Source organism: Brachybacterium avium, assembly GCF_002216795.1.
GTDB classification, from domain to species: domain Bacteria; phylum Actinomycetota; class Actinomycetes; order Actinomycetales; family Dermabacteraceae; genus Brachybacterium; species Brachybacterium avium.
Window position 1 is genome coordinate 1,483,991 of the sequence record NZ_CP022316.1, and the last position, 56,557, is coordinate 1,540,547.

Here is a 56,557-nt window from a genome sequence, read left to right on the forward strand (position 1 = left end):
GATGGATCGTGATCGCGCAGTTGAACACCCGGCTGCGGTCGGTGGCCCGCAGCGGAGCACCGACGACGATCAGCGGCATCAGCTCGCGGCTGGCCTCGACCAGCTCGGCCAGGGCCTGCTCGGCCGCGTCCAGCAGCGGCTCCTGCATCACCAGGTCATCCAGCGAGTACCCGGTCAGCGACAGCTCGGGGAAGACGGCCACGCCCACCTGCTGCTCGTGCAGCTCGCCGAGCATCTCCAGATGCCGTTCGGCGTTGGTGGCCGGATCGGCGAGCGCGACCGGCAGGGTCACGGCCGCCACCCGCACGAAGCCGTGGTCGTAGATGCTGGCATGGGGGTCGGTGACCGCTGTGCCACGGGCTGCGGGATCCGTCGCTGAGCTCATGTGCCGAGCGTAATCGAGTGCCCGTCCCCGACGGGCACCCCCGGCCCGATCCGCCGCCGGTCCACTGCGCCGCCGCGCGGCGCCCTGCTATACCGTGAGCTGGTGACTCCTCCGCCCCCACCGCACCGGGACCGGGACCGATGAACGCCCGTCGGCCCCTGCTGGGCTGGCTGCTGATCGCTCCCAGCCTGATCGGCGTGAGCGCCTTCCTGATCCTGCCGGTGGTGCTCGCCTTCGTCGTGTCCCTGTTCCGCTGGGACCTGCTGGGCACCCGGCGGTTCATCGGGATGGAGAACTACCAGAGCCTGCTGTCGGACGGCGCTCTTCCCAACTCGCTGCTGGTGACCGGGATCTTCACCCTGATCTCGGTGCCGCTGTCGCTGGCGCTGGGGCTGATCCTCGCCACGCAGCTGGTGCGGGCCCTGCCGGGCTCCGCGATCGTGCGGGTGATCGTGGTGATCCCCTGGGTATGCGCGCCGCTCGCGCTGGGCGTGGTGTGGAAATGGATCTTCCAGCCGTCCGTCGGCGCGTTGAACCAGATCCTCGGCGTACGGATCGAATGGCTCACCGACCCCTCGCTCGCGCTGCCCGCGGTGGCGTTCGTGGCGATCTGGCAGAACGTCGGCTACATCTCGCTGTTCTTCCAGGCGGGCCTGACCCGCATCCCCGGCTCGATCTACGAGGCGGCCCGCATCGACGGCGCCGGGCCCGCCCAGCAGCTGTGGTTCATGACCATCCCGCTGCTGCGGCCCACCACGTTCTTCCTCGCGGTCACGCAGGTGGTGGCCAGCTTCCAGGTGTTCGACATGGTCTTCGCCCTCACCGGCGGCGGGCCCCAGCACCGCACCGAGGTGATCGCCTCGCTGATCTACAACGAGGCCTTCGTCTCCAGCCGCCTGGGCCGCGCGAGCGCGGTCGCGGTGATCCTGTTCCTCCTGCTGGTGCTGATCACGGTGGCCCAGCAGCGCTGGTTCTCCCGCCGCATCACCTACGACATGAGCTGAGAGGAGCAGACGAGATGACCATCGACCCCGCACCCCGCGCGCCCGCGCCGGTTCCCGCGCAGCGCCGTCCGGGCGCCGCGCCCGCGAATCGCAGCCCGTCCCGCCGACCGCACCGGCTCACCGGGTCCCTGCTGGCGCGCCGGCTGCTCGCCCACCTCGCCACCTACCTGGTGCTCGCCGCGGCCGCGGTGCTGACGCTGGGCCCGTTCCTGTTCTCCGTGATGACGGCGTTCACCTCCACGCGGCAGTTCGCGCAGCAGGGCCCGCTGTCGTTCCCGGCCCCGGCGGTGCTGGAGAACTTCCTCGGCCTGTTCACGCCCTCGGCCGGCTCGGGCGGCTTCGTCACCCCGGTGGTGGTCACCGTGCAGATGGTCGCGGTGATCCTGGTGGGTCAGATGGTGTTCTCGGTGCTGGCCGCCTATGCCTTCGCCCAGCTCCGCTTCCCCGGCCGCGACCTGCTGTTCTGGGTGTACGTGGCGACGCTGATGGTGCCGCAGGTGGTCGTGGTGGTGCCGCTGTACCTGATGATGAGCGAGGTGGGGCTGCGCAACACCTTCTGGGCGCTGGTGCTGCCCTTCGTGCTCGGCTCCCCGTACGCGATCTTCCTGCTGCGGGAGAACTTCCGCGGCGTGCCCAGCGAGCTGATGGATGCGATGCGGATCGACGGCGCGGGCACCCTGCGCCTGCTGTGGCACCTGGTGGTGCCGCTGAACCGCCCGATCATCGTGACCCTGGTGCTGATCACCGTGGTCACGCACTGGAACAACTTCATGTGGCCGATGGTCATCACCTCGGGCCCGGAGTGGCGGGTGATCACGGTGGCGACCTCCGCCCTGCAATCCCAGTACAACAACAACTGGACCCTGGTGATGGCGGGGACGACCCTGGCGATGCTGCCGCTGGTGCTGCTGATGATCGTGTTCCAGAAGCAGATCACCAGCTCCGTCGGCGACACCACGCTGCGCTGATCAGCGTCATCTGCGGACCTCCGGGGACTTCCGGGGACTTCCGGGGACTCCCGATCCCCCATTGCCGGGGCAGATGGTTGATGATGGGATCACACGTCTTCCCGGAAGGGGCTCCCATGCTCAAGCATCGTACTCTCCTCTCGTCCTTCGCCGCCGCCGGCCTGCTCGGCACCGCCGCGGCCTGCTCCCCCTCCAGCGACAGCGGCTCCGGCGGCGCCGGCAGCGGCGGCAGCGACGCCGGCGGCAGCACCGGCGGGGACAAGGGCACGCTCACCTTCCGGCTCTGGGACCAGAACGCGGTGCCCGCCTACGAGGAGTCGTTCACCGCCTTCACCGAGTCCAGCGGCTGGAACGTGGATATCGACGTGGTGCCGTGGGGTGACTACTGGACGCGACTGCCGCTGGACGTGGCCAGCGGGGACGCGGCCGACGTCTACTGGATGAACTCCGCCAACTTCGTCCAGTACAAGGACTCCGAGGCGCTGCTGGACATCAACCAGGTGATTCCCGACGGGGCAGCCCAGTGGGAGCAGTCGGTGGTGGAGCTCTACACCCGCGACGGCGGTCTCTGGGGCGTCCCCCAGATCTGGGACTCGATCGCCCTGTTCTACAACAAGGCCCTGGTCGAGGAGGCGGGCGTGGACCCGTCGGCCCTGGCCTTCGACCCCACCGCGGAGAGCGATTCGCTGCGGGAGGCCGGCACCGAGCTGACGGTCGACGGCGCCGGTAAGCACCCGGGCGAGGACGGCTTCGATGCCGATTCCCGGGAGCAGTTCGGCTTCAACTCGCAGGCCGACCGGCAGGCGATCATCGGCCCGATGCTGGCCTCCAACGGCACCCAGTGGCAGGAGGACGACAAGTACGTCTTCGCCTCCCCCGAGGGCATCGAGGCGTTCGGGTACATGGCCGACCTCGTCAACGTCGACCAGATCGCCCCCAGCGCCGCCGACACCAACGAGAACGGCGACTTCAGCCGCGACCTGTTCACCCAGGGCAAGCTCGGCCTGTTCCAGTCCGGTCCGTACAACCTGCTGCCGATCGCCGAGGGCGTGGACGACTCCTTCGAATGGGCCCTGGCAGCGCCCGTGGCCGGACCGGCCGGGGCGAAGTCCCTGGTCCACGGCGTGGTCGCCGTGGGCAATGCGAAGGCCGACGAGGCCCAGCAGGACGGCATCACCGAGCTGCTGACCTGGCTGGGCTCCAAGGAGGGGCAGCTGCCCCTGGCCGAGAAGGGGGTCTCCTTCCCCGGACACGTGGACGCGCAGGACGCGTTCCTCGACTTCTGGGACGAGAAGGGCGTGGACGTCAGCATCTTCGTGGAGGCCGCGAAGAACGCCGCCGAGGCCGATACCGGTGCGCGCGCGAACGCCGGTCTCACCGCTGCGATCCCGATCTTCCAGGAGGTCTTCATCGGCCGCCTCTCCGCCGAGGAGGGCATCCCGCAGGCCCAGGAGGAGGGCAACGCCGCCATGGCCGGGTGAGGTCGCCCCGCGCGGGCGCTTGACCGAGCCCCTCCACCGCTCCCTCACGATGCCTTCCCCGGATGTACCCGGTCGTCCCTCCCTTTTCCCCTGATCACATGCAATCGTGTGCCCATGACGCAGAGCACATCACCGGACCGGGGCCGGGGCCGGGAACAGGGGCCGCGGGCACCGCAGGACGCAGGCGACTACGCCTACGGGCCGGAGGATCCCCCGGGATCGGGGCCCGCGTCGCCGCGGTCTGAGGCCAGCGGCATCGCGGAGCCCGCTGCCGGCATCGTCGCCGAGCACGTCTCCCGTGCCTTCGGCAGCGTGCAGGCGGTGCTGGACCTGAGCTTCACCGCACCGCGCGGCGCGGTGACGGCGCTGGTGGGGCCCAACGGCTGCGGCAAGTCGACCCTGATGCTGATGCTCGCCTCCCTGCTGTCCCCCGACTCCGGCCGGGTGCTGATCGACGGGGTGGATCCGTCGATCGACTCCCCGACCGTGCGGGCGAGCGTCGGCTGGATGCCGGACCAGTTCGGGGCCTGGGAATCGCTGCGGGTCGCCGAGGTGCTCGAGGTGATGGGCCGGGCCTACTTCCTGCCCAGCGCACAGCGGCGCCAGCGGGTCGACGAGCTGCTGCAGCTGATGGACCTGGGCTCCCTCGCCCAGCAGCCCGCACATGTGCTCTCCCGGGGCCAGAAGCAGCGGCTGGGCCTGGCGCGCGCCCTGATCCACGCCCCTTCGGTGCTGATCCTCGATGAGCCCGCCTCCGGGCTCGACCCCGCCTCGCGCCGCCGGCTGCTGCAGGTGGTGCGCTCGCTCGCCGCCGCCGGGACCACCGTGCTGATCTCCAGCCACATCCTCAGCGAGCTCGAGGAGATGGCCGACCACGTCGTGTTCATGGACGACGGGCGGGTGGTGGACGCTTCGAGCGTGCGCGAGCTGGCCGCTCGCCCCCGGTCCTGGCGGATCGCGTCGCTGGACCGGCAGCGGCTGGTCAAGGCGCTGGACAGGCTCGGGGCGCGGCACGGCGAGGTGCTCGCTCCCGAGCACACCACCTCCGGCCACGCCGAGGCGCTCGTGCAGCTGCCCGACGAGGCGACCGCCGCCCGCCTGCTGACGGATCTCACCACCGCCGATGCACGGATCATCGGCTTCGGCCCGGCGACCGGGCGGCTCGAGGCCGCCTATCTCGCCTCGGACGCCGCCCACCGTGAAGGAGCCCCGTGATGAGCATGCCCACCGCTTCGCCCCCCGTCGGCCGCGGCCGCGCCCTGAACGGCGCCCTCGCGCTGCGGCCCCGAGGGCTGTGGCTGGTGACCTCGCTCGAGCTGCGGCAGCGGGTACGGACCGCGCGCTGGTACATAGCGCTCGCGGCCTGGACCCTGGTGATGCTGGGCATCGGGGCGCTGGCACTGGCCCCGACGCTGTACACGGCGCAGTGGGACGCTCTGGAGCCGATCGCCGCCATGGTGTTCAGCCTCCAGATCATCCTGGTGCTGTTCGCGATGCTGCTGGTGGTGCCGGCGCTCTCGGCCGGTTCCATCAACGGCGACCGCACTGCGGGCACGCTCGCGACGCTGCAGGCGAGCCTGCTCAGCCCGCTGGAGATCGTGCTCGGCAAGCTGCTGGCCGGCTTCCTCACCGGGCTCGCCTTTCTGGTGCTCGCCCTGCCGTCGGTGGTGCCGATCGCACTGCTGGGCCACATCAGCCCGTGGTACCTCCTGCGCATCCTGCTGGTGATCGTGCTGCTCACGCTGTGCGTGACCGCCGTCGGGCTGGGCCTCTCCGCGGTGACCCAGCGGCAGCTCGGCTCCGTGGTCCTGGCCTATGTGATCGTGTTCGGGGTGACAGTGGTGCTGCCGGTCGCCTGGGGCAGCTCGGCGATCTTCCTCCAGCAGGACCGGGAGGTGACGAACTACTACTCGTCCTTCGAGACTGACGTGGTGTCCGGACCGGGCCGGTGCGAGTCGCAGACCGAGAGCAGCACTGTCCCGCGGATCGATCTGACCATGCCGCTGCTGTGGGGCAACCCGGTGGTCCTCCTGGCCGAGACCGCCCCGCCGTTGCCTATACCCACCTGGGACGATGAGGACGAGAACCTGGACGCGCTGCGCATGCTGAAGACGGGTGTGCGCACCGCCGCCACGATCACTCATCCTGCACACCACAACTTCTGCGACCCGAGTGAGAGCGGATATCCCGAAAACCTCGGCGAGCCCCCGAACCGGCCGATCTGGCCGATGGGGCTGGGGCTGTGGATGCTCGCCGGGGGCGTGTCGCTGGCGGTGGCGGTCCGGAGGCTCGCGGTGCCGATCCGGCGCCTGGGCACGGGCACCCGCATCGCCTGAGGACGGGCCCACCGCGCCCGGACGGAGGCGCGGGCAGCGCGTCCGGCAGCGCGTCCGCTCTCGTCCCGGGTCTCAGCCGCGGCGGTCCCGCAGCTCGGCGAGCGAGTCCGGGATGCCCTCCTGCGGGGCAGCGATCTCCGCGGGCACCTGCCCGCCGCCGGTGAAGGCCGAGCCCTCGCCACCGAAGTCCGGCAGGGTGCCGCGGGCGAGGTCGGCCTCGCGCACGGCGGTGTCGGCCGCCCCCGGCATGCTGGCATCCACCCAGAGCTGTTCGCCGGCGGCGTCGAGGTCGAGGAGCTCCAGGGCATGGTCACCCGCCCCGGCCTGGAGCCGTCGGCGCAGCGCGGCCCGCACCGCCGGGTCCCCGGCGCGGTCGGTGCGGGTCCCGATATCGGGGACAACCAGCGCATACGGGCTCTCGCGCCGCATGTAGCGACCGGCCGGGCCGTACAGCACGTCCCGCAGTCCGGAGCGCATCGCGGCTGCGGCGGCCAGGCCCTGCAACGGTGCCAGCACCAGCACGATCATCACGATCCAGACCCAGCTCAGGGCGGTCGCGATCTGCAGCAGCTGCAGCGCCAGCGCTGCCAGCATCGCCCCCAGCAGCATCCAGCCCGCAGCGAACCAGCCGGTCAAGGCGACGGCGCGGGCCTCCCACGGATTGACCCGGGCGCGATGCGCCCAGTCCTCATGGGTGCGCTGATCCCTGACCTGATCGCGCTGGGTGGCGGACAGGATGACCGCGAGCGCCGGGGACAGGGCCAGGCCGAGCAGCACGAGCCCGGCGATCGGGGCGGCGACCACCAGCTGCGGCCAGTGCAGCGGGGAGGACATCTGCGTCAGGTCGGTGCTGGCGAACCGGGAGAACACGGTGACCATGTCGGTGATCCCGAAGATCACCCACCCGGTGCCGACCGCGGCCGGCACCACCCACTTCAGGCTCGAGCGGGCGATGAGGCCCAGCGCGCGCAGGGCGCCGCGGGGCGTGCCGGCACCGCCCAGCACCGCAGTGCCGAGGTTCGGGGGCAGGTGGCGGCGGTCCTGCGCCCGCACCTGCGCCGCCGCTGCGGCACGCCTGCCGAGGTCACGGTCGATCCGGGAGGTGGTGGCCAGCACCTCGGCATCGGTGATCCCCAGCAGCTTCGAGGCGGGGACGCACCGGCGCACCAGCAGCCAGGCGACCTGGAGCGCCCCGAGCGCCAGGCACCAGGAGGACAGCGGCCCGGCCCCGAACCCGGACCAGGGCTGCGGCACCTCGAGCAGCACGGACAGCGGCAGCAGCAGCACGACCAGGACCGGCGGGAGCATCAGCATCGCCGTGATCCGGGTGGCCACTGCTCGCTGGAACGCGTGCTCGCTGAGGAAGCGGCGCGGGAGGACCCCGGCCAGGAGCGAGGGTGCCAGCAGCGCGGTGGGCACGCTCAGCAGCGTCGCGGCGGCCGGGAGCACGAGGAAGGCGGTCCCCAGGCCGGCCCTGGTGAAGCCCAGGCTGCGGATCGCGGTCTCCAGGAAGCTCGGATCCGCCAGCGCGCCCAGCAGCGCGACGAACCAGAAGGTGGGCGAGGCACCGGAGACGTACAGCACCAGCAGCAGGTACCACAGGCCCAGCAGCACCAGGGCGGGTGCCCACAGCATCCGCAGCAGACGCCGCCGCAGCGCGGCCTGGGACTCGGCGATGATCTCTCCCGGCGGCACCAGGGAGGGGGAGTCCAAGGGCAGCTCCGGCGGCGCGGGCAGATCTCTCAGCGGCGGCAGCAGGCGGGCATGGGGAGAGGTCATGGACGGGCGCTGAGCTCAGACGGAACGGCGGCCCAGGAACGCGCGGCCCAGGGTCATCTCATCGGCGTAATCCAGGTCGCCGCCGACCGGCAGGCCGGAGGCGAGCCGGGTGACGGTGAGCTCGAGCGGTCCCAGCAGGCGCGAGAGGTAGGCCGAGGTGGCCTCGCCCTCGATGTTCGGATCCAGCGCCAGGATCACCTCCTGGGTCTCGCCCGAGCCCAGGCGGCTCATCAGCTGGGTGATGCGCAGGTCGTTCGGTCCCACCCCGCCGATCGGGTCGATCGCGCCGCCGAGCACGTGGTACCGGCCCTTGAACTCACGGATCTTCTCGATCGCGACGATGTCCTTGGACTCCTCGACCACGCAGATCACCTCGTCGGTGCGGCGCGTGTCGGTGCAGATGCGGCAGCGCTCGTCTGCCGAGACGTTCCCGCAGATCTCGCAGAAGCGCACCGTGTCCTTGACCTGGACCAGCACCTCCGCGAGTCGGCGCACAGCGGCGTCGTCGGCGTCCAGCAGATGGAATGCGATCCGCTGCGCCGACTTGGGGCCGATGCCCGGCAGCTTGCCGAGCTCGTCGATGAGGTCCTGGACGATGCCTTCGTACACGGCCCCAACTGTAGTTGTCCGGGCCGACCGGCGAGGTCTGCAGGCCCGGGACTGTGAGCGGATCCCGGATGTGCAGCTCCCGGCCCGGCCCCGATACAGTGAACCTCGACGATGCCGGCTCCCGCCCGAGAGCGCCCGGCAGACCGACCTCGCTGAGGAGTGACGTGGCCACCCTGCCCTCCCCCCTGCTCGACGCGGTCCATGACCGGGTCCTGAGCGGTCTCGCCGACCTCGACGGCACCGAACTGGACGGCACCGACCGCGCCCTTGACCAAGAGATCGCCCGCCGGGTGGTCGCGTACCTGCGCAACACGGCCGAGACCACCGTGAGCGTCGAGGAGGACGGCACCACCTTCGTGATCACCGGGGACATCCCGGCGATGTGGCTGCGGGACTCCGCCGCGCAGCTCTCACCGCTGCTGCGCCTGGTGGCGGCGGGCATCGGCGCCGACGAGGACCGCTCCGTGCTGGTCAGCCTGCTCAGCGGACTGCTGCGACGCCACTGGCAGTACCTGGAGATCGACCCCTACGCCAACGCCTTCAACCGGCTGCCGGACTCCGCGCACTGGGATGAGGACGAGACGGAGTTCGAGAACCCCTGGGCGTGGGAGCGCAAGTTCGAGCTCGACTCGCTCTCCTACGGACCGGACCTGGCCTGGCGGCTGTGGCAGGCGACCGGCGACACCTCCTGGGCGGATGAGCGCTTCCTGCCCGCAGCCCGGGCGATCCTCGCCACCGTCGCCACCGAGCAGCATCACGAGGAGCGCTCGCAGTACGTCTTCCGCCGCACCGGAGCCCCCTCCCAGGACACCCTCGCCCGCGAGGGTCGCGGCTGCCTGACCACCCCGAACGGGCTGGTGTGGGCGGGTTTCCGCCCCTCGGACGATGCTTGCGAGCTGGGCTTTAACATCCCGGGCAACCATTTCCTGGCCCTGGCCCTGGAACGCCTGGCTGAGCTGCTCGAGCAGGTCGCGGGCGCGCCTGCGGAGGCGGCCGAGGCCCGGCTGCGGGCCGGCGAGATCCGGGCGGCGCTGAGGGAGCATGCGCTGATCGACGGGCCCGAGGGGCAACCGATCTGGGCGTACGAGATCGACGGCCGCGGCGAGCATCGCTTCCTCGACGACGCGAACGTGCCCAGCCTGCTGTCCCTGCCGTACCTGGGCTGCGTCGACGTCGAGGATCCGGTGCAGATCGCGACCCGCGCCGCCGTGCTGTCGCGGGAGAACCCGTACTACTACGCGGGGCTGTTCCTGGAGGGGGTCGGCTCCCCGCACACGCCGAAGGACCATGTCTGGCCGATCGCGAAGTCCATCGAAGGGCTCACCACCGCGGACCGCGAGGAGCAGCTGCGGATCCTGGCCCAGCTGATCCGCACCGATGGCGGCACCGGGATGATGCACGAGGGCGTCCACATCGATGAGCCGACGACGTTCACCCGGGAGTGGTTCTCCTGGTCGAACTCGATGTTCTGCGAGCTGGCCCTGGACCTCGCCGGCGTGGGCCGCGACCCTCACTACCCACCCGCCGCCTGAGCGGTGGCGGCGCCCGGGTGGGCGCGGTACCGTCAGTGCGGGTCGTAGCTCTCCGGCACGGCCCGTTGTCGACTCTGAACAGGACGTGGACCGATGTCGTCGATGCCGTCTCCGTATGACGCCGCAGAGCCGGCCACCGACTGCCGGGTGGCCCAGGCGCCCGAGGTGCCCACGGCTGTCGTCGCGCAGCGGAGCTTCCCGATGCATGAGATGCCGTCCCTGATGGACGGGACCTTCTCGTACCTGGCCGCGGCGCTGGAGGGGGTCGGGCTCAGCCCGATCGGTCCGGCGTTCGCGCTGCATCACCGCGCCCCGGTCTCCACCGCCGACCTGGAGGTGGGCTTCCCGCTCGACCGGCCGCTGACCGAGCCCCTGACCCTGCCCAGCGGTTTCGAGGTGACCGGGTCGGTGCTGCCGGCCGGCCGCGTGGCCTGGACCTCGCACATCGGCGGGTACGGAGGGCTGGCCGAGAAGTGGGGCGCCTTCACCGAGGGCATCGGCGAGTCGGAGGAGCAGATGATCTACCCGTTCTGGGAGTTCTACGTGACCCAGCCGTCACCGCAGGTGAACCCGGCGACGCTGCGCACCGACCTGTTCAGCCTGCTCGAGCCGCGCGAGGCCTGAGTTAGGCTGCGTGGCCGCGCGCGCTTCCGCGGCTAGTAGTTCCGGTTCTCGTCGATGATCTCGAGGACCTTGCCGCCGAGCAGCTTCTCGACGACCTCGCGGCCGTTGCGGGTGGCGACCACCGCGTCCTCGTCGTCGCGCGTCGCGCCACCGGTGGGGTCGATGTCCGCGGCCGGTTCCGCACGTGTGACGCCACGCAGCCCCCCGACGCGCTGGCCGGCATCGCGGGAGGCCTGCGCCGCCTCGCGCACCAAAGCGGCACCGCTGCGCGGGGCCGCCGCAGGAGAGCCGCCTGCAGGGCTCGGGGCGGTAACTGCGAGGCAGGGCCGGTCGCGGCAGGGCTGGTCGCGGCGGGGCTGGTCGCGGCAGAGTTCGTGGCGGCGGGGACGGTGGCGGCGGTCCCCCACGACGCGGCGGCACGGGCGGACGCGGAGGCTCCTGGGCCGGGAGACGCTGGTGCGGCGTCGGCCGATGCCGCACCGCCGGCGGAGCCCGGCTCCGCGGGAGCAGCCGTCTGCAGCGCCGGACGCCCGGTGCCGCTCCCCGGCCCGTCCGTTAGCGGGGCATCTCCCGCCGAAGCGCCGGGGGGCTCTGCCCGGGTGTCACCGGCATCGGAGGCACCAGCGCCCGCGCCGTGGCCCTGCGTGGGGCGGGAGCGGACGACGCGACCTTCAGCGATCGCGCGGCGCAATGCCCGCTGTCCGTAGGTGCGGGATTCCTCGGGCGGGAGGCTGTCGCGGCCCTCGTCCTCCACCTCGGCGATCTCCCCGTGCGGAGCCGAGCCGGCTGCGGCCGCTGCGGCCTCCGCAGTCGCAGCGCCGGTCGGCTGCGGGTTCTGAGGCTGATAGTCGTCCTGTGGGTGCCGGGGCTGGTAGCTGTCCTGAGGATCCGGCGGGAAGGGATCGTCGGGCTCCGGCGGGAAGTCCTCGATCCGCTCGGCCGTCGAGCCGGGACGGCTGGTGCGTGCGGCCCGCTCCGCAGCCCGCATCGCCCGCTCGGAGGCACGCTGGCCCGCCGATGCCGTCGGAGGCTCCTCGGGACTGGCGGCGGGCGCGGGCGCGGGCTCGCGCGGGGCCGTCGCAGTGACGGCATCTCCCCAGCGGACAGGGGTCTGCTCCTCGGACTGACCGGAGGCCCCCGTCGGCTGCGGAGCTGCCGCCTGGACGTCGGGGCTCGGTCCGTGCTGCACCTGGCCAGCAGCAGCACCGCCGTTCGTGCTGTCTCCGACGGGGCGACCCGGACCGCCCGCTCCACCCGATGACTCCGGGCCACTGCTCTCAGGCCCGCCACCACCGGCGGCGCTGCCGGGTCCGGGCGATCCTGGGCTCGGGGCATTGCCGGGGCCGGGACCGGGATCGTCACCGACCACGGCCTCGATGGTGACCTCGACGTGCATGATGCGGCGCACGGCATCGGCCAGGTTCTGCGCGGCGGTGCCGCGGTGGAAGGCGTTGACCAGACCGTCCGTGCGGAAGCCGATCACCAGCGTGCCGCCGTGTGCGCCGTTGACATGACCGTTCTGGGAGATCAGCGCCCAGCTGGGACGACGGATCTGCTGCAGCTCGTCGAGGATCGCGGACCAGTTGCCCCGCACCTGATCCGCATCGATCCCGCCGCCCGCTGCAGGCTGCACCGAGGGTGGAGTCTGCGGCGCTGCCGCGTTCGGTGTCGGCGGCTCTGTCGCTGCCGCGTTCCCTGCCGGCGGCCGCTGAGGCCCGGCGTCGCGCCCCGTGGACTGCGGAGGGGCTTGGTGCGGGGCCTGCTGCGAGGCCTGCGGTGCAGAGTCTCCCCACGGCGCCTGCGCCGGAGGCGCGGCGGAGGGCTCCGCCGGGGCCGCCGGAGCACTCGACGCGGGTGCAGTGGCCTGCGGTCGGGGCGCTGTGCCCTGCGCGGCGGGCGCTGCACTCTGCCGCTCCGGGGCGGGAGGCTGCTCGGGGGCGCGAGGCTGCGCGGAGGCGGGAGCGCTCGCGGGCGCTGCCGCCGCGCCGCCGCGACCGCCGCGGGCCTGCCGGGCGGCCTCGACCTTCTCCTGGGCGATACGCCGCGCCTGATCACGAGCTCCCGACGCCCCCGACGACGCATCAGGAGGCGGCGCAGCACCGGACGGCCCGCCGCCGGCAGGCGCACCGCCACGCTGATCGTTGGTCGGGGCCGGGGCGCCGGCTGCCGCCAGCGCGGCCCGCTCGTCGCGCAGCACCAGCCGCGCCGCGAGCAGTTCGAGATGCAGCCGGGGCGAGGTCGCTCCGCTCATCGTCGACAGGGTCTCGTGGACCAGGTCACCGCACTGCGAGAGATCCGCCGGGGCGAACAGCGCGGCCTGGCCGCGCATGCTCTCGAGCTCGTCGGCCGGAACCTGCGGCAGGAGGTCGGCGCCGCGGTCCGGCACCGCGGCGAGCACGATCAGGTCGCGCATCCGCTCCAGCAGGTCCTCGACGAAGCGGCGCGGTTCATGGCCGGTGGCCAGCACGTGCTCGACCGCCGAGTACAGCGCGGCCGCATCGCGCTCGGCGACGGCGGTGATGGCGCTGTCCAGCAGCGCGGTGTCGGTGAAGCCCAGCAGCGCGATCGCGGTCGAGAAATCCAGTCCGTCGTCACCGGCGCCGGCCATCAGCTGGTCCAGCACCGACATCGAGTCACGTGCGGAACCGCCGCCGGCGCGCACCACCAGCGGCATCACGCCCTCCCCGACCTCAACGCCCTCGGCGGCGCAGACCTCCTCGAGGTAGGGGCCCAGCACCTGCGGCGGGATCAGCCGGAAGGGGTAGTGGTGGGTGCGCGAGCGGATGGTGCCGATGACCTTGTCCGGCTCCGTGGTCGCGAAGACGAACTTCACGTGCTCGGGCGGCTCCTCGACCAGCTTCAACAGGGCGTTGAACCCGGCGGAGGTGACCATGTGGGCCTCGTCGATGATGAACACCTTGTAGCGGTCGCGGACCGGTGCGAAGGAGGCTCGTTCGCGCAGTTCGCGGGCATCGTCCACACCGCCGTGACTGGCGGCATCGATCTCCACCACGTCGAGGCTGCCGGAGCCACCGGTGGCGAGGTCGCGGCAGGAATCGCACTGGCCGCACGGCTCGTCCGTCGGCCCCTGGGCGCAGTTCAGGCAGCGAGCGAGGATGCGCGCCGAGGTGGTCTTGCCACAGCCGCGAGGCCCCGAGAACAGGTAGGCATGACCGATCCGTCCCGCGCGCAGCGCACGCCGCAGGGGCGTGGTGACATGGTCCTGGCCGATCACTTCGGCGAAGGACTCCGGGCGGTAACGACGGTACAGAGCGATGGCCACCCCGACAGGCTAGTCGAGGCCGCCCACGTTCCCCGCCGCTGGGGAGAAGTCCCGCTGTGGAGGAACGGTGCGAGATCCCCGGGGCGAGACGGGTCCTCGTCGCCGTCGCCGGTCCCGAACTCTGCCCGTCGACCCACGGCCCGATCCCGAACGGCCCCACTGCCTGGTCCCGGGCGCTCCCACGAGGTGATCCCGCGCGCCCCCGCACCCCTTAGCGCGGTTCCGCGCGCCCCCGGCCCGCGGTGTGATCCCGCACGTTCGTGATGTGGTCCGACGCGTCCGTGGTGCGGATCTGCCGCGCCGCCGGGATCCACATTCCTTCCCCGGCAGTCGCGACATCATGTACATGATGTAAGGGTTTCTCGCATGACAACCGTGTCCTCGGCGCACTTCCGCGCCCATCTGAGTGAGCATCTCGAGCGAGCGCAGCGCGAGCCCGTCATCGTCACGAGCAGAGGGGTTCGACGCCGGGCCGTCCTCGTCTCCGCCGACTTCTTCGACCGGGCATCCGCCGCCCTCGGCGACGCGCCGTACGCCGCACCCCCGCGGAGCACCCAGGAGGAGGTCATGGACGAGGTGATGCGCTTCATCCAGGACCTCTGACCGAATCGCGGCATCCCGGCTCCCTGTACAGCGCAGATCGCGGGAAGCAGGTGCGCAGGTCACGAACGGCTGGAACGGGCCTCGTCCGGATCGCCGCCACCGGCCTCCCTCGTCGCCGCGAGCTTCTCCCTGCGCTCCTTCAGACCCCGATGGGTGGCTGAGAACACCGCCACCACCACGATCACCGCCACCAGCACGTCCACCACCCAGCCGGGCACGCCGAAGGGCAGTGCGATCTCCGGCAGCAGCCCGAGAAGCCACTCCACCAGATCTCGCACCGGCCGCAGCAGCGCAGCGAGGAAGTCCTGCACCGGTTGCAGCAGCTGCGCGATCCATTCCCGCGGCGGTGCCGTCGCTCGCGCGATCGCCTCGAGCAGAGGCCGCAGCCGGGCCTCGATCCACTCGACCAGCGGGTCGAGCAGGCCGCTGAACAGCGCACCGAGGCCGAGCAGCGGCAGCAGGAAGCGCGCGGACCTCGCGGCGCAGCACTGACCCTCGCGCTGATTGGCGCAACCCCGCGACCCATAAGTTCATCTACTGTGACCCCTCACAAAATCCTTGATGTCGGCCCGCCAGCCGCGTAGCGTCCTTTCCCGTGAGCATCTCCACCCCCTCCCCCACGGCCACCCCGACCCGGCGCAACCCGCTGCGCGCCATCGTCGGCATCCCCTTCGGCTGGCAGGTCCTGATCGGCCTGATCCTGGGGGTGATCCTCGGCCTCGTCGCCGCCCAGATGGGCCCGGTCCCCGGTGCCGGCGAAGACGGCGGTGACGGCGCGAACTGGCTGACCACCACCTTGCAGACCATCGGCTCGATCTTCGTGACCCTGCTGAAGGCGCTGGTCCCGCCGCTGATCTTCCTCGCGATCGTCACCTCGATCGCCAACCTCCGCAACGTCACCAACGCCGCCCGCCTGGCCTGGAAGACCCTGCTCTGGTTCGCGATCACCGCCCTGATCGCGGTCTCGATCGGCATCACCCTCGGCGCCCTGACCACGCCCGGGGCGAACTCCGGCGTCACGGCCGACGCCGCCAAGGCCTCGGACACCCAGGGCGGCTGGATGGATTTCCTGAACGGCCTGGTGCCCTCGAACTTCCTGGGCATCACTGGCTCCGCGGGCGATGACGGCTCCGTCTCGATCAGCTTCAACGCCCTGCAGATCCTGGTGATCTCGATCGCCGTGGGCATCGCGGTGCTCTCCGTCGGCGCGAAGGCCGAGCCGTTCCTGAAGTTCACCGGCTCTGCCCTGGAGATCGTCCAGAAGCTGCTGTGGTGGGTCATCCGTCTCGCCCCGATCGGCACCGTGGGCCTGCTCGGCAACGCCGTGGCCAGCTACGGCTGGAACGCGCTCGGGCAGCTCGGCGTCTTCGTGGCCGATGTCTACATCGGTATGGCCATCGTGCTGCTGGTGGTCTACCCGGTGCTGCTGAAGCTCAACGGCCTCTCCATCGGCTCGTTCTTCCGCGGCGTGTGGCCCGCGACCTCGCTGGGCTTCGTCTCCCGCTCCTCGCTCGGCACGATGCCCATGACCAAGTCCGTCACCGAGCGGATGGGCGTGCCCAGCCACTACGCCTCCTTCGCGGTCCCGCTGGGCGCGACCACCAAGATGGACGGCTGCGCCGCGATCTACCCGGCCCTGGCCGCGATCTTCGTGGCGAACTTCTACGGCGTGCCGCTGGGCATCACCGACTACCTGCTGATCGTGCTGGTCTCGGTGCTCGGCTCCGCCGCGACCGCCGGGATGACCGGCGCGACCGTGATGCTCACCCTGACGCTGTCGACCCTGGGCCTGCCCCTGGAGGGCGTCGGCCTACTGCTGGCGATCGACCCGATCCTGGACATGGGCCGCACCGCCCTGAACGTCACCGGCCAGGCGCTGGTGCCCGTGATCGTCTCCAAGCGCGAGCAGATCCTGGACCGTCCGCGGTACGACGCCGCCCGTCGGACCTCCTTCCAGGCCATCCAGGCCGAGGAGGCGCAGGTCGCCCAGGACCCCGCCGACGCGGAGACCGCGGATCCCGCCACGGCCCCTCAGGGCGAATCCGCCGACGGCGAGCGCATCACCCAGCCCGCGAACGTCTGACCCAGCCGGCGCCAACCCGGCGCGCGCATCGGATCCCCCGATCTGCATCATCACTGGTGCGGATCGGGGGATCCGCGTCATCCCGCCGCGGTGTGTCACGTCTGCCGGGTCTCCGGGTCTGCAGAGGACCCGACGCGCGGCCGACCCCGCCCCGCGCGGCCTCCCATCGGCGAGCCGGGAGAGCATGCGCCCCCGTGGACGAGGCCGGCACGGCGGCGAGGCAGGCGCGGCGGCGCCGTGAACCCGCGCACCACCAGGCCTCGGTCCCTGGCCGCTCGATCCCGCATCTCCTAGACTGGGAGCGTCAGACCGGCCCGGCTCCACGGGCCATCGCAGTGCATCTACCTCGGGTCCACGGTGTGGATCGTCCAAGGCGGCACCCACCGTCCGGAGCATCGATGACCACTCAGCAGACCTCCCGCGAGCCGCAGCAGGGCACCACCACCCTGTTCCGCGCGGCCGGCCCCGCCTACTTCCCCATCGCCTTCATCGCCCGGTTCCCCTTCGCGATGATGGTGGTCGGCACCCTCACCCTGGTCGTCTCGGCGCGCGAGTCGATCGCGCTGGGCGGGCTGAACTCCGCGGTCGTCGGCCTCGGCTCCGCCCTCATCGGCCCGCTGCTCGGTGCCGCCGCCGACAGGATCGGACAGCGCCGGGTCATCCTCGTCTCGGGGATCGTGAACTCCCTGGCCCTGCTCGCGATGGCGGCGATCGCCTTCAGCTCGCTGCCCGATGCGGCCGTGCTCGCCGTCGGCTTCCTGATCGGTGCCTCCTCCCCGCAGATCGGCCCGTTCTCCCGCACCCGCTTGGTGCAGCTGATCCTCACCCGTCTGCCCTCGGCCCGTCGGGCGCACAGCCTGAACGGCACCATGGGCTACGAATCCGCGGCCGACGAGACCGCCTTCGTGTTCGGCCCCCTGGTGGTGGGCCTGCTGGCGACCACCCTGAACCCGGCCGCCCCCATGATCGGCGCCGCGGTGCTGACGCTGGTGTTCGTCACCGCGTTCGCGCTGCACCCCACCGCGCAGGTCGCGGCGCCCACCTCCGAGGAGCCCGTCGCCCAGGCCCCGGCCCGGGAGCTGCGCACCCTCCCGGTGCTGGTGGTGGTCGCGGGCGCCCTCGGTGTCGGCCTGTTCTTCGGCACCGTGCTGACCTCGCTGACGGCCTTCCTCGCCGACTCGGGCCGCGGCGACTCCGCCGGGCTGGTCTACGGCGTGATGGGCATCGGCTCCACGATCCTCGCCCTCAGCATCACCCTGTTCCCGGCGCGGTTCCGCCTCTCCGCGCGCTGGCTGGTGTTCTCCTCCCTGATGCTCGCGGCCATGATCGGCTTCGGGCTCGCCGGCGGGCTCACCGGACTGATCTGGGCGATGGCGATCGCCGGCATCGGCATCGGCCCGACGATCGTGACCCTGTTCAGCCTGGCCGCGGAGCGCTCCCCGCTGGGCCGCTCGGCGACCGTGATGACGATGCTCGGCTCGGCCACGATCGTCGGCCAGTCCGCCGCGTCGGCCCTGACCGGGGCGGTCGCCGAGAGCTCCGGCTCCCAGGTCGCGATGTGGCTGCCCGTCGGCGCGGCCGCGCTGGTGCTGCTCGCCGCCGTGGTCAATGCACTCGCATGCAGGGAGCCGGCCGGTGCCCCGGAGCGTTCCCAGGAGCTCAGCGACGAGGAGGTCCCGGCCGAGGCGCGGACGCTCTCGGAGCTCCCCGCCGAGCACCTCTGAGCCGGACGGCCCCGCCTACCGCCGCAGCACATGGCGCAGCGCCGCCTCCAGGGTGCGGTGAGCCGGCTCGAAGCCGCTGGCGCGCAGCCGCGCATCGGAGACGTCCTGATCGGTGCGGATCAGCTCATCCGCGGCCGCGCCGCCCAGGACCAGGCGCGGGCCGAGCGGCGGCACCGGCAGCAGGGAGGGCCGACGCAGCACGCGCCCCAGGGTGCGGGCGAAGTCCCGGGCGCTGACCGGCTCCGGCCCGACCCCGTTGACCGGTCCGGCCAGCTCGGCGCTGAGGGCGGCGTGGGCGAAGGTGCGCACGATGTCGTCGAGCGAGATCCACGACGTCATGGCGTCGGCATCGGTGAGCCGGCCGCCCGCCCCGGCCAGGAACAGCGGCAGCTGGGGCGGCAGCGGTCCGCCGCCATCGCTCAGCGCCATCCCGGTGCGCACCTGCGCGACCCGCACGCCGGCCTCGGCGGCGGCACGGGTCGCCCCCTCCCAGTCACGGACCAGGTCGGCGAGGAAACCCTCCCCTCCGGGATCCGCCTCGGTGAGCAGCTCCCCGGGGCGGCGCGGACCGTACACGCCGATCGCGGAGGCCTGGACGAGGGCCGCGGGACCGTCGCGCATACCGGCGAGGGTGCGGGAGATGAGCGCGGTGCCGTTGACGCGCGAATCGCGGATCTCGCGTCGGGCGGTCGGGGTCCAGCGGGTCGCGATCGAGCGGCCCGCGAGGTTCACGACGACGTCCACACCGTCGAGATCGGCCGGGTCCAGGTGCCCGGCCTTCGGGTCCCAGGAGATCTCGCCGGGACCCACCTGGTCCTCGCGGACCATCCGGCGCACCGTGTGCCCGCCGGTCTCGAGCAGCGCCGCGAGCTGGGTGCCGATCAGTCCGGAGGAACCCGTGATGGCGATGGTGCGGCGGGGCAGGTCGGCCCAGCGGGCATGGAAGGCGAGATCATCGCGCAGCTGCCGCTCCCGGAACCCGAGCAGGCGGCGCACCTGCGACTCGACCGTCGCCCCCAGGGGCGTCAGCCCGCGCGGCAGCTCCAGGTCGATGGTGTCGTGGATCGCGGTGCCCGTGCCGTCGGCCTCGATGCGGTGCTCGTGGCGCCAGGAGCGGAAGGGGCCCCGGACCTGCTGATCGACGAAACGGCCCTGCGGGTCGTGCTCGAGGTGCCGCAGGGTCCACTGCGGCCGCAGGGCCGTGGGCAGCATCGGCGGGCCGAGATGCGCCGTGACCAGGCGGCCGGCCTCCATACCGCCCTCGGCGGGGTCATCCGCGGAGGCGAGGCCCGGCGGGGTGAGGCGCACCAGGGCGCCGGCCCGGTCGTGCCAGTCCAGGACCGTCTCCGGCGCGTGGGGGAGGTGGGTCGTCGAGCGGATCCTCATGGGTCCCCCTGGAGGCCGGAGCGGTGTGGTCCTCCTACGGTACGCATCCGGCGCAGCGCTGGCCAGCGGACGCATCGGGCATGGAGCGACCCCTCGTGCACCTGCCAGAGCTCACCTGCCCTTGCTGCCGTCAAGCCCTGGGGGAGTTCAGCAAGATGACACCGCACGAGGGGTCGCGAACGAGTGTACCGGCTCCCCGGCCCCGACTTCGAACTCGCGGACGCGACTCTGCTCACGACACGCCCGCACCCGCCGGAACGGGCCCCGCCTTATCGACCCGACCTGGGACTTCAGAGCCACCACGCCACGCAGAAGGTCACGACAGGGCAACGGGAGCCTGAAAGAACCCGCAAAGCCCGGCTTGTCCGGTAGGTTCCATTCAGCACCAGGTGGTGACCCCGCTCACCCCTGCCCGCGACGCCTAGGGTGTCGTCGCTTCCCCTATCCCAGGAGCACACATGATCGCCGAACTCATCGACGGCGCCAACAACCTGATCTGGTCCATCCCGCTCATCGGTGGCCTGCTCATCGTCGGCCTGTACTTCACCATCCGCACCGGGCTGCTCCAGATCCGCAACCTCCCCGACATGCTCGACCAGCTGAAGAAGGGCGAGGTCTCCCCGGACGGAACCTCGTCCTTCCAGTCGCTGATGATGTCGCTGGCCGGCCGTGTCGGCATGGGCAACATCGGCGGCGTCGCCACCGCGATCGCCTTCGGCGGTCCCGGTGCCGTGTTCTGGATGTGGGTCTCCGGCTTCCTCGGCGCCTCCACCTCGTTCATCGAGTGCACCCTCGGACAGATCTACAAGGAGAAGGATCCGGACACCGGCGAGTACCGCGGCGGCCCGGCCTTCTACTTCGAGCGGGCCTACAAGCACAAGGCTCCCCGCCTGTCGCTGTTCTACGGGATCCTCTTCTCGATCGTCACCATCGTGGCGATGAGCTTCTTCCTTCCGGGCGTGCAGGCCAACGGCATGGCCTCTGCGATCGACAACGCCTGGGGCATCCCCACCTGGGTCACCGCGCTCGGTCTGGTGATCCTGCTCGGCTTCATCGTCATCGGCGGCGTGAAGCGCATCGCCCACTTCGCCGTCGTCGCCGTGCCGGTGATGGCGATCGCGTACATCATCGTCGCGATCATCGTGTTCTTCATGAACTTCGAGGAGATCCCGCGGGTGTTCGGCCTGATCTTCGCCAGCGCCTTCGGCGTCCAGCCGGTGTTCGGCGCGATCATCGGCCTGGCCATCAAGTGGGGTGTCCAGCGCGGCATCTACTCCAATGAGGCCGGTCAGGGCACGGGCCCGCACGCGGCCGCGGCCGCCGAGGTCTCCCACCCGGCCAAGCAGGGCTTCGCCCAGTCGTTCTCCGTCTACGTCGACACCCTGCTGGTGTGCAGCGCCACCGCGTTCATCATCATCTCCACCGGCATGTTCAACACGTTCACGAACGAGACCTACCCGGGCGCTGACGCCGCCTCCGAGGCCGATACCGTCGGCCGCGGCATCGGTGACCTCAGCCTGCAGGTGGAGCCCGGCCCGGGCTACGTCCAGGGCGGCCTGGACGCGGCCTTCCCCGGCCTGGGCCCGACGTTCATCGCCATCACGCTCGCGTTCTTCGTGTTCACCACGATCGTGGCGTACTACTACATGGCAGAGGTCAACCTGACCTACCTCACCCGCAAGATGAAGAACCGCACGCTCGCCCGTGCGCTGTTCCGCCTCCTGCAGGCGCTGGTGCTGGTCTCGGTGGCCTACGGCGCGGTGACCTCCGCAGGCGCCGCCTGGGGCCTCGGCGACATCGGCGTGGGCTCGATGGCCTGGCTGAACGTCATCGGCATCGTGGCCCTGCAGGTGCCCGCGCTGAAGGCGCTGAAGGACTACCGCGAGCAGAAGAAGGCCGGACTGGATCCGCAGTTCGATCCGCGCAAGCTCGGCATTGAGAATGCGGAGTTCTGGGAGCGACGGGCCGACGGCCACCAGCTCCAGGGCCGCAGCGGCGGCGAGCTGGAGGACGAGGGCGTCGTCAAGTGACCGCCGAGAAGGGGTGATCCCCTGAGGATCCCCCCTTCTCGACCCGCACCTCACACCGCCGAGGGGCCGGACCATCATCGCGATGGTCCGGCCCCTCTGCCATGCTCGGGAGATGCGCGCCGGGCCGCGCCGGCTCAGGCCAGGCGCTGCGCCGGGGAGACGGTCCGGGCGGGGTCCGTCTCGGGGATCTCGCCGAGGACCTCGTCGATGCGGGCCTTCACGTCGGCCTCGAGCGTCACGCCGGCGGCCTTGACGTTCTCGGTGACCTGCTCGGGGCGGGAGGCGCCGATGATCGCGCCGGCCACGTTGTCGTTGCTGAGCACCCAGGCCACGGCGAGCTGCGCCGGGGTGAGGTCGAGCTCCTCGGCGATCGGGAGCAGGCCCTGCACGGCGGTGAGCACCTCGTCGTTCAGGAAGCGCTTGATCATGTCCGCGCCGCCCTTCTCGTCGCGGGCGCGGGAGCCCTCGGGCGCCTCGGCGCCGGGCTTGTACTTGCCGGTGAGGATGCCCTGCGCAACCGGGGACCACACGATCTGGGAGATGCCCAGCTCGCGGGAGGTGGGGACCACGCGCTCCTCGATCACGCGCCACAGCATCGAGTACTGGGGCTGGTTGGAGATGAGCTGGATGCCGTGCTCCCGGGCCAGCTGATGGCCGGCGCGCAGCTGGTCGGCGTTCCACTCGGAGACCCCGATGTACAGCGCCTTGCCGGAGTGGACGACGTCGGCGAACGCCTGCATCGTCTCCTCCAGCGGGGTCGCGTAGTCGTAGCGGTGGGCCTGGTAGAGGTCGACATAGTCGGTCTGCAGGCGCGTGAGCGAGGCGTCGATCGACTCGCGGATGTGCTTGCGGGACAGGCCGGTGTCGTTGTGCCCCTTGGGGCCGGTGGGGAAGTAGACCTTGGTGAAGATCTCGAGCGACTCGCGCCGCTCCCCCTTCAGCGCCTCGCCGAGGACGACCTCGGCGGCGGTGTTGGCATAGGTGTCGGCGGTGTCGAAAGTCGAGATGCCGGCATCGAGGGCGGCGCGCACGCAGGCCTGCGCGCGCTCGTCCTCGACCTGGGAGGCGTGGGTGAGCCAGTTGCCGTAGATGATCTCGCTGATCTTGAGGCCGGAGCGGCCGAGGTGACGATGTTCCATCCGCTCAGCCTAGGACCGGCCCGCCGTGCGCGTCAGCGACAGAGGCGTATGGTGGTGATGTGCGTCACGGCGACTGGACGGTCGGCCCGTGACCGCTGTTGGCGACCCTCCTGGAAGGAGCGAGAGATGACCGAGCCCTCCACCGCCCCGGCCCGAGGCCGCACCGGTCCCGGCCCTCAGCCCGGACAGCCCCCGGCCCCTGGCCTGCCGGAACCCACTGCGGGCGACGACATCCTGGAGATGGAGCCGACGGTCGAGGGCGAGGACTTCTCCCGCGTCGCGTTCACCCGGGCCGCGCTCACCCAGATCCAGCGCCTGATCGACCGCAACGGTCCGCTGATGTTCCACCAGTCCGGTGGCTGCTGCGACGGCTCCTCCCCCATGTGCTTCCCCGAGGGGGACTTCCTCACCGGGGACGCGGACGTGAAGATGGGCCACGTCGAGGTCCCGCTGCCGGACGGTGGCACCTCCCCGCTGGACTTCTGGATGAGCCGCGAGCAGTTCGCCTATTGGCGCCACACCCACCTCACGATCGACCTGGTCGAGGGGCGCGGCGGCGGCTTCAGTCTCGAATCGCCCGACGGGAAGCGATTCCTCACCAGGTCACGGATGCTCACGGACTGAGCGTCCCGGCCGCCCGACGAAGGGAACGCCATGACCGACCATCCCGCACCGCCCCCGGAACCATCCGGCCTGTCGCCGGAAGCGACGCTGCCGCCCCCGAGCGAGCCGCCGATGACTCCGCCGGGGCAGCCACCCACGGATCCGCCCACCGACCCGCCGGGGCCCCCTCCCGACGCGCCGCCCACCGGGCCACCGATGCCGATCCCAGGACAGCCGCCCGCACCCTCACCTGAGCCCCCGCCGGACCCTCCGACCCAGCCCGAGCAGCCCTCACCGCCGGAGCCGCCGCCGGACGCTCCACCCACGACACCCATCTGAGCGGCCTACCGCCCGGCGCTCGTGGGCCGTGGCGCGCCGACGTGGCCCGCGATGGCTCGCGGTACTCCGACAGGGGCCGATTCGCCATAGCCCCGTGTGCTCCGACGTGGCCCGACGCCCCCGACGACCGACCGGACGGCCCGTCTTTACAGATCCGGAGGGTCGGACCAAGGTGGGCCGATGGCGGAATACACGACGACCAACCCGACCACGGGACGGACCGACAAGGAATTCACGATCCTTGACAGCACGGAGGTGGAGCGCGTGCTCGCGCAGTCCCACGCCGCCTTCGCCCGGTGGCGCGCCACCGCGGCGCAGGAGCGTGCCGCGATCCTGGAACGGGTCGCCGACGCCTACGACGCTCGCTCGCAGGAGCTGGCAAAGCTGATCGCCGTCGAGATGGGCAAGCCGCTGGCACAGGCCCTCGGCGAGGTGAAGCTGGCCGGCTCGATCTACCGCTGGTACGCCACCCACGGACCGGAGCTGCTGGAGCCCGAACAGCTGGATCCGCAGGGCGCGCAGGAGTCGCTGGTGCAGACCGAGCCGATCGGCCCTCTCGTCGGGGTGATGCCCTGGAACTTCCCGTACTACCAGGTGGCACGCTTCGTCGCCCCGAACCTGATGGCGGGCAACACGATCATCCTCAAGCACGCGGAGATCTGCGCCGGGTCCTCGGAGGTCATGGCGGAGATCCTCCATGAGGCGGGAGTCCCGCAGGACGCCTACGCCAACGTCTTCGCCTCCCACGACCAGATCGCCGACATGGTCGCCGATCCCCGGGTGCGTGGGGTGTCCCTCACCGGCAGCGAGAGGGCCGGTGCGGCGGTCGCCGAGAACGCCGGCAAGCACCTGAAGAAGTCGGTGCTGGAGCTCGGCGGCTCCGATCCGCTCATCGTGCTCGACGGAGCGGACCTCGAGCAGGTCGCGTCGACCGTCGCCACCGCGCGGCTGTCGAACGCGGGGCAGGCCTGCAACTCGCCGAAGCGGATCTTCGTGCCCGCGGCGAAGCTCGAGGCGTTCGTCGGGACCGTCGTCGCGGCCTTCGAGGCCGCGACCGTCGGCGACCCGTTGGACGAGAGCGTCGACGTGGGTCCCCTCTCCTCGGTCGGTGCCCGGGACACGGTCGTCGAGCAGGTCGAGACCGCCGTGCGCCAGGGCGCGACGCTCCATACGGGCGGGCAGGCACTGGATCGCGACGGCGCCTTCATGCAGCCTGCGGTGCTCACCGGCATCACGCCGGAGATGGACGCCTACACGGAGGAGATCTTCGGTCCCGTCGCCGTGATCTACGGGGTCGACTCGGAGGAGGAGGCCGTCGAGCTGGCCAACGACGTCCCGTTCGGTCTGAGCGGCTCCGTCTGGGGCACCGACCTCGAGCACGCGAAGGACGTCGCCGATCGCCTCGACGTCGGGATGGCCTACGTCAACGAGCACGGGACGACGCTGCCCGGCCTGCCCTTCGGCGGCGTGAAGCGCTCCGGTTTCGGCCGCGAGCTCGGCCGTTGGGGCATGAGCGAATTCGTCAACACCCGGCTGCGTCGCACCTCGGCCGCCTGAGACCCGGGGACGGCGCCCGGGGCCGGGCCGGCGCGCCCCGGGCTCACGCGGCGATGAAGCTGCGCGTCACCAGTCGACTCACCCCCGGCAACCCGATCGCGCGACGGCCGATCTGCTGCAGGCGCAGCTGCGCAGGGCAGGACGGGGTGAAGAACGCGGCGCTGCGCCGGCCGGAACGCTGCACCTTCTCGGCAGTCGGCCGCCAGCGGCGCTCGTACTCGGCGAGCCCCGCCTCGAGGTACGGGCCGGTCGCGCGCAGGCTCCTGGCCAGTGCCTCGGCGCCCGCGATCGCGACCGAGGTGCCCTGCCCGGCCAGCAACGAAGGGGCATGGGCGGCGTCCCCGGCCAGCACCACCCGGCCGCGGCTCCAGCGCGGTGCGACCGCCTGGGCGACCAGGTCGTCGTAGAAGCTCTCCGGGGCATGGTTCAGGGCCCGGTCCACCTGCGGGTGCAGCCCGGCGAAGTCCCGCTGCAACCGCTCCCGGTCCGGAACGGGGCGTGCGGTGCCCGCCGCGCGCACGCGCTCGGCGAGCATGACGCCGACCCGGGAGTCGTCGGCCGCGTACGCCCAGCCCACGCGGCCGACGGTGTCGGTCATCAGCATCCGCTCCCCCAGCTCGGCGGCGAGCTCCGGATCGTCGAACAGGTAGCTCGCCGCGCGGTACCCCATCGGCACGATCGGTCCATGCCCCGGAGAGACCAGCTCCCGCGCCACGGAGCGCACGCCGTCGCAGGCGACGATCAGATCGGAGTCGAGGGTGGTGCCGTCGGCCAGCTCGACCGTGGCCCGGCCGGAACCGGCGGTCCCGGCGAAGGCGGGGTCGTGCACCGCCGTCACGCGCGCCGAGTACCGCAGGTCCACGGAGGGCGGCAGCACCGCCAGCAGCCCCAGCTCCACCTCGGGGCGCAGGATCGAGAAGTAGCGGCCGCCGGCCGCCTCGACCAGCGGACCGACGTCGAGACGTCCGGTCTCCGCCCCGTCGGGGGTCCCGTAGCGCACCCCCTCGAAGGCGTGCCCGCGCGAACGCAGCTCCTCGATGATCCCCATCCGCTCTGCGGCGACGAAGCCGGGGCCGAAGAAGTCGATCATGAAGCCGCCGCCGTGCGGACCCGGGGAGGACTCCAGCACGGTGACGGCATGGTCGGGGGCGAGCTCGTGGGCGAGGGCGAGGCCGGCGATGCCGCCGCCGATGATCGTGATGTCCATGCCTCGACGCTACCGGGAAAGCGTGGAGCCGCCCATGGGGGTTCCTGAGAAGCTCGCCCGCAGCGGGCTCCCTACGCCTCGGTCGCCGGGGTCTCCCCGGTCACCGCCGCAGCCTCTCCGATCGAGGGAGTCTGCCAGGGCACGGCCGCGACCTCACCGGTGACGCTCAGCGAGCCCTCGAGCACTGCCTCGTCCTCGTCGGGGTCGGTGCCCGCGGCGAACTGCGACCAGTACAGCCGGTGGTAGGCACCCTCAGCGGCGAGCAACTGGTCATGGGAGCCCTGCTCGACGATGTCGCCGTGCTCCATCACCAAGATCACGTCCGCATCGCGGATGGTGGAGAGGCGGTGGGCGATGACGAAGCTGGTGCGGTCGGTGCGCAGCGCGGCCATCGCCTCCTGCACCAGCACCTCGGTGCGGGTGTCCACGGAGGAGGTGGCCTCGTCCAGGATCAGCAGCGCCGGGTCGGCGAGGAAGGCGCGGGCGATGGTGATCAGCTGCCGCTCGCCGGCGGAGACGTTCGCGCCCTCGTCCTCGATGACGGTGTCGTAGCCCTCGGGCAGGGTGTGCACGAAGCGGTCCACGAAGGTCGCCCTCGCGGCGGCGACCACCTCCTCGTCGCTCGCGTCGAGCCGGCCGTAGCGGATGTTCTCCCGGATGGTGCCGCCGAACAGCACCGCATCCTGCAGCACCATGCCCACCCTTGACCGCACGGCCCCGCGATCCAGGGCGCGGATGTCCACGCCGTCCAGGCGGATCTGCCCGCCGTCGATCTCGTAGAACCGCATGATGAGGTTGACCAAGGTGGTCTTGCCGGCACCGGTGGGGCCCACGATCGCGATGGTCTGCCCCGGCTCGGCGGTCAGCGACAGGTCTGTGATCAGCGGTTTCGCCGGGGTGTAGGAGAAGCCGACGTGGTCGAACTCGATCCGGCCGCGGGTGGGGCCAGTGAGCTCTTCGCGTGCGATGCGGCGGCGGGTGGTGACCGTCCCGTCGGCCGACGAGTCGGCGTCGGCCGCGGCAATGCCCGCACCGCCCGCGCCGGACGGCTCGGTGATCTCCCCGTCGGCCTCCTGCTCCTCTGCGTCCAGCAGTTCGAAGATCCGTTCGGCCGAGGCGACGCCGGAGATGAGCATGTTCGCCATCCCGGCCACCTCTCCCAGCGGGGCGTTGAACTCGCGGGAGTACTGGATGAACGCGGTGACCTGGCCGAGGCTCATCTGCCCGCTCGCGATCCGCAGACCGCCCACCACCGCGATGCCGACGTAGCCGAGGTAGGTCACCCACTGCATGATCGGCATGATCATCCCGGAGTAGAACTGCGCCTTGAAGCTCGCTTCCCACAGCTCCTCGTTGCGCTCGTCGAACTGCTCGCGCATCGAGTCCTGGCGGTCGAAGACGGTCACCAGGTCGTGGCCGGTGAAGGACTCCTCGACGTGCCCGTTCAGGCGCCCGGTGTGCCGCCACTGGGCGGTGAACAGCTTCTGGGACTTCGAGCCGATCAGGGCGATGGCCACGGCGGAGATCGGCAGCGCGATCAGAGCGATCAGCGCCAGCTGCCAGGACAGCCAGAACATCATCACGGTGATGCCCACGAGGGTCAGCACCGCGTAGACCAGGGAGGCGAAGGCCTGCTGGAGGGCGGTCTGGACGTTGTCGACGTCGTTGGTGGTGCGGGAGAGCAGGTCACCGCGCTGGCGGGTGTCGAAATAGCTCAGCGGAAGGCGGTTGACCTTCGCCTCGATCCGCTCGCGCAGCACGTAGACGATGCGCATGACCACGTCGTTCAGCAACCGGCCCTGCAGCCAGTCGAACACGGCGGCGATCACGTACATGCCCAGCACGATCAGCAGCAGGCGGCCGAGGGCGTCGAAGGCGATGCCCTCGCCGCTGAGGAAGCCGTCGAAGATGACGTCCATCGCGTCGCCGAGGATCAGCGGCGCCCATACCGAGAGCGCCGTGGAGATCAGCCCGAAGGCCAGCACCACTGTAAGGCCCAGTTTGTGATCGCCGAAGGTGCGTGCCAGGCGCAGCGCAGAGGGCCAGAAGGCCTTCGCCTTGCGGGGCGCGGACTCGCCCCACTCGTTGCTCATCGAGTCCTGCATCTCGAGGATCTCGGCTTCAGTCAGCTCCGTGGCGGGACTTCTCCCGCTCGTGGAGTTCTTCTTCGCGCTCATGCCGGTTCCCCCACGGTGATCTGGGAGTCGACGATCTCCCGGTAGGTCTGTGAACTCTCCAGCAGCTGCTCGTGGGTGCCGCGCCCGACGATCCTCCCCTCCTCGAGCACCAGGATCTGATCGGCGCCGGTGATGGTGGAGATGCGCTGGGCGACGATGATCGTGGTCGCGCCTTCGGTGTGACGGGCCAGTCCCTCGCGGACCAGCGCATCGGTGGTGACGTCCAGTGCGGAGAAGGAGTCGTCGAAGACGTACACCCGTGGGGCGGCGACCAGGGTGCGGGCGATGCACAGGCGCTGGCGCTGCCCTCCGGAGACGTTGGTGCCGCCCTGGGAGACGGTCGACTCGAGGCCGGTGGCGGCGCTGTCCCCCTCGCCGGTGGCGCGGTCGGCGACGAACTCGGTGCCCTGGGCGACGTCCAGCGCCTGCCACAGCTGTGTCTCGTCGGCCGTCGGATCGCCGAAGCGGAGGTTGTGGGCGATGGTGCCGGAGAACAGGTAGGGCTTCTGCGGCACCAGGCCCACGGCGGCAGAGATGCTCGCCCGGGCGAGGTCCGTGACCGGGACGCCGTCGATCAGCACCTGGCCGCTGCTCGCGTCGTGCAGGCGCGGGATGAGGTTGACCAGGGTGGTCTTGCCCGCGCCGGTGGAGCCGATGATCGCGGTGGTCCTCCCGGCCTCGGCGGTGAAGGAGACGCCGTCCAGCACCGGGGCCTCGGCGCCGGGGTAGGCGAAGGTGACGTCGCGGAACTCGATCGTGGCGCCGCCGGCGGTCGCTTCGACGGCGCGGGGCTGCGCGGGCTCGGCGAGGGTCGGGCGGGTCTGCAGTACGCCCTGGATACGGCGGCCGCTGATGATCGCGCGCGGGAACATCATCATCATGAAGGTGCCCATCATGACGGCCATCAGGATCTGCAGCAGATACTGCATGAACGCGGTCAGCGCCCCCACCTGAACCAGGCCCGCGTCGACCCGATGGCCGCCGAACCAGAGCACCGCGGCGGTGGCCAGGTGCAGCACCACCATGATGGCCGGACCCATGATCACGAACAGCCGCCCGATCCGCACCGAGGTGTCGGTGAGGGTGGCGTTGGCCGATTCGAAGCGGGCGGTCTCGTGCTTCTCCCGCACGAAGGCGCGCACCACGCGGATCCCCATGATCTGCTCGCGCATCACGGAGTTGATGGAGTCGATGTTGTCCTGCATCCGCTGGAACAGCGGCATCAGGCGCGTGACCAGCAGACCGACGATCACCACCAGCAGCGGCACCGCCACCCACACCAGCCAGGACAGCCCCGGATCCTCCCGGATCGCCATGATGATCCCGCCGATGGACATGATCGGCACCATGACCATGAAGTTCAGCGTCATCAGCACCAGCATCTGCACCTGCTGGACGTCGTTGGTGGCGCGGGTGATGAGGGTGGGTGCGCCGTAGCGGCCCATCTCCTCGGTGGAGAAGCGGCCCACCCGGGTATAGATCGAGCGGCGGATGTCCCGGCCGATCCCCATGGAGACCCGCGCGCCGAACCAGACCGAGGCGATCGCGGTGATCACCTGCACCATCGCGACGATCAGCATGACGCCGCCGACGCGCCAGATGTAGGCGGTATCGCCCGTGGCCACGCCGTTGTCGATGATGTCGGCGTTGAGGCTGGGCAGGTAGAGGGTCGCGAGGATGGTCGCGAGCTGGAGGACGATCACGGCGGCCACGTGCGGGAGGTACGGCCGCAGATGGTGTCGGAGGAGGGTCCAGAGCATGGGGTCTCCCAGAAACATGGCGGTGCGGCCCGGCCGACGGGGTGGGCGGGCCGGGGGTCGACTCGAAGCGTAGTGCGAGTGGCGGACAGCCGCTGTCCGTGAAGCCGGGCGGGCGAGGATCGCCCGCGGCGTCCCATTCTCGCCGAGCCGTCCGGAGGTCGCGACCGACTTTCGGCGGTGACCGCGGGGTCCGATCCCGGCATCGGTACGATGGACTCAGTGTGAGGCTTGCTGGTGCCGCGGATGTCGCGGTGGTTGGATCCTTTCCATCCGGTGATTGGCTCTTACGCTGGCTGCCGTTCTTCGTTGAACTGGCCTTCATGGGTATTGCCGTCGCCGGGTGGGAAGGACCGGCCGGCGTGACTTGATAGGAGCGTGCAGCTGCCCCACTGAGGTTTGTCCGCCGACCGGCCCGACCGTTCGACCCCCACTCGAATACAAGGGAGGCAGTGACCATGGTGGTCCTGATCGGCGCTGACGTCCACAAGAACTCACACACCTTCGTCGCGGTCGACGCGGCGGGCAAGCAGATCGGGCAGATCACTGTCCGCGCGACTCATAGCGGTCACGAGAAGGCCTACCGATGGGCCAGGAAGTCCTTCATCGAGCAGGACCGCCAGTGGGGGGTGGAGGACTGTCGCCACCTCACCGGTCTTCTCGAACGCGATCTCCTTGCCCATGGAGAGCCCGTGGTCAGGGTGCCGGCGAAGCTGATGGCCCGCCAACGCGCCACAGCGCGCACTCGCGGGAAGTCCGACCCGATCGATGCTCTCGCCGTCGCGCGGGCGATGGCCCGCGAGGACGATCTGCCGGTCGCGTTCACCGATGAGCAGGCCAGGGAGATCAAGCTGGTCCTGGCGCGTCGTGAGGACCTGGTCGCGGAGCGGACCCGGGTGATCAACCGCCTGCGCTGGCACCTGCACGAGCTCGACCCCGAAGTCGACCCGGCACCACGCGCGCTGACCCATCGACCGGCTCAGGAACGAGTGCGGGAGCTGGTCGAGGCGAGCGAGGGGATCGTCGCGGAGATCGCGGGCATGGTCCTGGCCGACCTCGAACGGCTCTGCTCCTCGATCAGCGAGCTGGATGCGCGGCTGCGTGTCATGGTCCGGGAGGTGGAGCCGGTGCTGTTGGAGATCCCCGGCTGCGCGGAGCTGTCGGCCGCGAAGATCCTCGCCGAGACCGCCGGGATCGAACGGTTCGCGAACGAGGGGAAGTACGCGATGTTCGCCGGCTGCGCTCCGATCCCGGTCTGGTCAGGCAAGACCGAGGGGAGAGTCCGTCTGAACAGGGGCGGAAATCGTCAGTTGAATTGCGCGATCCACCGCATCGCCCTCACTCAAGTCCGTCTCGAAGGACCCGGTAAGGAGTACTACGACCGGCTCCGCGAACAGGGCAAGACCGTGATGGAAGCCCTCCGCTGCTTGAAGAGCGCGATCGCCCGCCGCATCTGGCGCGCTCTCACCCGTGCCCACGCCGAAGCCCTCGCCACCACCCCGATCCCACTGAACCCCACCTCAACGACTTGCGTACCGCAAGCCGCTTGACATAGGAGATACCCATGGCTCCTACGACAGAGGCTTCCCAGTCACTGCGCGAAACGCTCAGCGCGCGCCGCGGTGAGATCGTCGAGGTTCTTCTGCGCTACGGAGCGCACAATCCTCGCGTCTTCGGCTCTGTCGCTCGCGGCGATGCCATGGCCTCCAGCGACATCGACCTGTTGGTCGACCTCGAGCCGCACCGAGGCAATGAACTGATGCGCGTCGCCGGCATCGGTGAGGAGCTCAGTCTGCTGATGGGCGTCAGGGTCGACGTGGTGACCGCGTCATTGCTCAGAGATCCCGTCTCGCGCACCGCTCTCGCCGATGCGGTCAGTCTGTGAGCAGAACGTCGGACCAGCGCTTCACATCGTCGATCACGAGCTCCTCCCGTTGGCCGAGACGCTGAAGAAACGGCTCCGCTGAACCGGCTCCACCAACTTGCGCGGGAACTCCACCGGGAGCGTCGCTAGGACTCCGTCTGCTGCGAGCTGTCCTCGAGGTGGCGGTAGATGAACGCCTCGACCTGGCCGTCCGGGGTGTGCACGGAGATCGGGATGCGCGCATACCCCTCGCCCTCGAAGTCGTCGAGCCGGTCCCAGTTCGCGGGGAGATCCGCCGAGTCGAGGACGTGCACCTCCACCTGCTCGCCGCCTGGATCGGGGACGAACGCCGGGTAGCCGTGGCCGTGGGTCCTCCCCCATCCGTCCTGGCTCAGGTGGCCCCGCACGTACCCGAGGCTCCACCGCCCGCGCAGTTCCGCGACGTGATGGTGGTTCGACCGGCCCGGGGCGAGCGTGCCGTAGGTGGCGAGTCGGTGGCTGAGCGGGGTGCTGCTCATCGGGCTTCCTCTCCGGGGGACGACGGCGGGCCTCGACCCTACGAGACGAGGGGCGGGCCGCTCAGGACATGGCGCGGCTGAACCTCTCAGCCTGCTTCGTGGGGCCGGTGACCAGGATCGTGTCCCCCTCCTGCAGCACCGTGTCCTGGGTGGCGGGCTGCCAGCTGCCGCCCGCCGGCTTCACCGAGGTGACGGTGACGCCGTAGCGGCGGCGGATGCCGCTGTCGCCGAGCTGCAGCCCGGCGTGCTCGGGGCTCAGAGCGGTCTTGACCATCGCGAAGTCGGTGTCGATCTCGATGAAGTCCTGCATGGTGCCCAGCACGATGTGAGCCACCCGTCGACCCATGTCCTTCTCCGGGTAGATCACGTGCGGGACGCCCAGCTGTTCGAGGATCAGCCCGTGCGGGTCGCTCACGGCCTTCGCCCAGATCGTGCGGATGCTGAAGCGCAGCAGCAGCGAGGTGACCAGGATGCTGGCCTGGATGTCGCTGCCGATCGCGATGACGACGCGGTCGAACTCGGGGATCGAGAGCTGGCGCAGCACCTCCTCGCGGGTGGCGTCGGCGACGACTGCGTGGGTGAGCCGGCCGTTGAGTGCCTGGACGGTGTCCTCGCGCACATCGATGCCGAGCACCTCGGCGCCCTCGTCCATGAGCTCGAGGGCGAGGGACTGGCCGAAGCGGCCCAGTCCGATGACCGCGACCGAGCTGTCGGAGGTCGGGCCGGAGGAGAGACCGCTGCGGAAGAGTCTGTGCTTAGCCAATGATCGACCTTTCCTTGGGGAGGTCGTAGAGGAGTGCGCGCCGGCGCAGGGCGAGGCCGGTGGCGACGGTGATCGGGCCCAGGCGTCCGATGAACATGAGCGCCACGATGATCAGCTGCCCGCCGACGGGAAGGCCCGCGGTGATCCCCGTGGACAGGCCCACGGTCGCGAAGGCAGAGACCACCTCGAACAGGATCTGGTCGAGGGAGAAGTCGGTCATGAGCATGATCGCGATGGTGGAGACGGCGACGAGGCCGACGGCCATCACGATGACGGTGATCGCCTGTCGATGCACCGCCCGGGAGAGCCGCTTGCCGAAGACCGTGACGGCTCCGGCACCGCGCAGCTCACCGAGCATGAGGAAGAACAGCACGGCGAAGGTGGTGACCTTGATGCCGCCCGCAGTGCCTGCAGGGCCGCCGCCGATGAACATCAGCAGATCCATGCCCAGCCAGGACGCGGGATCCATCGCCGCGGTGTCGATCGAGTTGAAGCCTGCCGTGCGGGTGTAGGCGGACATCGCGAAGCCGTTGAGGATCCGCAGATGAGGAGGCATCCCGCCGAGGGTCGCCGGGTTCGTCCACTCGAGGGCCGTGATGAAGACGGTGCCGAGCACGAGCAGCAGCGGCGTCGCCGCGAGCACGATCCGGGTGTTCATGGTCCACAGCCGCACGGTGCCCAGGTGCTTGATGATCTGCACGAGCACGGGGAACCCGAGCCCGGCCAGCACCGTCGCGCCGCTGGTGGTCAGGAGCACCACCGGGTCGTCGGAGAAGGACATGAGGCTGTCGCTGTAGAGCGCGAACCCGGCGTTGTTGAACGAGGAGACGGCGTGGAAGACGCCGAGCCACAGCGCCTGAGGCCACGTCTCGCCGTAGGCGAGGGCGAAGCGCAGCGTGAGGATCACCGCCGCGATCGCCTCGATGAGGAGCGAGATCCGCACGACGCTCATCACGAGGGTGCGCACGTCCTCGATGCCGAAGCTCTTGACCTCCGCGGCGGCGGTGAGTTTCGCGCGCAGGGACAGCTTGCGGACCACGGCGATCCCCACCACGGAGGCGAAGGTCATCACGCCGAAACCGCCGACCTGGATCAGCGCGAGGATCACGACCTGCCCGAAGGTGGTCCAGAAGACGGGGGTGTCGACCACGATCAGCCCCGTGACGCACAGCGAGGAGACCGCGGTGAACAGCGCCTCCATCGTCTCGGCGCCGCCGGGTCCGGCGGAGGCGGCGGGGTGCATCAGCAGGAGGGTCCCCAGGACGGTGCTGAGGGCGAAGCCCAGAAAGACGGTCCGCGTGGGACGCGGTCGCCGATCGGTGGCGGAAGGGCGGCGGAGCCCGAATGGTGGCACGCGCGGAATGCTACGCCCGCTCCAGGCGGCCGGCGCCCTCACCACGGCGCTGCGCCTCACCGATGCGGAGAGCGTTCATCTCCAGGCCCTCGCGAGCACCGCGGGACCGGGCGCCGCGGCGGCGGCGATCTCCTCAGCCGGTTCGCGAGGGGCGCCTCCCGCGTACGGCGGCGCTCAGATGCTCATGCGGAGACCTTCTGCTCGGGGCGGGCGGGGACGGTGGGATCGCCGGGGAACAGCCGGCGGCCCAGCCACAGCGAGACGTAGACCAGCCCGACCAGCACGGGGACCTCGATGAGCGGCCCGACGACGCCCGCGAGCGCCTGCCCGGAGGTGACGCCGAAGGTGCCGATCGCCACCGCGATCGCGAGCTCGAAGTTGTTGCCGGAGGCGGTGAAGGCGACGGTGGTGGACTTCGCGTAGTTCAGGCCCACGGCGCGCGCGGCGAACAGCGAGAGGAGGAACATGCCCACGAAGTAGCCCAGCAGCGGCAGGGCGATGCGGGCGACGTCCCAGGGGCTGGAGGTGATCGCCTCCCCCTGCAGGGCGAACAGCAGCACGATCGTGAACAGCAGTCCGTACATGGCGAAGGGGCCGATCCGGGGCAGGAAGCGGTTCTCGTACCAGTCGCGGCCCTTGGCGCGCTCCCCGAAGGTCCGGGTGAGGAAGCCGGCGAGCAGCGGCATCCCGAGGAACACCAGCACGGAGAGCACGATCGCGCCGACGGAGAACTCGGCGGAGGTCACGGGCAGCCCCAGCCAGGCCGGCAGCACCTGCAGGTAGAACCAGCCGAGCGCCCCGAAGGCGAGGACCTGGAAGACGGAGTTGATGGCGACCAGCACGGCGGCGGCCTCCCGGTCACCGCAGGCGAGGTCGTTCCAGATGAACACCATCGCGATGCAGCGGGCCAGCCCGACGACGATCAGTCCGGTGCGATATTCGGGGAGATCGGCGAGCAGCAGCCAGGCCAGGGCGAACATGAGTGCCGGGCCCACGATCCAGTTCAGCACGAGCGACAGGACCATCAGCCTGCGGTCGGCGGTGATGCGGCGGGCCTCGTCGTAGCGGACCTTGGCCAGGACCGGGTACATCATCACCAGCAGGCCGATCGCGATGGGGACCGAGATGCCCGCGACGGACATGCTCTCCAGGGCCTGGTTCAGGCCGGGCACGAGGCGCCCCAGTGCCAGGCCCAGGACCATGGCGGCGATGATCCAGACCGGCAGGAACCGGTCCAGGAACGACATCTCCCCGGCGACACCGGTCGGTGCGCTGGGTGCGGTGGTCGTCGTCATGACGGGGCCTGCCTCTTCCTATCGACGGATATCGATGCGAACGCTAGCCCGTCGCATAGAAGACCGTCAATGTATGGTGGGTCCATGTCCCCCACCACGCCCACCCGCCCGGAGAGCATCCCGACGCCGAGCGTCGGACCGGGAACCCCGGAGCACGGTGCGAAGCCCGGTTCGGGCGCCTCGTCCTGCGAGCCGGGCGCGTCGGCCGCACTAGACTGCTGTGCGCTCGGCGCCGGCCCGATCGGCGCCGCGGAGGCGGAGCATCTGGCCCTGCGGCTGAAGGCGCTCTCGGACCCGACCCGGCTCCAGCTGCTGTCCCATGTGGCCGCGCGCGGCTGCGGGGACGTGTGCGCCTGCGATCTCACCGCGCCGCTCGGGATCTCTCAGCCCACCGTCAGCCACCACATGAAGAAGCTGGTCGAGGCCGGTCTGCTGACCCGCGAGCAGAAGGGGCGCTGGGCGCACTACTCGGTGGTCCCGTCGGCCTTCGCGGAGCTGCGCGCCTTCCTCGACCTCGGCTGAACCGGATCCCACCGCGCGGCCGCGCCCGGTCAGCCCGCGACCAGCGCCGCCACGATCGGCAGCACGATCGTCATGACCAGTGCGTTCATCACCATGGCGGCGCTGGACCAGCCACCGGCCACAGTGGATTCGGCGAGCACCCGCGAGGTGCCGATGCCGTGGGACGTGAGGCCGACGGCGAAGCCGCGCGCCCGCTCGTCCCGCACTCGCGCGAGCGACAGCAGCGCGGGCCCGAAGGCCGCGCCCAGCACCCCGGAGACCATGGTGAGCACGATCGCGAGCGGCACCGAGGCATGCAGCGCCTCGGCGATCGACAGCCCGACGGGTGAGGTCACCGAGCGGGGCAGCGCCGCGAGCAGCACGTCGTCCCCGACACCGAAGAGCTGCAGGACGCCGACGGTGATCGCGATGCTGAACACCCCGCCGGCCACCAGGGCGGCGATCACCGCCGGCGCCGAGCCGGCCAGCGCCCGACCGTTGCGCAAAAGCGGCAGGGCGAGGGCGACCGTGGCGGGGCCGAGGAGCATCGTCAGCAGGCTCACCTGCTCGAGATAGACCGCGTACGGCAGGCCGGTCAGCTCCAGCACCGTCGCGACGATCGCGACGGTGACCAGCACCGGGGAGAGCACGCCGGGCCGGCCCAGCCGGTGGTAGAGCCAGTACGCGACCAGGTAGGCGCCGAGGGTGAGGACGAGCCCGAAGACGGGCAGGTGGATGAGGGTGCTCATGCCGGTGCCTCCGCGCCCCGTCGGCGGTCCTGGCGGCGCAGCAGAGCCTGCAGCACCATCCCGGAGACGATCAGCGGCACCAGGAAGGAGCCGCCGACGGCGAGCGCGAGCGGCAGCGCGTTCTCGGCGAGGGTCCGCAGCTCCAGGATGATCCCGACACAGGGCGGGACGAACAGCAGCTGCAGGTGGGCGAGCAGCGGGGTGGCGGCCGGCTCGGCCGCCCGGACCACCGCGCGGGTGGGCCGGAGGATCCCGAGCAGCACGAGCAGCAGGATCCCGAGGACCACCCCGGGTACAGGGATGCCCCACAGCGCCGACGCGGCCAGGCCCACCATCTGCGCGAGCAGCAGGACCACGAGGCCGAGCAGCACGGGAGGCAGGAGGGCGGCGCGTGACATCCCGGTCAGGATAGCCCGGGAGGCATCACGAGATCCGCGTTGACCACGGCTGACACCACCCGCAGACCATCCTCCCAGAACGCGGCCGTGACCAGCAGCGATTCTGAGACTCCGCGCGCTTCCGAGCCGAATGTGGCCTGTCCCGCAGGAGCGGAGGATCACGCCGGGCTTGCCGCGACAGGCCTGCTCCCGACAGCGTGGGGCCTCCTCGCAGCGCGGGGCGCGCCGCTGATGACCGGCACTCGAGGCGTCCCTGCGTCGCCCCGCACGTACTCCTCGGAGGTCTCCGGGATGACCAGTCCCCTGCACACCACCCTCAGCCGACGCACCGCACTGCGCGGGCTCGGCGCCGTCGGCCTCACCGCCGCGGCCGGCCTGTTCGCCACCTCGCAGGCCCACGCCGCCAGCGACCTCGTGGTCGTCGACCAGCACGGGACCGGCCGCTGGGGAGGAGAGAACTGCGGCCCGGCCTCGGCCGTCATCGCCCTGGTCGCCGCCGGCCGGCAGGTCGAGCACTACGTCTCGGGAACAGAAGGCTCCGCGAAGGGCGGGAACTCCCGCGCCGTCCAGGAGATGCGCGCGCGCTGCGGCCTGTCGCCGTGGGAGGACCCAGCGGTCAAGACCGTCGACTACACCGGCGCCTACCTCGAGGACCTCGAAGCGGGGATCCGCGACACCGACGGTACGGCCACGCACTCCCGGTTCAAGGAAGGGCTCGAGACCGCCGCCCACGGCTCTGTCGTGATCCTGCACGTCCACCACGGCAGGCTGCTCGGAGAGGACGCGGACTACGGCCACTTCGTCGTCGCCCAGGGCAAGGACGCCGACGGGAACATCCTGGTCTCCGATCCGGGGCGGGCCCAGCAGATCGGCATCACCGGATACTCGCGCGAGCACCTGCTGCAGGCCCGGCTGGGCGATGCCACGATCGTCAGCTGAGTGCCCTCCCCCGCTCCCGTGGGCCCACCGCCGCGCAGGCCGGGCCACACCCCCGGGTGCTCAGCCCCCGGCCTCGAGCGGGCCAACCGTCCACTCCGTGGTTCCGATCTCTCAGAACACCTTGAGGTCGAGGAGCGAAGCAGCCGCTCGCAGGTCCCGATCATTCGCATCGATCACTGTGTCCCGACCGGCTTCGTACTCCGTCGCGACGGCGTCCACGACGTCTTCGGCCGGGCCGAACCGATCCAGATCAACCCACAGCGCATAGCACCCCACCTCCTGTCCATGACGAGAGGAGTACCTGAGTCCGATCGGCAACTCGCCGGACGGAAGCGTGGTGCGACTCAGCCACCAGGCAACCTGAGTGGTGAAGACTCGGTCATTTCCTGTCAACGATGAGACATCGATGCTCCGAGGATTCTCACGGAACTGCCCAGGCGCCCAGGATTCTGCGGTTGCCCTCAGAAAACTGATCGTCGCGGAATCCAACAGATCGATCACCACGCCCGTCGACGGCTGTCGCGGTGAGATTCTCGTGATGCGCCGGACGTCTCGCCACTGACGGGCGATTCGTCCCGGAGCCATGTGCCCGAGGTCCTCCCACTGAGTCGAGACCGATTCCGCGTCGTCATCGTCGAAGAGCTCATCGAGTTCCAGGGGTGAGGTTTCCGCATACGAGAGAGCCTCCAGAAAGGCTCCCTGCCGCGAGGTGGCCCCATAGACGACGGCCCAGCCAGGTATATCGAACCTGCTCCAAGCCAGGTCAGGTGTCCCGGAGCGCTGCGGAGGATTCAGCGGACCGTACTCGAACTTGTGGACCCGCCACAGCCCATCGGGGAACGAGACCAGCGCGGGAACCTTCACGTCAGGCGCCCCAGGAATCCTCGACAAACGCCTGGGCCGCCAGCGAGACCTGGCGCAATTTGTCCTCACGCAGGGCCAGGACCGGGGAGAGCTCCTCGAGCAGGGGGTTCGCGCCGATGAACCAGGAGCGTGCGACGTGGTCCGATTCTGCGTCAGCGATCAGCGACCAGACTCGATGCGCCATTCGAAGTCGAGCCTCCGCCTGAGCATTGGGTGTCGTGTCCTTCGCCCAGCGGTACGGAAGCTTGCTGTCGCGACTACCGGCGAGCGCCGCCACGAGCGTGGCGCCCAGATGACTGTTCATACGGCGCACCACCTCATGGATGTCCATCCGCATCGTACTGGCGAAGACGTCTGCCACTGCACTGACAGGCATGGAAACCACCTCCTTTTCCACTGTTATTCTACCGCATTCTACACTGGAGGAACGGCGTTGGACAGCCCCGCCGCTGCTCAGGCCATGAACATCCCAGCCATGATCGAGGGGAGCACGCCCACGAAGCCGATCACGTACGGCAGCGCCCACGCCGGGGAGGTGCCGAACAGCTAGCGGATCGCGGCGCCGAGCAGCCCGGAGTGCTGGGCGATGCCGCTCGCGAGCAGGATCGGCAGCACAGTGACCAGCGGCGGGAGACCGACGTAGTTCTCGCCGAGATCGGCCGTCAGCCAGGTCATGCCCTCACCGGTGAACCGGCCTGGATGACCGTGGGCTCGTCTGTTCCGGGCACTGTGACGGAGACGTCCACCCAGGCCATCGCAGTGGAGACCACGCCGGTGATCGCGAAGAGGATCAGGAACAGCATGAACGGCTCGGGCAGCTTGTTGCCCGCCCATTCGACCTCGTTCAGGATCCTGCCGGCCAGGCCGGCCTTCGTCTGCGATGTGCTGGGGGCGCTCAAGGGGACTTCCCCCGGATCGGGGGATCAGTACAGGACGGCGGAGGGCTCAGTCGAAGAAGCCGGGGACGTCGATCGCGCCGCCCGCCGCCGCGAACTCCTCGGTGACCTCACGGGCCAGCTCCGGATCGTGCAGGACATCGAGCACGGTCGCGGCGAGGCCGTAGGCCCCGTCGGCCGCGGCGGCGCGCGCCTGATCGGAGACCGCGCAGGCCGCGAACTCCCGGGTGTGGAGCGCGGTCTGCGAGGGGGCGATCCGGATCACCGGATGCATGCCCGGTACGCGGTAGCTGACGTTGCCGAAGTCGGTGGAGGCCGCGAGCGAGGGAGAGACCACGCCGTGCGGCAGCGGGTCGCGGCCGCGTCGGCGCTGCGCCTGGACCCAGCGCCCGGTGAGCGCCTCATTGGTGCGCACCGGCAGCGACGGCGGATGCTCGTCCCAGCGCACGCACACCCCGACCCCGGCCATCAGCGCGGCGCCGCGGGCCACGTCCTCCACCCGCTGCGAGAGGTCCCGGAGGGTCTCGGGGCGCTGGGAGCGCACATACAGGTCGAGCCTGGCGTGGTCGGGGATGACGCTCGCCCGCTCTCCGCCCTCACGGATCACCGCGTGGATGCGATCGGTGGGCGGGGTCTGCTGACGCATCAGGCCGACGCCCTGGTACATCAGGCTCGCCGCGTCCAGGGCGTTGCGGCCCATGTATGGCTGGGCGGAGGCGTGAGCGGTGTGCCCGTGGTACTCGACGGTGAGGGTCCGCCGGCCCAGCCAGGTCTGATCGGCCAGGTCGTAGCCGTAGGGATGAGCCATCACCACGGCGTCCAGCCCCTCGAACGCCCCCTCGCTGGCCATGTACTCCTTCCCGGTATGCCCCTCCTCGGCAGGGGTCCCGAGGAACACCACCCGCCCGGGCACGGCCGACGGGTCGGCCTCCGCGAGCGCCGCCAGGGCTAGGAAGGCACCCAGCCCCATCACGGCGATGACGTTGTGGCCGCAGCCGTGGCCGATGCCGGGCAGCGCGTCGTACTCGGAGAGGATCGCGAGGGTGGGCGCGTCGGGCTCCTCGCCTCCGGCGCCACGGATCTCCGCACGGACCGCGGTCGCCAGGCCGTGCACCCCCACCTGCGCCTCGATGCCGCGGGCGGCGAGATGATCGGCGATGGCGCGGGCGGAGCGGTGCTCCTCGAAGGCGACCTCAGGATGCTCCGCGAGGTCGAGCATCAGCTCGACCATCTCCCCGGCATCGGCAGTGATCTGCCGCTCGAGCTGCGCGTGGAGCGCTTCGGCGGCGCCTGCGAAGGAGGAGCCGGGATGGGAGGAGCTGCGCATCGCCGCCTCACGCTCCTCGTCGAGCTGCGTGAGATAGGCGGTGGACACCTCGGAATGCTGAGCGCCGAGAGACGCCGTCGACTCTGTGGACATGCTGGCCACGGTATGGCACTGCTGGACTCCCCGAGCGCGATGACCACGAATCGTCCCGACGGCCCACGGCCTTTCGGGCGCTCGCCGAACTCCGCCCGTCTCCGGCTCGCACCGTGAGCACAGCCTGCGGTGAGAGGACCGGACCGGTACCATCCCTCCCACAGTGCTCTGCGGCGATCCCGCAGCGGCGCGCTCTGCGAGGACCGCTGACCCCTGCGGTTCCCGGTCGCCCCGGCGACCGCCATGGACGCCGTCCTCACGGCGCCCCTTCCCCAGGCCGTCACCGTCGTCGGCCCTCTTCCGCGCCGTCCCTGCGGCGCAGTTCCCCGGAGGCTCTCCATGAGTGCAACGTCCCCCTCGGCCGGCACCACCGACAGACGCGCGGATCGCGGCGCGTTCGCCGGCCGGACGACCTTCATCTTCGCGGCCATCGGCTCGGCCGTCGGGCTCGGCAACATCTGGCGTTTCCCCGCAGTCGCCTACGAGAACGGCGGCGGCGCGTTCATCCTGCCGTACCTGGTCGCCCTGCTGACCGCGGGCATCCCGCTGCTCTTCCTCGACTACGCGATCGGGCACCGCTGGCGCGGCTCCGCCCCCGCCGCCTGGCGCCGCTTCACCCGCTGGACCGAGTTCATCGGCTGGTGGCAGGTGCTGATCGCCCTGGTCATCGCGCTGTACTACGCACTGATCCTGGCCTGGGCCACGAACTACACGATCTTCTCCATCGACCAGCGCTGGGGCGATGACGCCGGAGCCTTCTTCGGCGAGTACACCCAGGCGCTCGGTGGGGCCGACGCCACGGTCGCCTTCGACTTCGTGCCGGCCGTGCTGATCTCGATGATCGTGGTGTGGCTCGCGGTGATCGTGGTGATGGCCCTGGGCGTGCAGCGAGGCATCGCCGCCGCCTCGGTCATCTTCATCCCGCTGCTGATCATCATGTTCATCATCCTGGTGGTGCGCTCGCTGTTCCTGCCCGGCGCGATCGACGGCCTGGACGCGTTCTTCCAGCCCAACTGGGGCGCCCTGACGGACGCCAAGGTGTGGATCGCCGCCTACGGGCAGATCTTCTTCTCGCTGTCCGTGGCGTTCGGCATCATGCTCACCTACTCCTCGTACCTGAAGAAGAAGACCGACCTCACCGGCTCCGGCCTGGTGGTCGGCTTCGCGAACTCGGGCTTCGAGCTCCTCGCCGGCATCGGTGTGTTCTCGGCACTGGGCTTCATGGCCCAGGCCCAGGGCGTCGCCATCGACGAGGTCGTCACCGACGGCGTGGGCCTGGCGTTCATCGCCTTCCCGACCATCATCAGCGAGGCCCCGGCGGGCGCCATCATCGGGGTGCTGTTCTTCGGCTCCCTGGTGCTGGCCGGCTTCACCTCGATGATCTCGATCGTCGAGGTGGTCATCTCCGCCGTCCAGGACAAGTTCGGCATGGCGCGCATTCCCGCGACCCTGGCGGTCAGCATCCCGATGGCCGTGGTCTCCATCATCCTGTTCTCCACCACGATGGGTCTGCCGCTGCTGGACGTGATGGACAAGTGGGTCAACGAGTACGGCATCGTCGCGGCCGCGGCCGTGTCCACGATCGTCGTCTCCTACCTGGTGCGGGGCCTGCCCACGCTGCGCGACCACCTCAACCGGTACGGCACCTTCCCGATCGGGAAGATCTGGATGCTGTGCGTGGCGGTGATCGCCCCGCTGGTGCTCGGTGTCTCGCTGGTCCTCAGCACCTACGACCTGGTCACCTCCGAGACCACGTACAGCGAGTACCCCGGCTGGTTCAACCTCGTGTTCGGATGGCTGATGGCGATCAGCCTCGTGGTCATCGCGATCCTCCTGTCGCTGATCCCGTGGTCGAGGAGCTCCAACCTGTACAAGGCGGATTCCGACGGCGACCCGATCGCCCCGGAGGCCGTCCCCGGCAAGGGCCTGGTGGCGGACCCCTCCGCCACCACCCCGCACGAGTTGCGCTCGGCGCCCTGACCGCCTGACGGGGCCGGCCGCGTCCTGCACGTTGGTCGGCCCCGTCCGGGCCCCGGCTCCCGAGCCCCCGCAGTACCCGTTTCCCCTCAGCCAACAGGAGCAGCAATGTCCATCTCCGCCATCATCATGATGATCGTTGCGATCGTGACCGTCTGGGGCGGCCTCACCGCCGCCATCATCAACCTCTCCCGCCACCCCGAGGCCGACGACTGAGACCCCGCGCCCACTTATCGGGCTGACGCCCACCCCGGACGGCCCCGACGCCCGAGAGCAGCAATCGGCAGTCAGCACCGGCCGCAGCGTCGCTCGCCCGGTCCTCACCGAGCAGCAGCTCCGCGAGAACGCCGACTCGTTCCTGACACAGGTCACCCGGGTGCTGCGCTCCGAACCGGAGCTGCTGGAGATCCGCCGGAACTCCGAGTGGTTCGACGAGATCGGCGTCGCAGGTCTGCTCTCCGAGCTGAGCCTGGTCACGCACGCACACCTCGTCTCCCGGGACATGTTCCGTGCGCGGATCAGTGACGGCACCGAGATCGCGATGCATGAGCTGATCTACCCCGTGCTGCAGGGCTTCGACTCCGTGGCTCTGGAGTCCGACCTGACGATCGTGGGCTCCGACCAGCTGTTCAACGAGGCGATGGCCCGTGAGCTGCAGGTCAAGCACGGCCAGGCGCCGCAGACGATCATCACCAGCACCGTCACCCCCGGCCTCGACGGCGGGCCCAAGCAGTCCAAGTCGATGAACAACTACGTGGGGCTGTGCGCCGCACCGGACGAGAAGTTCGGGCGGTTGATGACACTGCAGGACGAGCTCGTGGGTCTGTGGGCGCGCGTCTACTCGGATCTGCCGCTCGCCGTCACCGAGGAGCTGGGCGGACGTGCTCTGGCCGGTGGCATCGCAGCGCGCGACGCGAAGCTCGATCTCGCCGAGGCGATCGTCCGCCGCCACGACGGGGCATCCGCGGCACGACGCAGCCGCGAGGAGTTCCTCCGCATCTTCTCCCTGAAGGAGCAGCCGCAGGAGATGGCGCCGCTGGCGCTGGGCGGGAAGGCGATGACGGCGCTCGAGATGGTGACGACGGCTCGCCCCGAGCTCTCCCGCAGCCAGGCACGACGTCTCCTGGCCGGTGGCGGGGTCGAGTTGGATGGACGCCGCCTCACTCACCCCGAGGAAGTCCTCACACCCGTAGAGACGCAGGTCCTGCGGGCAGGGAGACGTCGCTGGTTCCGGCTCGAGGGGGCCACCCCCGAGGAGCGCTTCTGAGACGCGGCCACGCGGGTGGCCGGAGAGCTTGCTGAGGCCATGCGCCGCCCGCGCCGCAGCGCGGTGGAAGACTGGGCAGCCCCGGAGGAAGAGGAACCGATGACCGCTGGCGCCTCGTCCAGGAGCACGGAGCTTCTGATCGTCCCCACCGCACACCTCACCGCAAGCACCCCGGACTCCGTGGTGTCCCACGCCCGAGATCGCCTGCTGGCGTGGCGGCCGGATCTGATCGCAGTCGAGGCCCTGCCCGGTGAGCTGGTCGTGCAGTACGAGCAGCGCAGCGGCGGCTTCGCCGACTTCTCCGTGGGCGGGGCTCCCCACGCCCGTCGCGGCGCAGAGCTCGTAGGTGCTGGTCCGGAGGTGATCTGGTCCTCTCGCTATCGCGCTCTGGACGTCTCCGTCGCGGTCCGAGACCGGGTTCTCGCCTGGTTGGGAGCGCGGGAACCGTTGAACGCCCTGCTGCTCCCGTACGAGCGGGCAGACCTCCCTGCCGACGTGGCCGACTTCCTCGAGGAGCTCGCCAGCGGAGCCTGGGAGGCGGTGCGGATCGGGGCGCAGCTCGGCCGCACACTGGGGCACTCCAGCCTCGTCCACGTGGATGACCACCCCGAGACCGAGGGCTCCGAGATCAGTCCGAGCGACATGGAACGGGTCTTCGCCGCCCAGAAGCCCCGGATCAGTGAACTTCTCGATGAGCTGGAAGTTCCGGACGCCGCACCACAGGATCTGTGGGCCCAGTGGCGATTCCACGCCACACCTCGGGCACGGCAGCTCTTCGAACGTCTGGAGAGTGCCGAGTGGGTCGCTGCCGAGGCGGAGACCCCCCGTGCGCACCGGGTGATCCTCGCGCTCTGGCGTGCCCGGAACCTGGCCATGGCGGCGCGACTGCGGGCGGCGTCCGCCGCGGTCCCGGGCGGCCGCATGGTGCTGATCGTCGGCGCTGCCCATGAGATGCCGCTGCGCACCGCCCTCGGGGCGGGCCAGTACGACTTGCGACTCGTCGAGCTCGAGGAGCTGGGGACGTGAATCAACGCGAAGTGTGACCTGCGCCCGCCTGGTTCGCACCACTCCGGGGCGTCGGGTACGCTGATGCCTGCTCTTACGAGCGCTGGAGGATTCGCCTAGCGGCCTATGGCGCACGCCTGGAACGCGTGTTGGGTTAACGCCCTCGGGGGTTCAAATCCCCCATCCTCCGCCCCGAAAATGGCCCCTGACCTGCGATAACAATCGCACGCCAGGGGCCATTCGCATGCCCGGCCCACTCGCCGCGCGAGGACTCGTGACCGCATCGGGACCTCCGCTCGCGCCGACGGCATCCGTGCACGTCAGCGCAGTGCGGAGCATCTGTCGCTGCGAGCCCTGAGGCCGTTCCCCGCGGCGACCGGCCCGAACCGCCTCCACCGGCGCGGCCTGCACGGATATCCTGCCCGCAGCAGAGGACTGACAAAAGCGAGGGAGAGCTGATGTCGAGCTCAGGATGGGGCGGGCCCGGCACGGGTCCGCTGGGTGAGCCATGGCAGAACGGGGCCCCGAACAGCGAACAGCCCGGACAGCCCCAGCAGAGCGGGCAGCCCCAGCAGAGCGGGCAGCCCCAGCCGGGCGGCCCGACGGGACCGCACTATGGCGTTCCCTCGAATCCCGGCTATGGCCCGGCCACGGGCCCCGGCCCGCGCACCCCGCAAGGTGCCTGGGATCCCAGCAGCCCCCAGGGACCCGGCGGACCGGGTCAGCCGCAGGGCTCCGGCTGGGGGCCGGGCAGCCCGCAGAACGCCTGGGGTCCCGGAAGTCCGCAGGGACCCGGCGGCCCAGGATCTCCGCAGGGGCCCGGCGGCCCGCAGGGACCCGGGGGCTTCGGGCAGCAGCCACAGCGCAAACGCCCGTGGATCCTCATCGGTGTCGCGCTGACCTGCGTGCTGGCCCTGCTCCTGGTGGTCGGCGGCGGGATCACGTATCTCGTCCTCCGTCAGGGAGAGGACACCCCGATCGCCACGGACACTCCCTCCACCAGCGCCACAGCCCCCACGGATCCGGAGTCCCCGAGCGAGTCGGAGACGACCCCGCCGGAGGAGACGACACCCGAGAAGGACGACACCTTCCAGGTGGTCTCCCCGATCGATCCTCCGACCGGCTCCGTCGATGAGCTGTGGGCGGTGCTCGAGGACAATCCCCTCACCCAGGGCTCACTGCCCACGCTGGCGGAGTGCGACCTGCCGGAGACGCCGATCGAGCCGAGCGTCGAGGAGCTCCAGGCGGTGCTCGATGCCGCCTCGGGCTGCCTGAACCAGATATGGGCGACAGCGAGCTCGGACCGCGGCCTGCCATGGGTCAGCCCGACCGTCGTGGTCTACACCCATCCCGACGTGCCCGCGGGTGCCAGCTGCGATTCACACTTCGCAGCGGATTTCCCGCGGATGTGCAACCTCGACTCGACGATCTACTGGCCGGTGGGCTACGGGATCGGAACGGATCTCAGCGACCCGGCGGATGTCCCCGGCGCCTACCTCTGGGACCTCGCGTACATCTACACCAACGCCGTGGGCTGGAACAGCTCGGTGGCCTTCTACTACCTCACGATGCGCGAGCAGCTCGAGACCACCGACGAAGAGCGCTACTTCGAGGCCGGGCGTCGTGACAGTCTGCAGGACCAGTGCCTGGCCGCGGCGATGTCCATGCAGGTTCCGACCGCCGCAGAGCCGTCGCCGACGCTGCGGGAGGGCCTGCTCGACCCGTCCCGCTGGTCGGAGGGCGAGCCTCCGGATACCCTCAGCTCCGAGGTCCGGGTGGACTGGATCAAGCGCGGTTTCGAGTCCAAAGGCGACCTCTCCGCCTGCAACACCTGGACGGCGGATCTCGACGAGGTGACGTGACCGCGGCGCTACGGAGGCGCTGCCGTGGCGGACTCACCGATCTCCCTCCCAGCGCGGGGTGCAGTGCTGGGGAGGGCCGGCGCCGTAGCCTGGAGCGGTGCTGACCGACCCCGCTCCCGATCCCGCTCCGCGAGATGCCGATCCCGCGCTGTACACCGCTCGCGTCGAGAACACCGGCGGCACCTCAGGCCGGGTGCTGGTGCACGATGCCCACGCCGTCGAGCTGGGGACCGCGCAGCTGGAGGAGGGCGAGGAGATCACTCTGCCGACGGGTGGGCCCCAGCCCTCCGCGAGCGGTTTCAACCCCGAGCAGTTCCTGGCGATGGCCTGGAGCACCTGCCTCGGGGAGACGCTGCGGGTGGTGCTCACCGAGCACGGCCTGGACCTGGAGAGCTCGGTGAGCGTCGAGATGGGGCTGCACCGGGACCCGGCGGGTGGTTTCCGCTTCGTCCCCCGGGCTCTGGTGCACATCGACTCCCTGGCCCCGGATCGGGCGCTAGAGCTGGCCGAGGCCGCACACGCGCGCTGCCCCGTCTCCAAGCTGCTGCGGGGGCAGGGCGCGGCTGACGTGGAGCTGGGGATCCGGCCCTGAAGGTGACGCAGGGCATACCTGCCTGACCTGCACCGTCGTTAGGCTGTTCCGACGATGATCGCACTGAGCCACGTCACCAAGAGCTTCCCGCAGGGGCGCTCCGCAGTGACCGCTCTTCAGGACGTCAGCCTGCAGATCCAGGACCACGAGCTGTTCGGCATCGTGGGCGAATCCGGTTCGGGCAAGTCCACGCTGCTGCGGCTGATCAACCACCTCGAGGCCCCGACCTCGGGGACCGTGCTGGTGGACGGCCAGGATCTCGGCGCCCTGTCCCCGCGTGAGCTGCGCGTGCGGCGGCGCGGCATCGGCATGGTGTTCCAGCAGTTCAACCTGCTCGCGAACTCGACCGTCTTCGACAACGTCGCCCGGCCCCTGCGGCTGCAACGCCGTCGCGAGCCGGACACCGTGATGCAGATGCTCGACTTCGTGAAGATGGCAGGCCACCGCCACAAGCACCCCAGCCAGCTCTCCGGCGGGGAGAAGCAGCGGGTGGCGATCGCACGCGCCCTGTCCACCCGGCCGCAGATCCTGCTGTGCGACGAGCCGACCTCGGCGCTGGACGCCGGCACCACGGAGGAGGTGATGGCGATCCTGCGCGATGTGCGCGAGCGCTTCGGCACCACCATCGTGCTGGTCAGCCACGAGCTGGACGTCATCAAGTCCTCCTGCGACCGGGCCGCCGTGCTCGCCGGCGGCCACCTCGCCGCCCTCACCGAGGTGACCCCTCCCCCGCTGCGGCGGGGTGCCGGCTCCTACGCCGAGCGCGCCACGGAGTTCCTGGCATGAACGTCCTGCTGGCCCGCTTGGGCGAATACCGCGGCGAGATCATCACCTCGATCCTCGAGACCGGGATCATGATCGGCAACTCCCTGATCGCCGCTCTGCTCGTGGGCCTGCCGATCGGGACCCTGCTTTACCTCGCCCGACCTGCGGGACCGTACCCGCGGCCGTGGCTGCACCGGGTGCTGAACGTGTACGTGAACGTGGTGCGCTCGGTGCCCTTCCTGCTGTTCGTGGTGGCGCTGATCCCCTTCACGCGCTGGCTGGTGGGCACCTCTTTCGGCACCACCGCCGCCTCCGTGCCGCTGGCCTTCGTGGCCGCCGCGCTGTACGCCCGCTTCTCCGAGCAGACCCTGCTGGACGTGCCCGAGCAGACCGTCGAGCTGGCCCGTTCCCTGGGTGCGGGGCCGCTGCAGCTGATCAGCCTGTTCCTGTACCCCGAGGCCCGCTCCGGCCTGGTGCTGAGCCTGACCACGGTGACGATCTCGATGGTCAGCTACTCCACGATCATGGGCGTCGTCGGCGGCGGCGGGGTGGGTGACTTCGCGATCCGGTACGGCTACCAGACCTACGAGTACGACCTCATGTACACCACCATCCTCCTCATGATCCTGGCCGTGATGGCCATCCAGGGAGCGGGCACCCTGCTTGCCCGCATCATCGACAAGCGGGCGCGCTGAGCGCCCCTGACCAGGAACGAGACCCCATGAAGCGACGCACCTTCGCCCTGACCGCCCTCGCCGGGACCACCACGCTCGCCCTCGCCGGCTGCGGTGCCGGCGGGGCCGCGGGCAACGAGGAGGCGGACACGGTCATCAAGGTCGCCTCCCATCTGCCGCCGATGACCGACGTGGTCACGCTCGCCGGCGACGTCGCCGCCGAGGAGGGATTCACGGTGGAGCTGGTGCAGGTCAGCGACAACGTGCAGTACAACCGGCTGCTGGCCGATGGCGAGGTCGACGCGAACTTCGCCCAGCACGGGCCGTACATGGAGGCGTTCAACGAGGCGCACGACGAGCATCTGGCGCTGCTGGACGGCATCTACGACGCGAAGGTCGGCTTCTACTCCAAGGCCTACGACGACATCGAGCAGCTCCCCGACGGCGCGAAGGTCGCGATCCCGAACGACCTCACCAATGAGGGTCGGGCCCTCGCGATCCTGCACGGGCAGGGCCTGATCACCCTGCCCGAGGAGGCCGGTTTCGAAGGGCACGTGGACGAGATCGTCGACAACCCGCTCTCCCTCGAGTTCGTGCAGATCGACCTGCTGAACCTGCCCTCCGCCTACGACGAGGAGGGTATGGCGCTGGTCTACAGCTATCCCTCCTACATCGCGAAGGTGGGCCAGACCCCGGCCGACGCGCTCTTCCTCGAGGAGCTCGTGGACAAGCGCTTCACGATCTCGTTGGTGGCGCGGGAGGACAACCAGGACTCCGAGAAGATCCAGGTGCTGCGCCGGGCGATGACCAGCGACGCCGTGCGCGACTTCCTCGAGGACGAGCACAGCGCCACCCTGCTGCCCGCCTTCTGAGCCGCCGGCTCCGGAGTCCAGCTCCAGCGTTCTCCCGCAGGCGCGAGCGGCGCGCTCTTCTCCACTCGAATTGCTGCTTACTTCTCAGTAGCCAGTCTGAGCTGTCGCCAAGCGTCGACCATAGCGACAGCTCAGACTGGCTACCCCCAAGTAACTGACGGGGCGGGCGCGAGGCTCAGCCCAGCGCAGCGGGCGCGAGGCTCAGCCCGGCGCAGCGGGCGCGAGGCTCAGCCCAGCGCAGCGGGCGCGGGGCTCAGCCCTGCGCAGCGGGCGCGGGGCTCAGCCCAGGGTCGCCGGGCGCTCCCAGGCCTGACCGCGCACGTGCTCGTCGAGGAAGCCGAGGAAGGTCTCGTACCAGACCTGCGCATTGCCGCGACCCTGGATCCAGTGGCCCTCGTCGGGGAAGTACAGGTAGCGGTGCTGTGTGCGGCCCTCGGCGTCGCGCGGGGTGGCCGAGAACTCGTGCAGGTCGTACCAGAGGGCGTGGCCCTGCGCGATCGGCACCCGGTAGTCCTTGTCGCCGTGGATCACCAGCATCGGGGCGACGATCTCGCCCACGAAGCTCTTGGGGTTGTATCGGGTGTTCTGCTCCCGCATGGGGCGCTCCCAGCCGGCGTTGTCGGTGGTGTGGCCCATCGTGTCGGTATCCCACAGGGAGGCGTGGGTGACGATGCAGCGGAAGCGGTCACCGGTGTGGCCGGCCACCCAGTTGGCCATGTAGCCGCCGTAGGAGCCGCCCGCGAAGGCGGTGCGCTCGGCATCGATATCGGCCCGCCCGACGGTGACGTCGGTCAGCGCCATGATGTCGGTGTACGGGGCGCCGCCCAGCTGGTGCTGGCCGCGTTCGATCATCGACTGGCCGTAGCCGGTGGAGATCGCCGGGTCCGGCAGCAGCACCGCGTAGCCGGCGGCCACGAAGGGGCCCGGGTTCCAGCGGTAGGTCCAGGCGTTCCAGGATCCCCAGGGGCCGCCGTGGGCGAAGACCACCAGCGGATGCGGGCCCTCCCCCTCGGGCAGGCGCAGCCAGGCGCGCAGGTCGGTGCCGTCCTCGGCGGTGGCGGTGACCTCGGTGAGGGTGCCGGGCAGGGTGACGGCGTCGGCCGGGTTCGGCAGGGCCTCCACGACGCCGGTGGCGGGGTCGATGCGCACCGGGTGCGGGGCGACAGCGATGCCGGAGGCGGAGGCGATGATCGCCCCGCCGGCGATGGAGGCCGAGGAGAAGGCGAGCTCCTGCTCGGGACCGCCGGCCAGGCGACGCGGTGCGGGATCGTCGACCCCGCCGATCCATACGGAGCCGCGGCCCTGGTCGTCGCTGGTCGCTACCAGGGTGGTCTCGTCCAGCCAGAGCGGATCGATCCAGTGGTCCAGCTCGGGCCAGAGCGGACGGGACTCACCCGTGACGAGATCGAGCACCTCGACGGCGGTGTCCATGGAGGCGGTCTCGGTCCAGGTCTGGAAGCGCCCGATCAGGGCGCGCGTGCCCTCTGGGCTGAACTCGCCCGGCCCGTACTCGATCTCCGCGGTCGCCTCGCGCAGCAGGCGCGGGGGCTGACCCCCGACGAGGTCGAGGAGGTGGAGATGAGGCACGCCGAGCAGGTCGTCGCGGGAGTCCTGCATCGCGACCAGGGCGCGCTCACCACTGCGATCCACCGTCCACTCCAGCAGGCGGCCGGCCGGCATCGGCAGGTGCCGGAAATGGAGCACCTGGGTGGGTCGATCCTCGTCGTCTGTGGCATCGGTGGAGGCGGATGACGCGGAGGAGGGAGCGGAGGCGGCAGCAGAGGCGGAGGCGGCAGCGCCCTCCGTCGCGGGGACGCGCGTGCGCTCGGCGGAGGCGAGGTCGTCGGGCAGGGCGGCGATCGCGAGCACGGGTCGGGTGGGTCCGAGGTCCTGATCCCAGTAGCGGGTGGGGAACCCGGCATGCAGCGCGGCGGTGACCTTCGCGTCCTTGCGCGTCGTGCTCAGCTCGCGGTGCTCGGCCTCGTCGGCCGCCTGGGAGTGCACCTCGAGCTCGACGAGCAGGTGCCGACCGGCCATCGCGAGGCCGCCGAAGCCGCCGAGGCGAGAGGCGAGCTCGCGGGCCTCGCCGCGAACGGGCAGCGCCCACAGCTGGGCGTCCTCGCTCTCCTCGCCGTCCTCACCCACGCGCTTGGCGGTGAAGAAGATGGTGCCGTCCTCGGCGGCCGCGACCGCACCGATGGAGGAGCTGCCGCGGGTGAGCGGGAGCAGGCGATCGCCGTCGATCTCGATGAGGGCGGTGCGGTAGGCGGTGCCCTTCTCGTCGGGGCGGGAGACCTTGGCGAGGATCCTGCCGCCCTCGGTGGTCTCCAGCCCCGCCAATCGGGTCGCGTCCAGCAGGGTCTCGATGCTCTGTGAGGTCATGGCACGCCATCCTGCCATCGGTTCCTGCGGCGGGCGACCAGTTCCGAGAGGTCATCGACCTCCCCGCTCGCGTCTCGACCTTCGGACGCGCCGTCGCCCGCGGGGCGATGCCGCTCACCCCGGGTTGCCTCCCATCCAGCGTTAGTTTAAAGTTGTAGCATCTTCAAGAGCGGCTCACCGATGGCCGTGACGACCGCCGCCGCGCCCCTCCCGGAGACCCGCCCACGAGGTCAGGAGCACCGCCATGCAGTTCGGAATCTTCACCATCGCCGACATCACCCCGGACCCCACCACCGGCAGGATCCCGACCGAGAACGAGCGTCTGCGGTCCGTGGTCGAGCAGGGCCGGCTCGCCGAGGAGGTGGGCCTGGACGTGTTCGCGATCGGCGAGCACCACAACCCGCCCTTCGTCACCTCCTCCCCCACCACCACGCTGGCCTACCTCGGTGCGCAGACGGAGCGGATCATCCTCTCCACCGCGACCACGCTGATCACCACCAACGACCCGGTGAAGATCGCCGAGGACTACGCGATGCTGCAGCACCTCACCGGGGGTCGTGTCGATCTGGTCCTGGGCCGCGGCAACACCGGCCCGGTCTACCCCTGGTTCGGCCAGGACATCCGCAAGGGCGTCGAGATCGCGATCGAGAACTACGATCTGCTGCGGCGGCTGTGGAGCGAGGACGTCGTGGACTGGGAGGGTCGGTTCCGCACCCCGCTGCAGCAGTTCACCTCCACCCCGCGCCCGCTGGACGGCGTGGCACCCTTCGTGTGGCACGGCTCGATCCGCTCCCCGCAGATCGCCGAGCAGGCCGCGTACTACGGCGACGGCTTCCTGCACAACAACATCTTCTGGCCCATGAGCCACACCAGGCAGATGGTCCAGCTGTATCGCGAGCGCTACGCGCACTACGGCCATGGCACGGCCGCCCAGGCCTACGTGGGCCTCGGCGGCCAGGCGTTCATGCGCAAGAACTCCCAGGATGCCGTGGGCGAGTTCAGGCCCTACTTCGACCACGCCCCGGTCTACGGCGGCGGCCCCTCGATGGAGGACTTCACCGCTCAGACCCCGCTGACCGTCGGCTCCCCCGAGCAGGTCATCGAGCGCTACCTGTCCATGGCGGACAGCGTCGGCGACTACCAGCGCCAGATGTTCCTCATGGACCACGCGGGCCTCCCGCAGAAGACGGTGCTCGAGCAGATCGAGCTGCTGGGCACCGAGGTGGTCCCCGTCCTGCGTCGCGAGCTCGATGCCCGCCGTCCGGCCGACGTCCCCGCAGGCCCCACCCACACCGCCCGGGTCGCCGCCGCCGCGGCGAAGGACGGGGCCTTCGACGACGCCTACAAGTTCGAGACCGGCGACAACTGGACCGGCCTGCGCGCCGAGGACGCCCGGAACTTATACCCGTCCCAGCCCCCTCCCCTTTTCGCTTTCGAGAGGATCACCTCATGACCAGCTACCGCCTCCTGGCCCTCACCGCCGGGCTCTCCACTCCCAGCTCCACCCGGATGCTCACCGATCAGCTCGCCCGCGAATCCGCGGCAGCGCTCGGGAAGGACGGCGCCGGGGTCGAGGTGACCACGGTGGAGCTGCGCGAGTACGCCCACGACATCACCGACGCTCTGCTGACCCGCTTCCCCGGCGAGCGCCTGGCGCTGGTCCTCGAGCAGATCCGCGCCGCGGATGCGGTCATCGCGGTCACCCCGGTCTTCAACGTCGGCCCCTCGGGCCTGTTCACGATGTTCTTCGACGCGGTGGACATGGAGCTGTGGCGGAACAAGCCGCTGCTGCTGGGCGCGACCGCCGGCACGGCACGGCACTCGCTCGCGATCGACTACGCGATCCGCCCGATGTTCGGCTACCTCAAGTCGGAGGTGGTGCCCACCGCGGTCTTCGCAGCCTCCTCCGATCTCGGGGCCGACACCGAGGGTCAGGCCGACGGGACACCGCTGATCGCGAGGGTGCGCCGGGCGGCCACGGAGCTGGCGGTGATGCTCCGGGCCGGGCTCGTCGACGCCCCGGAGACCGGGGCCGCCGCGGAGAGCTCCGGGGAATCCGGCACCACGCCCGCTCCCACAGCGGGCCTGGATCCGGAGTTCGCGGATTTCGTGCCGATGGGGACGCTGCTGGGCCACGGCTGAGGGAGCCGCGCGGTCTCCGCCCGCCCCGCCGCAGAGGCACGACGGCCCGGGACCCACGGCCCCGGGCCACTGCCCCTGCTCAGACGGCCTGGAGGCTCTCCCGCCACTGCTCGTGCAGCGCGGTCAGCTCGGCGACGACCTCCGGATGCTGCGCGGAGACGTCAGCCGCCGCGGATTCGCTGCCCGGCGCCGGATCCGAGCCCATCGGCACCAGGGTGAGGCCCTGGCCGATATCGGTGTGCTCGACGGCGAGCAGGTGGTCGCGGTGCCCGGTGGTGGGGTCCACGCCGCGCAGCTTCCACTCCGGGGTGCGCACGGCCCACTGGAATCCGGTGTCGAAGTGCAGCGCTTCGTGGCCGGCGCTGCGTCCCTCCCAGACCGGCCGCAGATCCGTGCCGTCGATCGGGTTCGACGGCGGCACCTCCGCTCCGGCGGCCGCGGCGAAGGTGGGCAGCAGGTCCATCGCCGTCACCAGCGCCGCGGACCGCGCGCCGCTCGGGACCGTGCCGGGCTGCGAGAGGATCATCGGCACGCGCACCCCGCCCTCGAAGAGGCTGTACTTGGTGCCGTCCAGCGGTGCATTGTTCCCATAATTGCAGGTGGAGCCACCGTTATCGGTGAGGTAGACGACCAGGGTGCGCTCCCTGCGCCCGGTGGCCTCGAGATGGTCGAGCATCCGACCGATCTCCCGATCCATGATCTCGAGCTGGGCGAGGTAGTACGCGCGCCCGTTCTCGAGCCGCGGCGAGATCGCACCGTCGTACCAGTCGACGTAGTCCATGGCAGCGGGATCGAAGTCGTCATGTCGGGGCAGGGCGCGGGCCTCGAGCTCGTCCTCCGGCAGCTGCCAGG

50 protein-coding genes, 1 tRNA gene, 1 other RNA gene and 1 pseudogene (2 of these 53 cut by a window edge) are annotated in these 56,557 nt (G+C 70.6%); 29 read left to right on the forward strand and 24 right to left on the reverse strand.

Translation table 11 applies throughout. From position 1 onward, the window contains the following. Positions 1–385, reverse strand: a pseudogene (locus CFK39_RS06725) (NAD(+) synthase); it reaches 1,816 nt to the left of the window's first position. Positions 386–525: 140 nt separating this feature from the next. On the opposite strand from CFK39_RS06725, the gene CFK39_RS06730 reads away from it, so the two are divergent. The 5 genes from CFK39_RS06730 to CFK39_RS06750 all read left to right on the forward strand — a co-directional run bounded on the left by CFK39_RS06730 (position 526) and on the right by CFK39_RS06750 (position 6,174). Further along, on the forward strand, positions 526–1,389 hold the full coding sequence (locus tag CFK39_RS06730; protein WP_089064820.1) for a carbohydrate ABC transporter permease: 864 nt from the start codon (positions 526–528) through the stop codon (positions 1,387–1,389). A 14-nt stretch (positions 1,390–1,403) separates the two neighbouring features. Continuing rightward, entirely contained in the window at positions 1,404–2,357 is a 954-nt protein-coding gene (locus CFK39_RS06735) for a carbohydrate ABC transporter permease (RefSeq protein ID WP_245822960.1), read from the forward strand. A 116-nt stretch (positions 2,358–2,473) separates the two neighbouring features. After that, positions 2,474–3,838: an extracellular solute-binding protein gene (locus tag CFK39_RS06740; RefSeq protein WP_089064821.1), complete on the forward strand. Its 1,365-nt coding sequence runs from the start codon at positions 2,474–2,476 to the stop codon at positions 3,836–3,838. Positions 3,839–3,952: 114 nt separating this feature from the next. Then, positions 3,953–5,053: an ABC transporter ATP-binding protein gene (locus CFK39_RS06745; protein WP_089064822.1), complete on the forward strand. Its 1,101-nt coding sequence runs from the start codon at positions 3,953–3,955 to the stop codon at positions 5,051–5,053. Next, positions 5,053–6,174 (forward strand): ABC transporter permease, encoded by a 1,122-nt coding sequence (locus CFK39_RS06750; RefSeq protein ID WP_089064823.1) that lies wholly within the window; start codon positions 5,053–5,055, stop codon positions 6,172–6,174. Before CFK39_RS06745 ends, CFK39_RS06750 begins: the two co-directional genes overlap by 1 nt. A gap of 72 nt (positions 6,175–6,246) precedes the next feature. Here CFK39_RS06750 and CFK39_RS06755 read toward each other — a convergent pair whose 3' ends face one another. Beyond that, the gene (locus tag CFK39_RS06755; protein WP_089064824.1) at positions 6,247–7,953 is read right to left on the reverse strand and encodes a hypothetical protein; all 1,707 of its coding nucleotides are present in this window, start codon (positions 7,951–7,953) and stop codon (positions 6,247–6,249) included. Between the two features lie 15 nt (positions 7,954–7,968). Beyond that, on the reverse strand, positions 7,969–8,562 hold the full coding sequence (gene recR, locus CFK39_RS06760) for a recombination mediator RecR (RefSeq protein WP_089064825.1): 594 nt from the start codon (positions 8,560–8,562) through the stop codon (positions 7,969–7,971). Between the two features lie 164 nt (positions 8,563–8,726). Here recR and CFK39_RS06765 point away from each other — a divergent pair, with 164 nt between their 5' ends. Beyond that, complete coding sequence (locus CFK39_RS06765) at positions 8,727–10,094, forward strand: glycoside hydrolase family 125 protein (RefSeq protein WP_089064826.1); 1,368 nt, start codon at positions 8,727–8,729, stop codon at positions 10,092–10,094. A gap of 93 nt (positions 10,095–10,187) precedes the next feature. After that, entirely contained in the window at positions 10,188–10,718 is a 531-nt protein-coding gene (locus CFK39_RS06770) for a GyrI-like domain-containing protein (protein WP_089064827.1), read from the forward strand. Position 10,719: 1 nt separating this feature from the next. On the opposite strand, the gene CFK39_RS06775 is transcribed toward CFK39_RS06770, so the two are convergent. Further along, entirely contained in the window at positions 10,720–14,001 is a 3,282-nt protein-coding gene (locus CFK39_RS06775) for a DNA polymerase III subunit gamma and tau (RefSeq protein ID WP_157697094.1), read from the reverse strand. Positions 14,002–14,367: 366 nt separating this feature from the next. Here CFK39_RS06775 and CFK39_RS06780 point away from each other — a divergent pair, with 366 nt between their 5' ends. Continuing rightward, the gene (locus CFK39_RS06780; RefSeq protein ID WP_089064828.1) at positions 14,368–14,604 is read left to right on the forward strand and encodes a type II toxin-antitoxin system Phd/YefM family antitoxin; all 237 of its coding nucleotides are present in this window, start codon (positions 14,368–14,370) and stop codon (positions 14,602–14,604) included. Positions 14,605–14,663: 59 nt separating this feature from the next. On the opposite strand, the gene CFK39_RS06785 is transcribed toward CFK39_RS06780, so the two are convergent. Further along, on the reverse strand, positions 14,664–14,915 hold the full coding sequence (locus CFK39_RS06785; RefSeq protein ID WP_089064829.1) for a hypothetical protein: 252 nt from the start codon (positions 14,913–14,915) through the stop codon (positions 14,664–14,666). 284 nt (positions 14,916–15,199) lie between these two features. On the opposite strand from CFK39_RS06785, the gene CFK39_RS06790 reads away from it, so the two are divergent. Together CFK39_RS06790 and CFK39_RS06795 are read left to right on the forward strand one after the other, a co-directional pair. After that, positions 15,200–16,687 carry a dicarboxylate/amino acid:cation symporter gene (locus CFK39_RS06790; RefSeq protein ID WP_089064830.1) on the forward strand — a complete coding sequence of 496 codons (1,488 nt, stop codon included), beginning with the start codon at positions 15,200–15,202 and terminating at the stop codon, positions 16,685–16,687. 398 nt (positions 16,688–17,085) lie between these two features. Next, positions 17,086–18,411, forward strand: coding sequence for an MFS transporter (locus tag CFK39_RS06795; protein WP_089064831.1), 1,326 nt, complete (start codon positions 17,086–17,088; stop codon positions 18,409–18,411). Between the two features lie 15 nt (positions 18,412–18,426). Here CFK39_RS06795 and CFK39_RS06800 read toward each other — a convergent pair whose 3' ends face one another. Further along, a complete protein-coding gene (locus CFK39_RS06800) occupies positions 18,427–19,797 on the reverse strand; it encodes a TIGR01777 family oxidoreductase (protein ID WP_089064832.1) in 1,371 nt (456 codons plus the stop codon). Positions 19,798–19,878: 81 nt separating this feature from the next. Next, an RNA gene (gene ffs / locus CFK39_RS06805) (signal recognition particle sRNA small type) lies at positions 19,879–19,975 on the reverse strand. A gap of 280 nt (positions 19,976–20,255) precedes the next feature. On the opposite strand from ffs, the gene CFK39_RS06810 reads away from it, so the two are divergent. Beyond that, positions 20,256–21,827: an alanine/glycine:cation symporter family protein gene (locus CFK39_RS06810; RefSeq protein WP_089064833.1), complete on the forward strand. Its 1,572-nt coding sequence runs from the start codon at positions 20,256–20,258 to the stop codon at positions 21,825–21,827. A gap of 134 nt (positions 21,828–21,961) precedes the next feature. Here CFK39_RS06810 and CFK39_RS06815 read toward each other — a convergent pair whose 3' ends face one another. Continuing rightward, positions 21,962–22,966: an aldo/keto reductase family protein gene (locus CFK39_RS06815; RefSeq protein WP_089064834.1), complete on the reverse strand. Its 1,005-nt coding sequence runs from the start codon at positions 22,964–22,966 to the stop codon at positions 21,962–21,964. A gap of 126 nt (positions 22,967–23,092) precedes the next feature. On the opposite strand from CFK39_RS06815, the gene CFK39_RS06820 reads away from it, so the two are divergent. Together CFK39_RS06820 and CFK39_RS06825 are read left to right on the forward strand one after the other, a co-directional pair. Continuing rightward, a complete protein-coding gene (locus tag CFK39_RS06820) occupies positions 23,093–23,590 on the forward strand; it encodes a DUF779 domain-containing protein (RefSeq protein WP_089064835.1) in 498 nt (165 codons plus the stop codon). Between the two features lie 498 nt (positions 23,591–24,088). Further along, on the forward strand, positions 24,089–25,465 hold the full coding sequence (locus tag CFK39_RS06825; RefSeq protein ID WP_089064836.1) for an NAD-dependent succinate-semialdehyde dehydrogenase: 1,377 nt from the start codon (positions 24,089–24,091) through the stop codon (positions 25,463–25,465). Positions 25,466–25,508: 43 nt separating this feature from the next. On the opposite strand, the gene CFK39_RS06830 is transcribed toward CFK39_RS06825, so the two are convergent. From CFK39_RS06830 to CFK39_RS06840, 3 genes are all read right to left on the reverse strand, one after another. Continuing rightward, complete coding sequence (locus CFK39_RS06830) at positions 25,509–26,672, reverse strand: FAD-dependent monooxygenase (protein WP_089064837.1); 1,164 nt, start codon at positions 26,670–26,672, stop codon at positions 25,509–25,511. Positions 26,673–26,743: 71 nt separating this feature from the next. Next, positions 26,744–28,849 (reverse strand): ABC transporter ATP-binding protein, encoded by a 2,106-nt coding sequence (locus CFK39_RS06835; RefSeq protein WP_089064838.1) that lies wholly within the window; start codon positions 28,847–28,849, stop codon positions 26,744–26,746. Then, positions 28,846–30,609 carry an ABC transporter ATP-binding protein gene (locus tag CFK39_RS06840; protein WP_089064839.1) on the reverse strand — a complete coding sequence of 588 codons (1,764 nt, stop codon included), beginning with the start codon at positions 30,607–30,609 and terminating at the stop codon, positions 28,846–28,848. Before CFK39_RS06840 ends, CFK39_RS06835 begins: the two co-directional genes overlap by 4 nt. A 455-nt stretch (positions 30,610–31,064) precedes the next feature. Here CFK39_RS06840 and CFK39_RS06845 point away from each other — a divergent pair, with 455 nt between their 5' ends. Beyond that, positions 31,065–32,156 carry an IS110 family RNA-guided transposase gene (locus tag CFK39_RS06845; RefSeq protein ID WP_245822999.1) on the forward strand — a complete coding sequence of 364 codons (1,092 nt, stop codon included), beginning with the start codon at positions 31,065–31,067 and terminating at the stop codon, positions 32,154–32,156. A gap of 14 nt (positions 32,157–32,170) precedes the next feature. Continuing rightward, on the forward strand, positions 32,171–32,491 hold the full coding sequence (locus CFK39_RS06850; protein ID WP_089064840.1) for a nucleotidyltransferase family protein: 321 nt from the start codon (positions 32,171–32,173) through the stop codon (positions 32,489–32,491). A gap of 125 nt (positions 32,492–32,616) precedes the next feature. Here the strand turns inward: CFK39_RS06850 and CFK39_RS06855 are convergent, their stop codons facing one another. From CFK39_RS06855 to arsB, 4 genes are all read right to left on the reverse strand, one after another. Next, positions 32,617–32,988 carry a gamma-glutamylcyclotransferase family protein gene (locus tag CFK39_RS06855; protein WP_089064841.1) on the reverse strand — a complete coding sequence of 124 codons (372 nt, stop codon included), beginning with the start codon at positions 32,986–32,988 and terminating at the stop codon, positions 32,617–32,619. A 61-nt stretch (positions 32,989–33,049) separates the two neighbouring features. After that, complete coding sequence (locus tag CFK39_RS06860) at positions 33,050–33,751, reverse strand: potassium channel family protein (protein ID WP_089064842.1); 702 nt, start codon at positions 33,749–33,751, stop codon at positions 33,050–33,052. Beyond that, entirely contained in the window at positions 33,744–34,994 is a 1,251-nt protein-coding gene (locus CFK39_RS06865) for a TrkH family potassium uptake protein (RefSeq protein ID WP_089066322.1), read from the reverse strand. The genes CFK39_RS06860 and CFK39_RS06865 overlap by 8 nt, the downstream gene beginning before the upstream one ends. Before the next feature lie 293 nt (positions 34,995–35,287). Next, positions 35,288–36,400, reverse strand: coding sequence for an ACR3 family arsenite efflux transporter (gene arsB / locus CFK39_RS06870; RefSeq protein ID WP_089064843.1), 1,113 nt, complete (start codon positions 36,398–36,400; stop codon positions 35,288–35,290). Positions 36,401–36,484: 84 nt separating this feature from the next. Between arsB and CFK39_RS06875 the strand changes: the two genes are divergently transcribed. Further along, positions 36,485–36,922: an ArsR/SmtB family transcription factor gene (locus tag CFK39_RS06875; RefSeq protein WP_089064844.1), complete on the forward strand. Its 438-nt coding sequence runs from the start codon at positions 36,485–36,487 to the stop codon at positions 36,920–36,922. A gap of 29 nt (positions 36,923–36,951) precedes the next feature. Here the strand turns inward: CFK39_RS06875 and CFK39_RS06880 are convergent, their stop codons facing one another. After that, the gene (locus tag CFK39_RS06880; RefSeq protein WP_089064845.1) at positions 36,952–37,650 is read right to left on the reverse strand and encodes an LrgB family protein; all 699 of its coding nucleotides are present in this window, start codon (positions 37,648–37,650) and stop codon (positions 36,952–36,954) included. Next, positions 37,647–38,048: a CidA/LrgA family protein gene (locus CFK39_RS06885; protein ID WP_089064846.1), complete on the reverse strand. Its 402-nt coding sequence runs from the start codon at positions 38,046–38,048 to the stop codon at positions 37,647–37,649. The genes CFK39_RS06880 and CFK39_RS06885 overlap by 4 nt, the downstream gene beginning before the upstream one ends. Positions 38,049–38,339: 291 nt before the next feature. On the opposite strand from CFK39_RS06885, the gene CFK39_RS06890 reads away from it, so the two are divergent. After that, positions 38,340–38,987 (forward strand): hypothetical protein, encoded by a 648-nt coding sequence (locus CFK39_RS06890; RefSeq protein WP_089064847.1) that lies wholly within the window; start codon positions 38,340–38,342, stop codon positions 38,985–38,987. Positions 38,988–39,098: 111 nt separating this feature from the next. Here CFK39_RS06890 and CFK39_RS06895 read toward each other — a convergent pair whose 3' ends face one another. From CFK39_RS06895 to CFK39_RS06910, 5 genes are all read right to left on the reverse strand, one after another. Next, positions 39,099–39,851: an RES family NAD+ phosphorylase gene (locus CFK39_RS06895; protein WP_157697095.1), complete on the reverse strand. Its 753-nt coding sequence runs from the start codon at positions 39,849–39,851 to the stop codon at positions 39,099–39,101. Between the two features lies 1 nt (position 39,852). Next, a complete protein-coding gene (locus CFK39_RS06900; protein WP_089064849.1) occupies positions 39,853–40,227 on the reverse strand; it encodes a hypothetical protein in 375 nt (124 codons plus the stop codon). A gap of 170 nt (positions 40,228–40,397) precedes the next feature. Further along, a complete protein-coding gene (locus CFK39_RS17300) occupies positions 40,398–40,526 on the reverse strand; it encodes a hypothetical protein (RefSeq protein WP_338027705.1) in 129 nt (42 codons plus the stop codon). Then, on the reverse strand, positions 40,523–40,750 hold the full coding sequence (locus CFK39_RS17305) for an AbgT family transporter (RefSeq protein ID WP_338027706.1): 228 nt from the start codon (positions 40,748–40,750) through the stop codon (positions 40,523–40,525). The genes CFK39_RS17300 and CFK39_RS17305 overlap by 4 nt, the downstream gene beginning before the upstream one ends. Before the next feature lie 46 nt (positions 40,751–40,796). Then, positions 40,797–42,167, reverse strand: a complete 1,371-nt coding sequence (locus CFK39_RS06910; protein ID WP_089064850.1) for a M20 family metallopeptidase — start codon at positions 42,165–42,167, stop codon at positions 40,797–40,799. Positions 42,168–42,506: 339 nt separating this feature from the next. Between CFK39_RS06910 and CFK39_RS06915 the strand changes: the two genes are divergently transcribed. From CFK39_RS06915 to CFK39_RS06960, 10 genes are all read left to right on the forward strand, one after another. Beyond that, on the forward strand, positions 42,507–44,147 hold the full coding sequence (locus tag CFK39_RS06915; protein WP_089064851.1) for a sodium-dependent transporter: 1,641 nt from the start codon (positions 42,507–42,509) through the stop codon (positions 44,145–44,147). A gap of 105 nt (positions 44,148–44,252) precedes the next feature. After that, the gene (locus CFK39_RS06920; RefSeq protein ID WP_089064852.1) at positions 44,253–44,360 is read left to right on the forward strand and encodes a methionine/alanine import family NSS transporter small subunit; all 108 of its coding nucleotides are present in this window, start codon (positions 44,253–44,255) and stop codon (positions 44,358–44,360) included. Positions 44,361–44,382: 22 nt separating this feature from the next. Next, positions 44,383–45,411, forward strand: a complete 1,029-nt coding sequence (gene tyrS, locus CFK39_RS06925) for a tyrosine--tRNA ligase (protein WP_245823001.1) — start codon at positions 44,383–44,385, stop codon at positions 45,409–45,411. A 99-nt stretch (positions 45,412–45,510) separates the two neighbouring features. Then, positions 45,511–46,437: a hypothetical protein gene (locus CFK39_RS06930; RefSeq protein WP_089064854.1), complete on the forward strand. Its 927-nt coding sequence runs from the start codon at positions 45,511–45,513 to the stop codon at positions 46,435–46,437. A gap of 84 nt (positions 46,438–46,521) precedes the next feature. After that, positions 46,522–46,606: transfer RNA gene (locus tag CFK39_RS06935), tRNA-Ser, on the forward strand. Positions 46,607–47,321: 715 nt separating this feature from the next. Then, complete coding sequence (locus tag CFK39_RS06940) at positions 47,322–48,278, forward strand: neutral zinc metallopeptidase (protein ID WP_177348991.1); 957 nt, start codon at positions 47,322–47,324, stop codon at positions 48,276–48,278. Positions 48,279–48,375: 97 nt separating this feature from the next. Continuing rightward, a complete protein-coding gene (locus CFK39_RS06945) occupies positions 48,376–48,870 on the forward strand; it encodes an OsmC family protein (RefSeq protein WP_089064855.1) in 495 nt (164 codons plus the stop codon). A gap of 54 nt (positions 48,871–48,924) precedes the next feature. Further along, a complete protein-coding gene (locus CFK39_RS06950) occupies positions 48,925–49,656 on the forward strand; it encodes a methionine ABC transporter ATP-binding protein (RefSeq protein ID WP_089064856.1) in 732 nt (243 codons plus the stop codon). Continuing rightward, positions 49,653–50,330, forward strand: coding sequence for a methionine ABC transporter permease (locus CFK39_RS06955; protein WP_089064857.1), 678 nt, complete (start codon positions 49,653–49,655; stop codon positions 50,328–50,330). Before CFK39_RS06950 ends, CFK39_RS06955 begins: the two co-directional genes overlap by 4 nt. A gap of 26 nt (positions 50,331–50,356) precedes the next feature. Beyond that, complete coding sequence (locus CFK39_RS06960; protein WP_089064858.1) at positions 50,357–51,181, forward strand: MetQ/NlpA family ABC transporter substrate-binding protein; 825 nt, start codon at positions 50,357–50,359, stop codon at positions 51,179–51,181. A gap of 279 nt (positions 51,182–51,460) precedes the next feature. On the opposite strand, the gene CFK39_RS06965 is transcribed toward CFK39_RS06960, so the two are convergent. Continuing rightward, positions 51,461–53,563: a S9 family peptidase gene (locus CFK39_RS06965; protein WP_089064859.1), complete on the reverse strand. Its 2,103-nt coding sequence runs from the start codon at positions 53,561–53,563 to the stop codon at positions 51,461–51,463. A 244-nt stretch (positions 53,564–53,807) separates the two neighbouring features. Between CFK39_RS06965 and CFK39_RS06970 the strand changes: the two genes are divergently transcribed. Together CFK39_RS06970 and CFK39_RS06975 are read left to right on the forward strand one after the other, a co-directional pair. Beyond that, a complete protein-coding gene (locus CFK39_RS06970) occupies positions 53,808–55,016 on the forward strand; it encodes an LLM class flavin-dependent oxidoreductase (RefSeq protein WP_089064860.1) in 1,209 nt (402 codons plus the stop codon). Continuing rightward, the gene (locus tag CFK39_RS06975; protein ID WP_089064861.1) at positions 55,013–55,705 is read left to right on the forward strand and encodes a CE1759 family FMN reductase; all 693 of its coding nucleotides are present in this window, start codon (positions 55,013–55,015) and stop codon (positions 55,703–55,705) included. The genes CFK39_RS06970 and CFK39_RS06975 overlap by 4 nt, the downstream gene beginning before the upstream one ends. Positions 55,706–55,784: 79 nt before the next feature. Here CFK39_RS06975 and CFK39_RS06980 read toward each other — a convergent pair whose 3' ends face one another. Then, on the reverse strand, positions 55,785–56,557 hold the 3' portion of the coding sequence (locus CFK39_RS06980; protein WP_089064862.1) for a sulfatase family protein. It continues 679 nt past the right edge of the window; 773 of the gene's 1,452 nt are visible here — the last part of the coding sequence; its start codon lies beyond the right edge, outside the window; it ends in the stop codon at positions 55,785–55,787.

Coding starts and splice junctions, on each gene's coding strand:
- CFK39_RS06730 (WP_089064820.1), top strand. CDS start 526: ATGAACGCCCGTCGGCCCCTGCTGGGCTGGCTGCTGATCGCTCCCAGC.
- CFK39_RS06735 (WP_245822960.1), top strand. CDS start 1,404: ATGACCATCGACCCCGCACCCCGCGCGCCCGCGCCGGTTCCCGCGCAG.
- CFK39_RS06740 (WP_089064821.1), top strand. CDS start 2,474: ATGCTCAAGCATCGTACTCTCCTCTCGTCCTTCGCCGCCGCCGGCCTG.
- CFK39_RS06745 (WP_089064822.1), top strand. CDS start 3,953: ATGACGCAGAGCACATCACCGGACCGGGGCCGGGGCCGGGAACAGGGG.
- CFK39_RS06750 (WP_089064823.1), top strand. CDS start 5,053: ATGAGCATGCCCACCGCTTCGCCCCCCGTCGGCCGCGGCCGCGCCCTG.
- CFK39_RS06755 (WP_089064824.1), bottom strand. CDS start 7,953: ATGACCTCTCCCCATGCCCGCCTGCTGCCGCCGCTGAGAGATCTGCCC.
- CFK39_RS06770 (WP_089064827.1), top strand. CDS start 10,188: ATGTCGTCGATGCCGTCTCCGTATGACGCCGCAGAGCCGGCCACCGAC.
- CFK39_RS06780 (WP_089064828.1), top strand. CDS start 14,368: ATGACAACCGTGTCCTCGGCGCACTTCCGCGCCCATCTGAGTGAGCAT.
- CFK39_RS06795 (WP_089064831.1), top strand. CDS start 17,086: ATGACCACTCAGCAGACCTCCCGCGAGCCGCAGCAGGGCACCACCACC.
- CFK39_RS06800 (WP_089064832.1), bottom strand. CDS start 19,797: ATGAGGATCCGCTCGACGACCCACCTCCCCCACGCGCCGGAGACGGTC.
- CFK39_RS06810 (WP_089064833.1), top strand. CDS start 20,256: ATGATCGCCGAACTCATCGACGGCGCCAACAACCTGATCTGGTCCATC.
- CFK39_RS06815 (WP_089064834.1), bottom strand. CDS start 22,966: ATGGAACATCGTCACCTCGGCCGCTCCGGCCTCAAGATCAGCGAGATC.
- CFK39_RS06820 (WP_089064835.1), top strand. CDS start 23,093: ATGACCGAGCCCTCCACCGCCCCGGCCCGAGGCCGCACCGGTCCCGGC.
- CFK39_RS06825 (WP_089064836.1), top strand. CDS start 24,089: ATGGCGGAATACACGACGACCAACCCGACCACGGGACGGACCGACAAG.
- CFK39_RS06830 (WP_089064837.1), bottom strand. CDS start 26,672: ATGGACATCACGATCATCGGCGGCGGCATCGCCGGCCTCGCCCTCGCC.
- CFK39_RS06835 (WP_089064838.1), bottom strand. CDS start 28,849: ATGAGCGCGAAGAAGAACTCCACGAGCGGGAGAAGTCCCGCCACGGAG.
- CFK39_RS06840 (WP_089064839.1), bottom strand. CDS start 30,609: ATGCTCTGGACCCTCCTCCGACACCATCTGCGGCCGTACCTCCCGCAC.
- CFK39_RS06845 (WP_245822999.1), top strand. CDS start 31,065: ATGGTGGTCCTGATCGGCGCTGACGTCCACAAGAACTCACACACCTTC.
- CFK39_RS06850 (WP_089064840.1), top strand. CDS start 32,171: ATGGCTCCTACGACAGAGGCTTCCCAGTCACTGCGCGAAACGCTCAGC.
- CFK39_RS06855 (WP_089064841.1), bottom strand. CDS start 32,988: ATGAGCAGCACCCCGCTCAGCCACCGACTCGCCACCTACGGCACGCTC.
- CFK39_RS06865 (WP_089066322.1), bottom strand. CDS start 34,994: ATGCACCCCGCCGCCTCCGCCGGACCCGGCGGCGCCGAGACGATGGAG.
- arsB (WP_089064843.1), bottom strand. CDS start 36,400: ATGACGACGACCACCGCACCCAGCGCACCGACCGGTGTCGCCGGGGAG.
- CFK39_RS06875 (WP_089064844.1), top strand. CDS start 36,485: ATGTCCCCCACCACGCCCACCCGCCCGGAGAGCATCCCGACGCCGAGC.
- CFK39_RS06880 (WP_089064845.1), bottom strand. CDS start 37,650: ATGAGCACCCTCATCCACCTGCCCGTCTTCGGGCTCGTCCTCACCCTC.
- CFK39_RS06885 (WP_089064846.1), bottom strand. CDS start 38,048: ATGTCACGCGCCGCCCTCCTGCCTCCCGTGCTGCTCGGCCTCGTGGTC.
- CFK39_RS06890 (WP_089064847.1), top strand. CDS start 38,340: ATGACCAGTCCCCTGCACACCACCCTCAGCCGACGCACCGCACTGCGC.
- CFK39_RS06900 (WP_089064849.1), bottom strand. CDS start 40,227: ATGCCTGTCAGTGCAGTGGCAGACGTCTTCGCCAGTACGATGCGGATG.
- CFK39_RS17300 (WP_338027705.1), bottom strand. CDS start 40,526: ATGACCTGGCTGACGGCCGATCTCGGCGAGAACTACGTCGGTCTCCCG.
- CFK39_RS06910 (WP_089064850.1), bottom strand. CDS start 42,167: ATGTCCACAGAGTCGACGGCGTCTCTCGGCGCTCAGCATTCCGAGGTG.
- CFK39_RS06915 (WP_089064851.1), top strand. CDS start 42,507: ATGAGTGCAACGTCCCCCTCGGCCGGCACCACCGACAGACGCGCGGAT.
- CFK39_RS06920 (WP_089064852.1), top strand. CDS start 44,253: ATGTCCATCTCCGCCATCATCATGATGATCGTTGCGATCGTGACCGTC.
- CFK39_RS06930 (WP_089064854.1), top strand. CDS start 45,511: ATGACCGCTGGCGCCTCGTCCAGGAGCACGGAGCTTCTGATCGTCCCC.
- CFK39_RS06950 (WP_089064856.1), top strand. CDS start 48,925: ATGATCGCACTGAGCCACGTCACCAAGAGCTTCCCGCAGGGGCGCTCC.
- CFK39_RS06955 (WP_089064857.1), top strand. CDS start 49,653: ATGAACGTCCTGCTGGCCCGCTTGGGCGAATACCGCGGCGAGATCATC.
- CFK39_RS06960 (WP_089064858.1), top strand. CDS start 50,357: ATGAAGCGACGCACCTTCGCCCTGACCGCCCTCGCCGGGACCACCACG.
- CFK39_RS06965 (WP_089064859.1), bottom strand. CDS start 53,563: ATGACCTCACAGAGCATCGAGACCCTGCTGGACGCGACCCGATTGGCG.
- CFK39_RS06970 (WP_089064860.1), top strand. CDS start 53,808: ATGCAGTTCGGAATCTTCACCATCGCCGACATCACCCCGGACCCCACC.
- CFK39_RS06975 (WP_089064861.1), top strand. CDS start 55,013: ATGACCAGCTACCGCCTCCTGGCCCTCACCGCCGGGCTCTCCACTCCC.